Here is a 57,671-nt window from a genome sequence, read left to right as displayed (position 1 = left end):
TGCCGCCCATGACCGCCGCCGCCGCGCCGCCACCCATGCCCGCGCCGCCCTTGGTTGGGGCGAATGGGAGGTGAACCGCCAAGCCGCGATGGCCGAGGCCGAAGACGCGCAGGATTGGCTGGTCGCGGCCATGACCCGCCTGCCGCCCGAGTTGCGCGACACCGTGGCGCTGACCCTTGGCGAAGATCTGACACAGGCCGAGGCGGCGGCCATTCTGGGCCTGTCCGAAGGCACGATTGCCTGGCGCATGGCCGAAGTGAAGAAACATCTGCGCAAGCAGGCGGCCGAGGAGGCCCGGATATGACCGAGGATTTTGACAAGCTGCGCGATGGGTTGCGCAAGGCCCCCGGTGCCGATCCGGCCCGCAAAGAGGCGGCGCTGCGGCTGGCGATGCAGAATTTTGACCGTGCCCACCAAGGAACGCAGCCACAGCCGCGTCCTATTCCTGTCCGCCCCCGAAACGCGGGGCTTTTTGCAGGAGTGCGCACCATGCTGTCCCGTCTGACCACCCGCCCGATTCTGGCCGCCACCACCTCTGTCGCCGCCATTTGCCTTGGCCTGATCGTGGTTCTGCCCATCACCCCGACCGATCTGACAACGCCCAAGCCGCTGGCCGAGGTGGCCCCGGCACCCGAGGCCACCCCCGCCCCCGTCCCTGCCACCGCACAGGAAGCTGTTGCTGATCTTGCTGCCGTCAGTGATGCGGCAAGTGATACGGCCGGTGCTGTGAACGGTGCTGTGGCCACGGGACAAAAGGTGCCCGCTGCCCCAACCGCCCCCTCCATGACCCGCAAACGCGTGCAAGACGGCCAGATGCTGCGGCGCGAAACCTATCTGCCGCAGCCCAGTGTGGCCCCTACCCCGATAGCCCCCGCCGAAATCGACCCCGGCGTTCAAACCGCGCCCGATACCGAAGCCTTCCCGCAAGCCGAGGCGAACCCGATCAAGGTAACGGCCCAAGACCCGGTGTCCACCTTCTCGGTCGATGTGGATACGGCCAGCTATGCGGTTGTCCGCTCGTCCCTGATGCAAGGGCAGTTGCCCCCCGATGGGGCCGTGCGGATTGAGGAGATGGTGAATTACTTTCCCTATACCTATGCCGCGCCCGCCGTTGGCGAAGCACCCTTCAAATCTTCGGTGACGGTGATGCCAACGCCGTGGAACCCCGGCACGCAACTGGTGCGCATCGGCTTGCAAGGCCGCCTGCCCGCGATTGCGGATCGCCCGGCGCTGAACCTTGTGTTTCTGGTCGATACCTCCGGCTCCATGCAGAACGCCGACAAGCTGCCCCTGCTCAAGCAATCCTTGCGGCTGCTTTTGCCGCAGCTTCGCCCCGAGGATGAGGTGGCGATTGTCGCCTATGCCGGATCGGCGGGCGAGGTGCTGCCCCCCACCCGTGCCGAAAACAGCGCCGCCATTCTGGACGCGCTGGACCGGTTGGAGGCAGGCGGCTCTACCGCAGGCGCCGAAGGGTTGGAGCTTGCCTATCGTCTGGCCGAAAAGATGGGGGCCAAGGGCGAGGTGTCGCGCGTGTTGCTGGCCACCGATGGGGATTTCAATGTCGGGGTTTCCGATCCTGACGGGCTGGAGAAATTCATCGCGAAAAAGCGGGCACAGGGCACCTATCTGTCGGTGCTTGGCTTTGGGCGCGGCAATCTGGATGACGCGGTGATGCAGACGCTGGCGCAATCGGGCAATGGCATGGCCGCCTATATCGACACGCTACAAGAGGCGCGCAAAGTGTTGGTGGACCAGCTTTCGGGCGCGCTGTTCCCGATTGCGGATGATGTGAAAATTCAGGTGGAATGGAACCCCGCTCAGGTCGCGGAATATCGGTTGATCGGCTATGAAACCCGCGCCCTCGCGCGCGAGGATTTCAATAATGACAAGGTCGATGCCGGTGAAATTGGCGCAGGCCATGCGGTCACGGCCTTGTATGAGGTGACAGCGCCGGGCAGCACAGCGCTTGCCAATGATCCCTTGCGTTATGGCGCGGCGACGCCCAGCACTGACAGCCCCGAACTTGGCTTTCTGCGCCTGCGCTACAAGGCACCCGGCGAAACCACCTCTGCGCTGATTGAAACGCCGATCACCGCCAGCGATGCCCCCGCCGATGAAGACGCCCGGTTTGCCGCCGCCATCGCAGGCTTCGGGCAATTGCTGACCGGGGCGAAATATCTGGGCGATTGGGGCTGGCAGGACGCGATTGCGCTGGCCCAATCCGCGCGCGGCGAGGATGCTTTTGGCTACCGCACCGAGGCGGTGAACCTGATGCGCTTGGCGCAATCCCTTTCTGTGCAATAACGACCGGGTCGCGCGCGCGGCCCCAAGCGAACAGCAAAAGGCCCGCCGGGAGGCTTCCCGGCGGGCCTTGCCGCGACGGAGCGGACCTTGACAAAAGCGCCCTTAATTCGCGGGCACCGTATCCAGATCGAATTGCAGCATCATCGGCGCGGGGCCTTGGGCCTCCTCCTCATCCATCAAGGCGGTGGCGGCGCGGGTGGTTTCGCCAAAGCCTGCCTCTTGCAAAGCGGCCGTCAGCCCCCGCATGGTGCCCGTGCTGCGGGTGATTTCCAGCGCGTCCTGCGCCAGAAAGCCCAGATTCTCCACCGCGGTTTGCGGTTTGGCGGGGGTCATCACCATCACGATACGGTCCCGGCCGAACGCCTCATCCGTGATGCGCAGCAGGCCCTTTTTCAACCGATCCCCCGGCTGCATCCGCCCCGCAAACATATGGGTGATGGAATAGTCGGACCCAACATAAAGCACGTTGATATCCACCGGAAAGTCATTGTCATTGGACGCCTCGATATGCACCTCATCATCCGGGATCAGGCGCGGCACCTCTGACACGGGCAAGGCGCGCAGGGTTTTGTCTTGTTTGTTGCGGGTCATCAGATCGACCCCAACCTTCAAGCCACCCTCGCCCACCGCAGCGCCCAGCTTCATCAGGTTGATCGCGCGGGCCATTTGCCCCAGCATTTGCGACAGGGTGACGCCAAGCGTTTCGGCATCCTTATCGGCGGTCGATACCGACGGCGTGGTGGCCAGATCGCCCGGAATTCCGGTGGCGGGCAGCACCCAGACCGCATCGGGGCGCGGGCTGTCGGGCAGCACAGCCAGCCGCAGATCAGCCTCCTGTCCCGCGCCGACAAAGACCAGACGCGGGCCGCTTTCCGCGCGCAGCACCTCCATCGCGGCCTCCAGCGCCGCAGCGGGCGCGCTACCCGTTTCAGGCAAGGCAATCGTCAGCGTGAAATCCAGATCCGACGAGATTTTGCGCAGGCTCAGCCCTTTGGGCAGATCATCGGGCAAGGTTTTGCCATCCTGCACAATCGGGGTGGCGGTGGCCGTAAAAGTATCCAGCGCCGTGATCTGCACATAGCCCAGCGCGTTTTCGGTCGCATCCGCCGCACTGGCCATCACCGCCAGAATACCGCCTTCGCGCAACCCGTGCAGCGTGCCTGCGGCAAGGGTCAGGCCCGCATCCGTCACCTCGGCGGGCCATTGCGCCACGCGTGGCCCGGCTTGGCCCGAAAACACCACCCGATCCAGATCGCCTTCGAACATCGGGGTGGACCGTGCAAGGTTGTTCACCGCATATTTGCGCAGCACCTCTTGCCCGATCTGGGCATAGCTGGCCTGCGGAAATTCGGCCAGGGTTTCGAATAGCGCATAGGTAAACACCCCTTGCGGCACGCGGTCGGGCTTGCCTTTGGGCAGGCGTTTTTCGGGTGTCACCTCATCGGTCTGGGCCGCGAAAAAGGCCACCAGCGACCCGCCGGGGCCAGAACTTGCCACCGGGGCATCGGCATGGGCGCGCGGGTCCGGCGCGGGCAGCGCACGGCTTTGCGCGGCATCCAGCGCCTCGGTCGGCACGCCCAGCGCTTGCGGGGCAAGCTGACGGGTGCGCACCTCATCATCGCCCGACGGCGCGGCGCGGGTGGCGGTGCCGGAATGGCAAGCATCAAACACCACCCAGACATCGGCCCCCTTGGCCCGCAACCCGTCCAGCATCTGGCCAATCTCATCATCCACCAACGCGTTTTCCACCGTTCCGGTGGTGTCGGACCAAGGCCCGATATCGACGGGCAAGAACATCTCGTCCAGCCCGTCCAGTTCATCATCCGGGTTCAGGGCCGGGGCCTGCGTGCCATGGCCTGAGAAATGAAGATAGACGAAATCGCCGGGCTGCACCTTGGCTGTCAGATCGGCAAACGCGCCGCGAATGGCCCCCAGCGTGGCATGGGGCGCTCCGTCGATCCCATCGGCCAGAACGGTGACATTCTGCGCGGCAAAGGGCACGGGGGCGGCGGTGGTCAGATAGCTGGCCACCAGTTTCACGTCATTCGACGGGCCTTTCAGCCAATATTGCGGGTCAAGGCTGGCATATTCATTCGCCCCGATCAGCAGCGCATAATTCTCGCGCGCCAAAGCGGTCGAGGCCATCAGCCCGACACAGACCGTCAGCGCGGCCCCGAACACATGGGTAGAGCGCATCGCATTTCCCCCTTTAATTCGTCATCAAGGCATAGCTGGTTGCAGCCTTGCCCTTGTTTTCCACCAGCAGCACATAGCTGCCGTTTTCCGCAGGCCGCCAGCCGCAATATGCGATATGCGACACGTCACTGTCCGAACAAACCAAGCGCCCTTGGGCATCCTGCACGGTCAGGTTCAGATCGACCGATGATTTCGCCTCGACATAAACCTCGGCATATTCGCCGCCCTTGAATTCGATCTTGGGGTAGGTGTCGCTGCGCCCGCTGCCCAGCGATCCGATGTTATAAACCGGCCCTGTCACCACGCCTTTGGTGGTTTCGGCGCGCGCGTCCTCGATCAGGCCCAGCACTGCCGCATCGCCTTGCGCAAGGGCCTCGGCGCGGGCCAGCATCTCCTCCCAGCCCAGCGGCGCGCCCTCTGCCGCCTCGCCACCTTCGGCGCTGCGGTCGGTTTGCGTGGGGTTGATGGATTTGCGCAGCTTGGCCGCCGACAGGATCAGGATCGGGTCTGCCGCCGCCTCGCCCGCCGCGAACAGCCGCGCCGAAAGCTCTGCGGTTTTGATCGGGCTGGTCGGGTTTGCCAGCGCAGGCGCGGCCAGTAGGGCCGTCAGCGCGAGGGCAGAAAAAATCTTGGAAGACATCGAAAAATTCCTTTCCAAAGAAGCAGCGGTTACGCCAAAGATAGAAACCTGCGGACCAGCCGTAAACCGTTGTTTTTTGGGTGACAGCCTTTGTCATGTGTGCCCTGCGCGTCTCGCTGCTAACCTTGTGGCAAGGATACAGACAGAGGTTTGACATGACCAAGACACAACGCCTTGCCCCACGCCGCCCGCGCCTTTTGCGCCATCTTGCGCAGGTGATGGGGGCGCTGGTTCTGCTGACGCTTTTTGCCGCTTTCACCCCGGCCAAGGCGCAAGACAACCCGCTGGAGGCGGCGGTGAATGCCGTGGTGGTGCTGCGCAGCGCCGATGCCAAGGACAGGTTTCTCGGCTCTGGCTTTGTCTGGGCGAAAGGGCTGGTGGTGACCAATGCCCATGTCGTGGGCAAGGCCGAAACCCTGCGGCTGATTGATGCGCAGGGCGGCGAGCATCAAGGCGAGGTGATCGCCCGCGACCCGGTGCGCGATGTAGCCGTCATTGCCACAACGCTGGATGTGGCCCCCTTGCCGCATGGCCCTGCCCCCGGCCTTGGGCTGGATGTCTGGGCCATCGGCGCGCCCCTGGGGCTGGACCTGACGGTGACGCGCGGGGTGGTGTCGGCCCGCACCCGGCAGGTCGAGGCCGCCGTGCCCCTGCGACTGGTGCAACATGATGCCGCCTTGAACCCCGGCTCGTCCGGCGGGCCCTTGGTCACGGCAGAGGGGGCGTTGCTGGGCATGAACAGCCGCATCGCCGATGGCTCGCGCTATTACATCGGTATGTCCTATGCCATTGCCACCGCCGATCTGGTCCGCATTGTCGATGGGCTGATCGCGGAAACCCTGCCCGCCTTTCCCAAGCTGGGCCTGCAACTGCGCCCCGTCAGCCGTGAAATCGCCGCCGCATTGGGGATGGAGCCGACAGGCGTGCTGATTGACCGGGTGATGCCGGGGGAATTGGCCGAAAAATCCGGGCTGCAAGCCGGGGATATCATTCTGACCGCCGGGCAAACCCCGCTGCATGAGCCCGGCGCGCTGGCCTTCGCGATTGACGCGGCCTTGGGGATTGGCCGCTTGCCGCTGGGCGTTCTGCGCAACGGTCAGCCGCTGGTGCTGGAACTTGTGCTGACCGCGCCTCAGGACGGGGTGCTGGCCCTGCGCGGCGTGGAAGGGGCGGCGCCCTTGAACCGTGTCACCTCGTATCGGTTGGAAGGTTTGGGCGTGCAGGTGGATGACAGCGCCCGCATCACCGCCGTCACCGAAAACAGCCCCGGTCTGTTTGCCGGATTGGTGCGCGGCGATGTGATTTTGGCGGTGAATGGTCATGCGCTGGCGGCGGCAGATCTGCGCAAGCTGGATATCACCGACCCGGCGCTGATCCTTGTGCAGCGCGCGGGTGGCATGACCCTGCATGTCATCCTTGACCCATGGGATAGCGGCGAAGGTATTCGCCCGGTTGGCGGCGCCAATGTGCTTGACCCCGCCATTGTCGTATTTTGAAATCAAGGCCATAAAGAGAAGAGCATGAGTCCGAAAAGCAAAATCCTGATTGTCGAAGATGATCCCCAGACCGCCGAAGCCGTGGCCGCCATCGTCTCGGAACTGGGCTGCGCCCCTGTTCTGCGCGCCACGCTGGCCGATGGCATCGCCGAGGCGGCGGGGGATTATGCGGTGATCGTGTTTGACCGCATGCTGCCCGGTGGCGACAGTATCGACGCCATTGCCAAGCTGCGCGCCTCTGGCTCCACCGCGCTTATTCTGGTGCTGTCGGCGCTTGGCCGCGCGGTGAACCGGGTGGAAGGGTTGGAAAAGGGTGCCGACGATTACCTTGCCAAACCCTTTGAACCTGATGAGTTGCGCGCACGGCTGCGGGCCTTGTTGCGGCGGGCGACGATGCAGGTGCTGGACAATGATCTGATGGCCTTTGGCGATCTGGAAATCCGGCTGAAGGCGCGCACCGTGCATATCGGGCGCGTGCATGTGGCCACCAGCCCGCGTGAGTTTGAACTTATCACCTTCATGGCGCGCAATGCGGGGCAAGTGGTGACGCGCAGGCAATTGCTGGAACAGGTCTGGAACCTGCATTTCGACCCCGGCACCAATGTCGTTGATGTGCATGTGGGCCGCCTGCGCCGCAAGCTGGAGGAGGCGGCGGGCCGCCCCGTGATCCAGACCGCGCGCGGCGAAGGCTATATGTTCGCACCGCTGTCTGGCCAGACCAGCGGATGACACGCCGCCGCCTTCCCCTTGCGCGGGCTACCCTGCGACTGGCGGCGATTGTGGCGCTGACGGTGACGCTGTTGTCGCTGCTGGGTATGGGGCTGCAATATCGCCTCGTGGCCGCACGGCTGATGCAGGCACAGACCAGCCTGCTTGCCGCCGATCTGGACGGGTTCGGCGCGCTGTATGACCAGCGCCGCATCATCGCGCTGCGGCAGGCGATTGACTATCGCGCGGCGGCGGCCACCGGGGATGAAATGCTGCTGCTGCAAGATCGCGGCGGCACGGTTCTGGCGGGCACGCGCCCCGACTGGCCTGCCACCCTTCCCGCCCTGGGCGATGATTTCACCGCCGACAAGGCGCAGGTGTTCACCGATTCCGGCCAGAACTGGCTGGGCGTTGGCCGTATTCTGCCCGGCGGGTTTCCCTTGCTTGTCGCGCGCTCCCTTGCCCCGATGGAGGCGACCTTGGCCGCCCTGCGCCGCGCGATTGCGGTGCTGACTTTGGGGATGCTGGTGGCGGGCTGCGTCGTGGGCTGGATCGCGGCGCGCGGCATCATGGGGCGCATCACGCGGATCAACGCGCTGGCCGACAAGGTTGCCACCGGGGCGCTGGATGCCCGCCTGCCCGGCCCGCGCGCGCCGGATGAATTCGGCCTGCTGGAAACCCATGTCCATGCCATGCTCGACCGGATCGAGGCGCTGAACCGCGCCACCCATCGCCTGTCTGACAGCATTGCGCATGAATTGCGCACCCCCCTGAACCGCATGGCGCAAAAGCTGGGCCAGTTGCAGGGCCAGGATGCGCTGGTCGATGATCTGCGCGACGAAATGCGCAAAGCGACACGGGTGTTTGACGCGCTTCTGGATATTTCCCGCGCCGAGGCCGATCAAGGCACGGGTGGCGGTTTGGTCCCGGTGGATCTGTCGACGCTCTGCCTTGAGATGGCCGAGTTGTATGAGGCCGTGGCCGAAGACAAGGGCCTGTCGCTGGCGCAAGACGTAGCGCCGGGCCAGACCATTCTGGGCGACCGCACGCTGATCGGGCAGATGCTGTCGAATGTGTTGGACAATGCGGTGAAATACTGCGCGCCCGGCGATCACATCCGGCTGGCACTGGCAGAGACCGCAGGCAGCATCCGCATGACCATCCGCGACACCGGGCCGGGCATGCCCGCTGACCTGCGCGCCGCCGCCTTTGAGCGTTTCACCCGCGCCGAGCGCGACCGCGCCTTGCCGGGCCATGGGCTTGGGCTTGCGCTGGTGCGGGCCATTGCCGCCCGCCACGGTGCCCGCCTGTCCACCCCCGACACAGAAAAAGGGTTTGAGCTGCAAATCGACTGGCCTAAGCTGGAGCCGTAATCCAGCCAAAGGCCCGATCCGATTCTTATGCGCCGTTTTCTTATCGCCCTGACTGGCCTGCTTGCAGGCTGCGCTGCGTGGAATACGCCGCTGAACGCCCCTTTGGTGGACGGCAGCAATGCGCCTTTGGTTGAGGTGAACAACGAAACCATCGGCGAGGGGGAGGTTTATGTCGGCCTTGCCTTTTCGGGCGGGGGGATGCGCGCCTCGGCCTTTGCCTATGGTATGGCCGAAACCTTGCGCGAAACTGCCGTCGGCCCCGCCACGCCCAATGGCCTGCTGGATCATGTGCGGCTGGTGTCGGGGGTGTCGGGCGGGTCTGTGACGGCGGCGCAGCTTGGTCTGTGGGGGCCGCGCGGGATGGATGGCTACCGAGATCGGTATCTGGTCACCAATGCCGAAAAATATATGGCCAATTCCCTGTTGAACCCGCTGACGGTGCTGCGCGGGTTGTCGGGCGGGGCCAATGGGCGCACCACCTTTGCCCGCTATATCGACGAGGTGCTGTTCAAAGGCGCCACCTTTGGCGATCTGCGCCAGCGATCCAAGATCAAGACATGGATCAACGCCACCGATATTGCCAATTCCACGCCGTTCCTGTTTTCGCCCGAAACCTTTGACGCGCTGTGTTCGGACCTGTCGCGCATGCCGATTGCCGAGGCGGTTTCGGCCTCTGCCGCCTTTCCGCTGGTCTTTGCCCCGGTGGTGCTGGAAGTGCATCAGGGCAAATGCGATTACCGCGAACCCGACTGGCTGACGGCGGCGCGCTTCAACCCCGAAGCCTCTGCCGCGATGCGCGCCCATGCCCGCGCGCTGGAAAGCTATGCCGACCCTGACAAGGTGAAATTCGTGAAGCTGCTGGATGGCGGCGTGACCGATAACTTCGGCACCACCGGCTTGGCGGTGGAACGCGCCCGCGCCCGTGCCGCCTATGCGCCGATGACAGCAGAAGAAGCCGTGCGCCTGAAGCGGCTGCTGTTTCTGGTGGCCGATGCCGGGGTGCAGGCCGATTACAGCTGGACCCAACAGATGAAAGGTCCGGGCGGGCTTGGGCTTGGGGCGGCGATTGCCAGTGCCTCGATCTCGGCGGCAACCCGGTCGGGCTATGACGCGATGCGGGCCGAAATGAAGCGCTGGCAAGAGGATCTGATCGAATGGCGCTGCGCCTTGCCTGCCGCCGAAGTGCGCCGTTTGCGCGGGCGCGGCGGGGCATGGGATTGCGCCGATGTGAAGCTTTTTGTCGGCATGGCGAATTTCGAAGCGCTGGACGCGCCGATGCGCCAAGCCTTGAACAAGGTGCCGACCCGGCTGCGGCTGACGCCGGAACAGGTTGATCTGGCGATTGAGGCGGGGCGCATTGCCACCCGCAACGCGGCAGAGTTCAACGGCTTTGTGCAATCGCTTGATGGCAATGATGTCGATGCCCGCATCGCGGCTGGCATTGCGCGCGGCGGGCGCAGGGTGGTGCCGGTTGGACAATAGCGCGGGGCTTTGATGACAAGTGCCGTCATGCAGCCTGCGCGGGCTTGCGGGCCTGATTTCAGCCGTTATCTTGGCCGCATGACACAGTTTTTTTCGCCTTTGATGCTGGTTCTCTGCGGTGCCGTTCTTGGCACCCCTGCGCGGGCTGACATGCATGCGCTTTTGGTGGGCGTGGGCGATTACCAATATCTGGACGCCGACCTGCAAGGCCCCGGCTATGACGTGGGTCTGATGGCGCAGACCCTTGTTGCGCGCGGAATGGCCCCCGGTCAGATCACCGCGCTGACCACCATGCCCGATGCGCCCGACCTGCCAGCCGGGGTGGTGCTGGGCCAACCCACCAAAGCCGCGATCATGGCCGCGATGCAAGGGCTGAGCGCGAAGGCAAAACCCGATGATACGGTGGTGTTTTACTTCTCGGGCCATGGTTCCCAGTCGCCCGATACCAGCGGGGATGAGCAAGGCGGCGCGGATGAGATTTTGCTGCCGATGGATGCCGCAGGCTGGAAAGGCGCGATTGCCGCCGTGGAAAACGCGCTGCTGGATGATGAGTTGAACGCTTGGGCCGCCGGGTTGACGGCGGCAGGTGTGAAGCTGATCGGCGTGATTGATGCCTGCCATTCCGGCACGGGCTTTCGGTCCACCGCGGGGGCGGGGCACGCGCGGGTGCTGCCCCCCGAGGTGCTGGGCGTTCCGGATGATCTGCCTGCCGCAGCCCCCCACCCCGTGCCGGAATTGGGCGGGGCCTTTGCCTTTCTCTATTCCTCGCAATCCGATCAACGGTCGTTTGAATACCCCTTGGGTGAAGGGCAGGCGCAGCGCTGGCATGGGGCCTTTACCCTTGCCCTGACGCAGGTCTTGCGCGAGGCCCCCGGCGCAAGCTGGGGGCAGGTTCTGGCCGCCGCGCGCGACCGGATGACCCAAGGCAGCGCGCGGCAGGAACCCGATGGCGAAGGCCCGCTGCTGGACGCCCCGGTCTTTGGCACGGGCAGCGGCACCAGCCGCTTTGCACTGCGCGCGGGTCAGGTGCAGGCGGGTTTGCTGCAAGGGCTGACCGTAGGGTCCACGCTTGCGCTGTATGACAGCCCGGCGGGGGGCGCGGCGCTGGCCTCGGCCCGGATCACCAAGCTGACCGCCGGAACGGCAGAACTGGACGCCCCCGCCCTGCCCGAAGCCGCCGCTTGGGCCGAGATGCAAAGCCCTGCCCCGCCACCGCCCCTGCATCTGGCCCCTGTCACACGGGCCGAAGCATCGGACGCGCAGGATTACACCGCGATAGAGGCCGCGCTGACCACGCTGCGCGACGAAGGGCTTGTGGTGCTGAACGCGCCCACCCCTGACCTTGTGCCGATCTTTACGGCGGGCACGCTGGCGCTGGCCGGGCTAGATGGCGTGCTGGACCCGCAGGGCCAAGGTGCCACCCCCCGCGCTGTGATGCGCGCGGGCGAGGATATGACCGCCGCCGCCATGCGCCTGCTGGAAAACGCCGCCCACGCCACCCGGATGCGCGCGGTGCTGGCGGGCTTGGGCGCGGGGCGGGGACTTTCGGTCGGCGGGCCGCCCTTGGCCGTGGAATTTGAACGCAAGGCAGGCGCCCAAACCGCCGACGGCTGCGCCCGCGCTGGCAAGGCCAGCCCCAACGACCCCGCGCAAGGGGTGCATGGGTGCGATGAGCTGTGGCTGACGGTCACCAACCGCTCTGGCCGGGTGCAGGATGTGACCGTGTTCTATCTGGCGCAGGATTTCACGCTGACCCCGCTTTGGCCGCGGCGCAACCTGTCCAACCGCCTCGCCCTTGGTGAAAGCGCACGGATCGGGATGCGGATCGAGGCGAGTGACCCCATGTCATTCGCCGCCGAGGAAATCCTGATCGTCGCCCTTTCGCCCGAGGTGGATGAACCCCGCGCCGATCTGTCGGCCCTTGCCACCCCCGACCGGCTGCGCGCCATGGGGGCCGAAGGTCATGCCCTGTCGCTGATCGCGGGGTTGATGACGCCCGAGGACGGCACGCAAACCCGTGGCTTTACGCTGAAGCGCCCGGAACTGACGCTGCTGCGCCAACCGGTTCTGGTGCGCCCCAACGCATCCCTTTCCGCCCCCCCTTGAAACACCCGCCTTCGCTTGCAACACTTCTGCCCATACCACAGAGGAGCTTTCAGATGACAAAACCCCGCGCCCTTCCCCTTGTGCTGATAACCGCCCTTCCGGCTGTGCTGAGCGCGGGGCTGGCCCTTGCCCAAACCCCGCCGGACTTTTCGGCCCCGGTGGCAGACCCGGCGACCACCTCGCCCTTTGCTTTCGCGCAAAGCGGGATGAAAGCCGCCCGCGCCGCCGAAGCCGCAAAGGCCGAAAGCGGCGCGCGGGTGATTGGTGGCGAATTGGCTGATCCCGGCGAATACCCTTGGCAAATCGGTTTTGTGATCAATGGCGCGGCGGGGGCCGATGGGCATTTCTGCGGTGGCTCCATGCTGCTGGACCGTTGGGTGCTGACCGCGGCGCATTGCATCCATATGTCGGATGACAAAGGGGTTTACCGCGATATCAACCCCAAGGCGGTGTCGGTGCTGGTTGGCACCAACAGCCTGACCGATGGCACCGGCGATCTGGTCCCGATCGAGGCGATCTATCGCCACCCCGATTACATCGGCAGCGAGTTCGACAATGATATCGCGCTGGTCAAACTGGCCCGCGTGCCCAATGCCGCCTTTGCCACCATCAAAGTGCCGGATGCCGAGTTTGGCGATTACCTTGATCAACCCGGTGTCACCACCACCGTCACCGGCTGGGGCCTGACCGAAGGCGGCGACCATCCCGAAGACCTGCATGAAGTGCAGATTCAGATGATGGACCGCAACCTGTGCAACCAAGCCATGCTGGAAAGCCGCGCCGAAGAGGCCGCCAAGGGCTTTGGCTATGCGGTCAAGGTCTTTGGCCTGACGGATGAGGCCGCCTATTCCGCATGGGATGCGCTGGTGGCCGGGGTGAAACCGCCGATGTCGGCCAATATGCTATGCTCGGGCACGTTTGAAGGTGGCAAGACCGCCTGTTCGGGCGATAGCGGCGGGCCGCTGGTCGTGTCGCTGCAAGATGGCAGCTTCATTCAGGCCGGGGTTGTCAGCTGGGGTCTGTCGGGTGTGGGTGGCAAGGGCTGCAACGAAAGCGCGCCCTTCTCGGCCTATACCCGTGTGTCGAATTACCTGCCTTGGCTGGAAGCCACGATCAACGCGAACCCGTGATCGGCGCGTGGCTTGACCTGCGGCAAAAGGGGCGTTTCGGCGCCCCTTTTTCATGCGCCCTGTCATGGGGCGCAAACCGGCCCCCGGCCCGAAAACCGCACCCATTGCCAAAATCCGCCGAAACGTGGTCGGGCACTTCCCTCGCAAGGCCCATGGCGATATGATGCGCCGAAGCGGGCAACCGTCGATGAGGCAAAACCGTCAGTCTTGCAGATGGCGGAGACAAAGCGCGACATAGAATTCGCGCAGCAGTAGGGGCTGGAAATGGCACGGGCTATGACGAGAATTTATGTGCTGGCATCTGTTGCCGCCTTCGGGCTGGCGGGATGCCAAAGCACAGGCAACCCTTTCGCAAAAAAGGATAATTCTGCCGATGGCGGCGGCGCTGTGGCCAGCGAAACCTCGGTGCGGCTGGTCGATCGCGATGTCGAAGCGCCCAAGGTGTTTCAGGTCAGCCAAGAGGCTTTGTGGGATGGCCGCCCCTCGCTTGGCGGGGTTTGGGTGGCCTCGCCCGATGCGGTCGACCCAGAGCGGGTGATCCTGCGAAACCCGACCAATGGCAAATTTGTGATCGGCGCGCTGTTCCGGCGTGAACGGATCAACCCCGGCCCACCGCTGCAAATCTCATCCGATGCGGCGGCGGCCCTTGGGCTTTTGGCGGGGATGCCTGCCAAGCTGAACGTCACCGCCCTGCGCCGCGAGGAAGTCCAGGCTGAGGCCCCGGATGCCGCCCGCCCGATTTTGGACGCCAATGAAGCGGTGAAAACCACATCGCTTGACCCGGTATCAAATGCCGCTGCCGCGCTGGACAAGGCCGATGGCAAACCCGCCGCGCCCAAGCCGGTTGCCACGGCAGCGCCCAAACCTGCCGCCCCCAAACCTGCGGCACCCGCTGCTGCCTCCGGCGGCAAAAGCCTGATCCAGATCGGGATTTTCAGTGTCGAGGCGAATGCCAACCGCGCCGCCAGCACCCTGACCAAAGCCGGGGTTCCCGCCAAGGTCAGCACGGAAAGCAGCCAAGGCAAAACCTTCTGGCGCGTCACGGCGGGGCCGACCGATGCCAGCACCCGCGCGGCCACATTGTCCAAGGTCAAGGGCCTTGGCTTTAGCGATGCGTATTTCGTGTCGCGCTGATCTTACGGAAAGGACACCCCATGCGTTTCAAACTCCTCTTGGCCATTGTGGCGCTGCTGCCATTCACCGGGCAGGCGCAAGCGTTTGAAACCCGTGCCAAGGCGGCTTGGGTCTATGATATGGCGACCCAGACCGTGCTGATGGACAAGAACGCCGATGAATCGCTGCCGCCTGCGTCGATGTCCAAGCTGATGACGCTGAACATGTTGTTCGAGGCGCTGCGCGATGGCCGCGTGACGATGGACACGCAATTCACCGTGTCGACCCGCGCGAAAGACATGGGTGGTTCGACCATGTTCCTGAACGAACGCGACCGGCCCACCACGGCAGAGCTGATCAAAGGGATCATCATCAATTCCGGCAATGATGCCTGTGTTGTGGTGGCCGAAGGGCTGGCCGGCACCGAAGAGGCCTTTGCCCGGCAGATGACCGACCGCGCGCAGGCGCTTGGCATGACCAATTCCACCTTTGCCAATGCCTCGGGCTGGCCCGACCCTTACCAGCGCATGTCGATGCGGGATCTGGGCATTCTGGCCCGCCGCCTGATCGAGGAGTTTCCCGAGTTTTACCCGATTTTTTCGGAAACCGAGTTCAACTTTGCCGACCGTGCCGCCGCAAACCGCCATAACCGCAACCCTTTGCTGAAACTGGGCGGCGGGGCGGATGGCCTGAAAACTGGCCATACCACCGAGGCGGGCTATGGGCTTGTCGGCTCGGCCAAGCAGGGTGAGCGGCGGGTGATCTTTGTCATCACCGGGCTCGACTCGGAAAAGGACCGCGCCGAAGAGGCTGACCGCATGATGAACTGGGCCTTTCGCCAATTTGTTCTGAAAACGGTGGTGAAGGCCGGGCAGCGCATTGCCGAAGCGGATGTCTGGCTGGGCGCGGAGGCCAGCGTGGGCCTTGTCGCCGCCGAAGATGTGACCATGCTGGTCCCGGCTTTGGTGCAGGACGGGGTGACGGCGCAGGTCAATTACACCGGCCCGCTCAAGGCGCCATTGGCCCAAGGGGCCGAAGTGGGCAGCCTGACCATCGCCGTGCCGGACCTGCCCGAACGCCGCATTCCGCTGATGGCCGAAACCGCTGTGGCCCCTGCGGGGTTCCTCAAGCGGATCGAAAAGGCCGCGCAGGTTCTGCATGGCCGCTTTCTGGCAGAACAGGACCCGGCGAGCTGATATGGCAGGCGGCAGCGGCCTATTCATCAGTTTCGAAGGGATCGACGGGTCTGGCAAAAGCACACAAGCCCGGCTGCTGGCCGAGGCTTTGCGCGCCAAGGGCCGCAGTGTGGTGCTGACGCGCGAACCGGGGGGCAGCGCGGGGGCCGAAGATATCCGCCGCCTTGTGCTGGAAGGCGACCCGGATCGCTGGTCGCCGGAAACCGAGATCTTGCTGTTCACCGCCGCCCGCCGCGACCATCTGGAAAAAACCATCCGCCCCGCCCTGTCGCGCGGTGATGTGGTCATCACCGACCGTTTTGCCGACAGCACCCGCATGTATCAGGGCATCCGCCGTGGCACAGGCGCAGACCTGCGCGCCATGGTCGATGATCTGCACAGCCGGATGATCGGGGTAGAGCCTGATCTGACCTTGCTGATTGACATCGACGCGACCACCGGCCATTCCCGCGCCGTGGCCCGTGCCGGCGCAGAACAGCGATTTGAGGATATGGGCAGCGCCATGCAGGCCCGGATGCGCGAAGGCTTTTTGCAACTGGCAGCGCAATTCCCCCGCTTCACCGTGATCGACGGCGCGCGCAGCCCCGAAGCAGTGGCCGCCGATGTGCTGGCCACCACCTTGGCGAAACTGGCATGAGCCGCGCGCCCAAAGTCGCGCTGGAAGATCGCCCGCAGCCCGATCAGGTGACAGGCGCGCCGCATCCGCGCGAAACCCCGCAGCTTTTTGGCCACGCCGCCGCGGAACAGGCCTTTCTGGATGCCTATCGCGCGGGCAAGCTGCATCACGGCTGGATGATCACCGGGCCCTTGGGCCTTGGCAAGGCGACGCTGGCGTGGAAAATCGCGCGCTTCTTGCTGGCCACGCCGGATGATGACGGCGGCATGTTCGCCCCGCCGCCACCCGAAACGCTGGATATTCCCGAAAGCCATCCGGTTCTGCCCCGCCTCTTGGCCTTGTCAGAGCCGCGCCTGTTCCTGCTGCGCCGCGCTTGGGATGATGAAAAGCGCAAGCTGAAAACCACCATCAGCGTTGATGAAGTGCGCAAGATGAAAACCTATTTCACCATGTCGGCGGCCGATGGCGGGCGGCGCGTGGCCATCATCGACGCGGTGGATGAGATGAACACCGCCGCCGCAAACGCGCTTTTGAAACTGCTGGAAGAACCGCCGCCGAATGTGGTGCTGCTGCTGGTCAGCCACCAGCCCTCGCGCTTGCTGCCCACCATCCGGTCGCGGTGCCGCGAATTGCGGCTGTCGCCTTTGGCCCCCGAAGATATGGCGCTGGCCTTGGCCCAATCCGGCGATACACCCGATGATCTGATCCCGCTGGCGCAGCTTTCGGGCGGCTCGGTCGGTGAGGCGATCCGCATCACCAATCTGGACGGGCTGAAGCTTTATGCACGGCTGATCGCGCTGTTTTCCACCCTGCCCCGGCTGGACCGGACGCGGGCGCTGGCGCTGACCGAACAAGGCGCGGGGCGCGGGGCGGAAGAAACCTTTGATCTGATCCTGATGTTGATGGATCTGTTTCTGGCGCGTCTGGCCCGTGCGGGCACGCTGGGCTATTGCCCACCCGAGGCCGCACCGGGCGAAGCAGAGCTGATCGCGCGGCTGTCCCCCAACCCGTTTGCTGCCCGCGAATGGGCCGATCTGGCGCAGGGCCTTGCCACCCGCGCCCGCCGGGGTCGGGCTGTCAACCTTGACCCTGCCGCCCTTCTCATGGATATGGTTCTCAGGATTGACGAAACGGCGGGAAAGCTCGCCCAGAGGTGAGCCGAGATGACTGAACAGCCCCCCAAAATCACGGGCCCCGAAATCACGGGCCCCGAAATCGTAGACAGCCATTGCCATCTCGATTTCCCGGATTTTGAGGGCGAGTTGCCGGACATCATCGCCCGCGCCCATGCTGCCGGTGTGGCCCGTATGGTCACCATCTGCACAAGGCTGCGCAATGAACCGCAGGTGCGCGCCATTGCCGAGGCGAACCCGTCGGTGTTTTACGCCGCAGGCACCCACCCGATGAGCGCCGCCGAAGAACCGATGGCCACGGTGGCGGAACTGGTTGCGATTGCGCAGCATCCGAAAATGGTGGGGATTGGCGAATCCGGGCTGGATTATCATTACACCGCCGAAAGCGGGGCGGTGCAGCGCGACAGCTTGCGTATTCACATCGCGGCGGCGCGGGAAACCGGTTTGCCGCTGATCATCCACGCCCGCGCGGCGGATGAGGATATGGCCCGCATCCTGACCGAGGAATATAAGGCAGGGGCCTATACCTGCGTGATGCATTGTTTTTCCTCCAGCGCGGAACTGGCGCGCGCGGCGCTGGACCTTGGCTTTTATCTGTCGATGTCGGGCATCGCGGCCTTTCCGAAATCCGGCGAGCTGCGCGATATTTTTGCCGCGGCACCCTTGGACCGGATCTTGCTGGAAACCGATAGCCCCTATCTGGCCCCGCCCCCCTTCCGGGGCCGCCGCAATGAACCCGCCTATACCGCCCATACCGCCAAGGTCGGGGCCGAGGTGTTCGGCCTGTCGCTGCCCGATTTCGCCGCCGCCACCTGCGCCAATTTCGACCGTCTGTTCTGGAAAGCAAAAACCGCATGACCGCAACGCTGCGCTTCACCATTCTGGGCTGTGGGTCTTCGGGCGGGGTGCCGCGGCTGGGTGGGCATTGGGGCGCCTGTGACCCGGCCAACCCGAAAAACCGCCGCCGCCGCTGTTCGCTGTTGGTGGAGCGGGTGACAGAGGCCGGGACGACCCGCGTGCTGATCGACACCTCCCCTGATATGCGAGAACAGCTTTTGGACGCCGAGGTCGGCACGTTGGATGGTGTGGTGTTCACCCATGCCCATGCCGACCATACGCATGGGATCGACGATCTGCGCCAGATCGTGTTCAACATGCGCGGTCGCCTGCCCGTCTGGGCCGATCTGCCCACGCAAATCGCGCTGCGCGACCGGTTCAGCTATGTGTTCCAGCAGCTTCCCGGCTCCCCCTATCCACCGATCCTTGACCTGCATCTGCTGGACGGGCCGGTCAGCGTGACGGGTGCGGGGGGCGAGGTGGTGCTGCATCCCTTTACCGTCGATCATGGCTCGATGGAGGCTTTGGGCTTTCGGGTCGGCGGGCTGGCCTATGTGCCCGATGTCGTCGCGATCCCAAAGCCCGCATGGGAGATGCTGGAGGGGTTGGAGGTTTGGGTGATCGACGCGCTGCGCCGCAAGCCGCACCCCACCCATGCCCATCTGGACCTGACGCTGGAATGGATTGCCCGCGCCGCGCCGAAACGTGCGGTGCTGACGAATATGCATATTGATCTGGATTATGCCACGGTAGAGGCCGAGACGGCGGCGCATATCACCCCCGCTTTTGACGGCATGGTGATCGAGATCGCGGCCCCCGCATGAATGCGCTGCTGGATGTGATCCTGCCGGTTTTCCTGATCCTTGGGGCAGGGTATTTCGCGGCGTGGAAAAACATCGTCGATGCGGCTGCCGTGGATGGCGTGATGAAATTCGCGCAGAATTTCGCGGTGCCTTGCTTGTTGTTCCGCTCGATGAGCCAGCTTGATCTGGCCCAAAGCTTTGATCCGGCCTTGCTGACAAGCTTTTATGCGGGCGCCTTCGGGGCCGGGGCGCTGGCCTATGCGGGGGCGCGGCTGTTTTTTGGCCGCCCGCCGATGGATGCGCTGGCGATTGCTTTTGTGGCGAGCTTTTCCAACACGCTGCTGTTGGGCCTGCCGATCACCGAGCGGGCCTATGGCGCGGATGCGCTGGCCGGGAACTATGCGATCATCGCGGTTCATTCGCCCTTGATGTATGGCATCGGGATCAGCCTGATGGAGATTTTGCGCAGCAAGGGCGAGGGGCTGGCAAAGCTGGCGCTGACGCGGCGGGTGACGCGCGCGATTCTGAGCCAGCCGCTGGTGCTGGGAATTTTATCGGGCTTTGTGGTCAATTTGTCGGGACTGCCCTTGCCGGGGGTGCTGACCTCGGCGGTGGATATGATGGTGAAAGCGGCGATCCCGGCGGCGCTGTTCGGTTTGGGTGGGGTTTTGCTGCGCTATCGGCCGGAAGGCGATATGAAAACCATCGCCTTTGTTTGCGGGCTGACGCTGATTTTGCACCCGGCGATCACCTACGGGCTGGGGGTTTTGCTTGGGTTGAGCGTGGATCAGATGCGGTCGGCGGTGGTGACGGCGGCGATGGCGCCGGGGGTGAATGCGTTTTTGTTTGCCAATATGTATGGGGTGGCGAAACGGGTTGCGGCCTCTACCGTTTTGCTGGCCACGGGGGCGACGATTTTGACCGCTTGGGGCTGGTTGCATATTCTGCCCTGAGGCTGCGATTCCGCATATGAATCGCGCGCGGAATGCCTGCCAAGCGGTTGATTTTCAATCAAAGCGTCAGAAAAATTAGAGGTTTGTTAACCTGCGCGACGCAGCCGATCATGGTGGGATGTGGCAGGGGGCGGAGCCTCCGGCGGAGGTATTTTGGCCAAGATGATGCCGGGGGCGCGCAAGGGGATTGGGCGGGGCTTTGGCGCGTGTCGCCTTTGCCCCGCCGCAGCAGCGGTATCAGGCCGGCGTGACGCCGCGCAGGCGTTCGGAGCGGCGGCGCAGCAGTTCCACCACGGTCAGCAGGCAGATCGAGAAGATCACGAGGATCGTCGCCACGGCAAGGATGGAGGGGCTGATCTGTTCGCGGATGCCGTTCCACATCTGGCGCGGGATGGTTTGCTGTTCGTGGCTGCCGACGAAGAGCACCACGACCACTTCGTCAAAGGAGGTGACGAAAGCAAAGAGCGCGCCCGAGACGACCCCCGGTGTGATCAGCGGCAATTGCACCTTGAAGAAGGTGGTCACCGGCCCTGCGCCCATGTTTTGCGCCGCGCGGATCAGGCTGCGGTCAAAGCCCATCATCGTGGCGGTCACGGTGATGATGACGAAGGGGATGCCCAAGGTGGCATGCGCCATTACGAGGCCGAAATAGGTGCCGGACAAGCCGATATCGGAGTAAAAGAAGAACAGGCCGGTTGCGGTGATGATGATCGGCACGATCATGGGCGAGATCAGGATCGCCATGATCAGCTTGCGGAACGGCATTTCGGGGCGGCTGAGGCCCATGGCGGCGATGGTGCCCAGCACGGTCGCCACGATGGTGGAAAAGAAGCCGACGATGATGGAGTTCTTGGCGGCCTGAATCCATTTCGCATTGGCCCAGGCGTCTGCCCACCAGCTGCCATCGCGCAGCGCATCGGGGGCTGCCATGCCGAAGGTCAGCAGATTGTCATACCAGCGCATTGAATAGCCGTCCGGGTCCAGCCGCAGCATTTCCGGGGTGAAGGTAAAATACGGCTCTACGTTGAAGGAGAGCGGCATGATGATCAGGATCGGCGCGATCAGGAAGATGAAGATCAGCGCGCAGATCACCCGGTAGCTGTAATACCAGATGCGTTCCAGCGGGTCCGCGTAGATGGGAAGTGCCATGTGTCGATTACCCCAGCTTCATGTTGTCGATGCCGACCAAGCGGTCATAGGCCCAATATAGGATCAGCACGGCGGCCAAGAGCATAGCGGCGAGTGCTGCGGCCAGTGACCAGTTCAGCGATTTTTGCATGTGGAAGGCGATCTGGTTGGAAATCAGCGTGCCATCCGCGCCACCGACCAAGGCCGGTGTGATGTAATAGCCAACCGCTAGGATGAAGCACAAAATACCCCCTGCCCCGATGCCGGACACGGTTTGCGGCAGGTAGATGCGGCGGAAGGTTGTCCAGCTTGTCGCGCCAAGGCTGCGCGCGGCGCGGGCATAGCTGGGCGGGATTGTTTTCATCACCGAGTAGAGCGGCAGGATCATGAAGGGCAGCAGGATATGCGTCATCGCGATGATCGTGCCGGTTTGGTTATACATCATTTCAAGGCGGCCGTCGGTCGTGATGACGCCAAGCGCGACCAGAAGATCGTTCACAACGCCTTGGCTTTGCAGCAGCACCATCCAGCTTGTCGTGCGCACCAGAAGCGAGGTCCAGAAGGGCAGCAGCACAAGGATCATCAGCAGGCTGGCGTGGCGCAGTGGCAGCACAGCCAGCAAATGCGCAACCGGAAAGCCCAGAAGCAGGCACAGCCCGGTGATCACCACCGACATTACAAAGGTGCGGATGAACAGTTTGACATAGATCTGCACATTTTCCGGCGCCGCTTCGAAATTGCCATCGGCCCCGATCTGGCGGTCCAAGGCGGCTTGGTAGAAGTTCAGCGTGGCGGCGGCGGAGGCAGAGCGCATGGCGGCCCAGAGATCGGCGCGCGCCCATTGCGGGTCAAGCGCGAGGATCGCCTCTTTGAAGGGCGGCTCCAGGTCTTTGGCCTTGCGGGCGGCCGAGGTGAACAGCGAGCGCGTGCCCGGCAGTTCATAGTTGATCCGCGTGCCGATATTGCCGGCGGTTTTTTCTTCGGAAGCGGTTTTCAGATCGGCGGCGAGGGCGGCATAGGCGGCCTCATCCGGTGCGGCCTTGCCATTGGCATCAAACCATTTGCCCAGTTCGACCATATTGGCCGAGAATTTATCATCGGTGAAAGAGCGCGACAGCATTTGCCCGATTGGCACGGCAAAGGTCAGCAGGATAAAGACCAGAAGCGGCACCACCAGAAAGAAGGCCCGGATACGGGCGCGGCGCGAGGCCACGGCCAGCGCGGTTTTCAGCGGCACACCATCGACGGTGCGCAACACTTGGGGGTCGTCTGGCTGTGTATCAGTGGCGGCCATGGCGGTTTTGGTCCTGTCGGTTGGGTCGTTCTTGTCGCCCTCTGTCGGGGCTTTGGGGTGAAGGGGCGCAAGTGCTGCGCCCCTTCGGATGGGCAGCTTAGTTCAGCAGCCAGGAGTTGAAACGCTCGTTCAACTGGGTGTCGCGGTCAGCCCAGAATTCGAAATCCGAGGCCAGAGCGTTGGTCAGGTTGGCAGCAGCGGTGGGCATGTAGGGGCCCATCTCGGTTTTGCCGTCCTCATACAGACCAACCAACGGACCCGAAGATTTGCGTGCCGGACCGTAAGAGATGTATTTCGCCTGATCGGCCAGACGCTGGGTGCCGGTGGCATAGGCCAGGAACTGCGTTGCCGCTTCGAGGTTCTTTGCACCCTTCGGAATGGCCAGAACGTCATATTCATAGACCTGACCGTCCCAGACGGATTCGAAGGGCTTACCTTCGGACACAGCAGCGGCAAAGATACGGCCGTTATAGGCGGTCGACATCACCACTTCGCCATCGGCCAGCAGTTGCGGAGGCTGCGCGCCGGCTTCCCACCAGACGGTGTCTGCCTTGATCTTGTCCATCATGGCGAAAGCACGGTCCACGCCTTCCGGGGTGGCCAGAACTTCATAGACTTCTGCCGCCGGAACGCCATCCGCCATCAACGCCATTTCAAGGTTTGCCTTGGCGCCTTTGCGCATGCCGCGCTTGCCGGGGAAGGCTTCGGTGTTGAAGAAATCGGCCATGGTTTTCGGCCCACCGTTCGGGAATTTGGTGGTGTCATAGGCATACATGGTCGAGAACACGATCGTCGCAACCGAGCAATCGGTCACAGCGCCGGGCAGGAAGTCATCCATCGCCGGGGTGCCATCATCGCCGGGGGGCAGGATTGCGGGGTCCAGCGGCTCCAGCAGGCCTTCGTCGCACAGGCGGATTGCATCGGCATATTCGATGTCGACCACGTCAACGGTGACGTTGTTTGCCTCAACCATGGCTTTGACCGGGGTGGCCGGATTGTCGGCGTCAACCATCGTGGTCTTGATGCCGGTTTCGGCGGTGAACGGCTTCAGATAGGCTTCGGTCTGGCTTTTGCCATAAGCGCCGCCCCAGGACATCAGCACGACTTCTTGCGCGGAAGCTGCGAAAGCGAAGGTGCTCAGCGCGGTGGACAGGATAAGTAGTTTCTTCATAGGCTCTTCTCCTTGTTGAACGTTTTTTGTTTTTTGATCCCACAGCAGGGGCGAACCCCGCCGCAGGATCAAAAAGGCTTAAGGTTGCAAGGCGCGCGCATCTGCGGGCGACCAACCAATCTTAATCTTTTCACCGGGGCGCAGCATGGTTTGCCCTTGGGTGTTGCGCGACTTGATCACGAAATCGTCGTGACCTGCCACGCGCAAACGGGTGCGGAACAAATCGCCCATATAGATGAATTCCATCACCTCGGCGTCGATCATATGCGCGCCGGGGGGCATCATCTCGGGCTTGAATTCGACCCGCTCGGGGCGGATGGAGACAAGCACCTTCTCGCCCTTCTTGCTGACATTGACAGGCGTTGCGGCGATCAATTCCCCGGTGCCAAGGCGCACTTCGGCCTCGGCGCCGTTGATCGTTTCGATCACGCCTTCCAGTTTGTTATTTTCACCGATGAACTGCGCGACAAAGGCGTTGTCGGGGCGTTCATACAGTTCATCCGGGGGGGCGAGTTGCTGGATGCGGCCATCATTGAACACGGCAACACGGTCCGACATGGTCAGCGCCTCGCCCTGATCGTGGGTCACATAGACCACGGTGATGCCAAGGCTTTCATGCAGGTGCTTGATTTCAAACTGCATATGTTCGCGCAATTGCTTGTCCAGCGCGCCCAGGGGTTCATCCATCAACACAAGGCTGGGATCAAACACCAATGCCCGCGCAAGGGCGATGCGCTGCTGCTGCCCACCCGAAAGCTGGGCTGGGCGGCGGTTGATGAAATCATACATCTGCACCATATCCAGCGCGCGTTTGATCTTGGTTTCGCGTTCATCCTTGCCCATGCCGCGCACTTCCAGCGGGAAGGCAAGGTTTTCGCCCACCGTCATATGCGGAAACAGCGCGTAGTTCTGGAACACCATCCCGATGCCGCGTTTATGCGGCGGAACCGAGTTGATCGGGCGGCCATCAAGGCGGATATCGCCGCTGGTGGCGGTTTCGAACCCGGCCAGCATCATCAGGCAGGTGGTTTTGCCAGACCCGGACGGCCCCAGCATCGTCAGAAATTCGCCTTTGCCAATGGACAGGTTCAGATCTTTGACGACGAGCGTTTCACCGTCATAGCTTTTTTGCACATGATCGAACACGACGAAACCGTCGTTCTGGGGTTGTTTAACCACCCTTATCTCCCTGATCGTTCCGGCAGGTGACCTGCGCTCTTGTTGCCTTTGACTAAAGCGAAATGTCAGGCAATTTGCAACCGTCTCCCTTTCATTGTGATGATTTGCCCGCAAATGCGGGAATATTGGGGGATTCTGCCCATTTTTTCAGGCGGTTTGCCTGATGCGCAGTAGGTTTTTGAAAATTGCGCGCTTTTGGCCTGTGAAGATTGCCCTGCGGCGGCGGGCCGCAGCGATTCTTTCAGCGCCGGGCGCGGCAGCTGTCGGGGCAGCGCCAAACCGCCGAAGGCACGGGAAAAGGCGTGGAAGCGCGGGGGGAATCGGTTACGCTGGGGCGATGTTGCGGGATGATGTGCCCGGCCCAAGGATGATGTGACGTGATCGACAAAGCCACCCTTGCTGCCATCCGCTTTGGCTATGGCCCGCCGCGCGCCGCCATGGGAGGGCCTGCGGATATGCTGGCGGCACTGGCAGGCCCTGATGAAATGGCCGCGCGGCATCCGACATTCGGGTTTACCGATGCGCTGCCCGTGCTGGCGCAGGCGGCGGATGCCCGCAAGATGTTGCGCCAAAACCCCGATGACCGCAAAACCTATCAAGCGGCGGTGCGCGCGGCGGCCGCCATGTCGGAAAGCGCCACCCGCGCCCGCTTTGCCCGCGCGCTGGACGCGCCGGATGCGTTTCGTGAACGGCTGACGGGGTTTTGGGCCGACCATTTCACCACCAAGGCCCGCAACGCGCCTGAACGCCCCCTGCCCGGCACGCTGGTGCATGATGCGGTGCGCCCGCATCTGACAGGCCGGTTCGAGGATATGCTGATCGCGGCGACCTTGCATCCCGCGATGCTGTCTTATCTGGATCAGGTCGCCTCGGTCGGGCCGGGATCGCCCTTCGGGCAGCGCCGCAATCGGGGGCTGAACGAAAATCTGGCGCGCGAGGTGATCGAGTTGCACAGTCTGGGCGTCGGGGCGGGCTATGGGCAGGCCGATGTGCGGCAGATGGCCTTGCTGCTGACCGGGTTGGACGCCACCGCACGCGAAGGGTTTCTGTTTCGTCCCGAACGCGCCGAGCCGGGGGCCGAAACCGTGCTGGGCAAAACCTATGACGGCGACGGGGTGGAGCCGATCAAGGCGGTGCTACGCGATTTGGCCCGGCACCCGGCCACGGCGGCGCATATTGCCCGCAAGCTTGCCACGCATTTCGTGGCCGACAGCCCCGACCCCGCGTTGGTGGCGGCCATGACGGCGGCATACCGCGACAGCGGCGGCGCGCTGGATGTGGTCTATGGCGCCATGCTGAACCACCCCGCCGCATGGGAGCCGGTGCTGCACAAGGCCCGCCAACCCGTTGATTTCCTTTTGGCCGCCTTGCGTGCGCTGGGGATGACGGGGGATGAAATGCGCAAAATGGCGCGCGGCCCGTTTTTGCGCATGTTGCTGCGGCCCATGGCCTTGATGGGGCAAGACTGGGAAAAGCCGAACGGCCCCGATGGCTGGCCCGAAAGTCAGGAGGCCTGGATCACCCCGCAGGGCCTTGGCGCGCGCATCGCTTGGGCGATGGAGGTGCCGGGGCGGTTGGTCACGCCGATGCCGGACCCGCCGGGTTTTGTGCAAACGGCCTTGGGCTCGGCGGCGGATGAGCGGCTGATCTGGGCCGCCGCACGGGCGGAATCGATCCGCGAAGGTGTGGGGCTGGTGCTGGCCTCGCCCGCGTTCAATCGGAGGTAGGGCATGGAGCGGCGCGATTTCCTGAAAGGTTTGACAGCGGTTGGCTGTTCGGCGGCGGCGCATCCGCTGCTGACCACGGTGACGCTGGCGCAAGGCACGGGGCTGGGCGAAAACCGCCTGATCGTGGTGATCCTGCGCGGCGGCATGGATGGGCTGGACGTGGTGCAGCCCTTGGGCGACCCCGATTTTGCCGCGCTGCGCCCTGCGCATATCCCCAGCCAGATCGGGCTGACCGGGCCTTTCGCGCTGCATCCGGGCCTGGGCGGGTTGCAGGGGTTGTGGCAGGCCGGGCAGCTTGGTTTCGTGCATGCCACATCGACCCCTTACCGCGACAAGCGCAGCCATTTTGACGGCCAGACCTTGCTGGAATCCGGCACGGGCATGGATGTGGCGATCGGGGCGCAGCGCGATGGCTGGTTGAACCGGATGTTGCAGGCGGTGCCGGGGCTGCGGGCCGAAACCGCCTATGCCGTGGGGCGCGAGGCTTTGCCGCTGCTGGCAGGCCCCGGCCCCAGCCGCAACTGGACGCCCGAGGTCAATCTGGTGCTGTCGGCGCAAAGCCATTTGCTGCTGGATCACATCTATCACGATGATGATCTGTTCCGCGATGCCGGGGCCGAGGCGATGACCCTGTCGGCAGAGCTTTCGGGGCGCGAGGCGCGCAAAGCCGATGCGCGCGGGGCCGAAAAAGGCCCCTTTGGTCCGGGCGATGACCGGCCTTGGCCGGATGTGGATACGCTGGTTGATTTTGCCGCCGGGCGGCTGCGGGCGGCGACGCGGATCGCGGCTTTCTCGCTTTCGGGGTGGGATACGCATCGCGGGCAGAACAATGCCATCGGGCGGCCCTTGTCGCGCTTGCAGCGGATCATTTTGCGGATGCAGGCGCAACTGGGGGCCGAAGTCTGGGGCCGCACGACCTTGCTGGCGATGACCGAATTCGGGCGCACCGCGCGGCAGAATGGCAGCGGCGGCACCGATCATGGCACCGGGGGGCTGATGGTGATGGCCGGGGGGGCCTTGCGCGGGGGGCACGTCTTTGGCCCCTGGCCCGGCCTGTCGGAGGCCGCGCTGTATGATCGGCGCGATCTGATGCCCACTTCGGATGTGCGGGCCTGGGCGGCCTGGGCCATGCGCGGGCTTTACGGGCTGGAGGTTGCGACGCTGGAAGGCGCGGTGTTTCCGGGGCTGGAAATGGGGCCGAACCCCGGTTTGATCCTGTAGCGGCGCGCGGTTTGGCGAAACACCCTTGTCGGCGCAGCTTGCCCGCCGCATAACCGTTGCACAAACACAGGCAAAAAGGCCCCGCATGGAAAAAGACCTTACGCGCTGGGTGCCGCCCGCTGGCCCCACGGATGCCCCGATGATCGGCACGCAGATCCGGTTGGAGCGTCTGGACGCCGACCACCATGCTGCCGACCTGCATCGCGCCTTCAGCGGCCATGACAGCCTGTGGGATTACATGCCCTATGGTCCCTTCACCTCGGCCGCCGCCTATCACCGCTGGGCCAAGGATATGGCCGCGCACAGCGATCCGCATTTCTTTGTGCTGCGCAATCTGGCGACCGGGCAATGCGGCGGGCTGGCAAGTTACCTGCGGATCACGCCCAACGCAGGGTCGATCGAGGTCGGGCATATCTGCATCAGCCCGGAATTGCAGAAATCACGTCTGGCGACCGAGGCGATGTTTCTGATGATGCAATGGGCCTTTGATGCGGGCTATCGCCGGTATGAATGGAAATGCAACGCGGCCAACATGGCATCCCGCCGCGCTGCGCAACGGCTTGGCTTTTCCTATGAAGGCGTGTTCCGGCAGGCGGCGGTGGTCAAGGGCCGCAACCGCGATACGGCGTGGTTTTCCGTGATCGACAGCGAATGGCCCGCCCTGCGCGAGGCGTTTCTGGCATGGCTTGCCCCGTCCAATTTCGATGCCACGGGCAAGCAGCGCGAACGCTTGAGCGACCTGACGGGCCTTGTGCGCGCCAATGATGACCCGATGCAGCGGCGCTGATCGGCGCGCCCCTTGCTTGTGTGAAGATCGCTTGCTGCCCTATCCTTTCTTGGTTGCCGCCTGAACAAACGGGTCGGGCGTGCCGCTGATGCGTTGGGCCAGAAGGCGGCTCAACCCCTCTTTCGCGGCGGCAGAGGTGGCGGCGGCGGCGGCAGCCCCTTGCAGATCACTGTCATGGCAACTGCGCGCGATGCCCTGCACGAAATCCGCGATATAGCGCCGCGTTCCCAGCGCCCCCGCCTCCAGCACCGAGGCGGCATGCACCAGATCATCATGCAGCGCCTGACGGTCGGGCCGGATGGGCGACAGGCCCTGCGGCAAGGGGCTGCGCGGCTGACCTTTCAGATGCGACAACAGAACCTGCTGAAAGCCTTCCAACGTCTCCAGCGGTTTTTCCAGAAAGCCTGCCGCCCCAGCCCGCACGGCCGCCGACCACAGCCCCGGATCGCCGCTGATGGCCAGCACCACCGCATCCAGCGCGCCGGGGCGGGTGATATCGCGGATCAGGTCCAGCCCGCTGCCATCCGGCAAGCCCAGATCCACCAGCACCACATCGGGGCGATAGACGGCCAGATGCCGCCGCGCCGCCGCCATGGTTTCCACCCGCCGCAACCGCGCCCCGCTGCGCTGACACAGCAGGCGCAGCGCCTCAGACGCGAAGCGGCTATCCTCCACCGCCAGCACGGTGACATTGGCCAGCGGCAAGGCATTGCGCAGGCTGACCGGGGTAAAACCCGGCCCTTCGGGCATGGATTGGGCAGAGGAGTGCGGCATGATGATTCCACCTGGCAGAGGGTTCCCCCCCAGTTGACGCCGAAATTCGCTAATGTCTGGTAAATGCCGCCCCGGACCTGCCCGCAAATCACCGCCGAAACCCGCCTGCGGCGGCGCGTCCCCTTGCCCTGCCCGGCCTTGCGCCGCATATAGCGCCAAAGACCATTGGGAGAGATGAGGATGATCGGACGCCTGAACCATGTTGCCATTGCCGTGCCCGACCTGGAGGCCGCAGCGGCGCAGTATCGCGGCACTTTGGGGGCCAATGTCGGCCCGGCGCAGGATGAACCGGACCATGGGGTCACGGTGGTGTTCATCACCCTGCCCAATACCAAGATCGAACTGCTGTATCCTTTGGGCGAAAACTCCCCGATCAACGGGTTTCTGGAAAAGAACCCGGCAGGCGGCATCCACCATATCTGCTATGAGGTCGATGACATTCTTGCCGCGCGCGACAAGCTGAAAGCGGCAGGCGCGCGGGTGCTGGGCAGCGGAGAGCCGAAAATCGGCGCGCATGGCAAGCCGGTTCTGTTCCTGCACCCCAAGGATTTCAACGGCTGTCTGGTTGAACTGGAGCAAGTATGACAATCACCGCCGCCCTCGTTCTGTTCGCCGTGACCTGGTTCATGACCTTTTTCGTGGTGCTGCCGCTGCGCTTCAAATCGCAAGGCGATGCGGGCGAGGTGGTGCCGGGCACGCCGCCCAGCGCGCCCTCGGGCTTTGTGGTCAAACGCAAGGCATGGATCACAACCCTTGCCGCCACGGTGATCTGGGCGGTCTTGTGCGGGATCATCCTGTCGGGTGTGATCTCGGTCCGCGATTTTGACTGGATGCACCGGATGCCGCCGGTGTCGACCGGCGGCTGACCCTTCGCTGCGGTTTGTCCGTGTATCCGCCTCAGCGATGCTGTTCCATCGCGTTCAGGCGGTGGAACAGATGGGTGAAGGTGGCCGCCCCCAGCACCGGAATGAACAGGTTGATCAACGGGATGGACAAGGGGGCCGCCATCAAGCCACCCGCCCACCAGACCGTCAGCCAATGGCGCTTGCGCAGGGCTTTCGCCGCCTGCCGCCCCATGCGCCGCGACGCGACCAGCGTGAAATATTCGCGCCCCAGCAACAGCCCGTTCACCGCCCAGAACACCATCGGAATGAACGGCCCGACAAAGGCATATAAGATCAACGCCAGCACGTTCACCGTGACCAGCAGGGCAAAGAAATTCAGCGTATCAATCACCGCATCGCCAAGGCCCTGCTTTTGCGCAGGCGGCAGGCCGGGGTAGTGCCTGTCCTCCACCGCCTGTGCGACATCATCCAGAAACATCGAGGTAAAGGCCGAGGCGACGGGCATCATCAGAAACACCGATAACCCGATCATGAACAAGGCCGACCCCCAGCTGAGCAAGGTGCCAAGCCCACCCACCGGACCCACGAAGGGAATCTCGATCACCTCGGGGGTGAAGCTTTGGATGGCCCATAGAAACAGCGCATAAACCGCCACCAACAGCAGCAGGGTCAACCCTACGCCCCATAGCATGACGCGGCGAAAGCGGCTGTCGCCAAGTTGGCCCACCGCCTTCAGAAAATCCGAAAAAATCATGCCTGCACCCATGTCACCAAAGTGGATGCGTCCGGGCGCGGGCGGTCTGGTGGCGCGCTGCGCGGCGTGCCGATATGAATGATCCCGGCCACGGTTTCCGTCTCGGCCAACCCAAAGCCTTCCGCCACAAACGCGCGGTCATGCGAGGGCCAGCCCGACAACCAATTCGCCCCCCAACCCGCCGCCAAAGCCGCATTGAGCAGCGACAAACAGGCCGCCCCCGCCGAATAGACCTGCTCGATCTGCGGGATTTTCTCCGAGGGTTTGGGCGCCGAAATCACCACCACCGCCAGATGGCCCGTCTCAAACTGGCCCATGCCTTTGGCGGTGCGCTCAGCATCCAGCCCCAATGCCGCGGCGCGGGCCTGCGCCAAAGCGGCCAGCCGCGCCATCGCCCCTTGCTCCAGCACCAAAAAGCGCCAAGGCTCCAGCTTGCCATGATCCGGCACCCGCATCGCGGCGGTCAGCAACGGCTCCAGCGCCGCGCGGTCCGGTACAGGCAGACCCAACATCTTGGCCGGCACCGACCTGCGGGTCTGAAAAAACTCTGTCGCGGAAATCTCCGGTTGCGCCATGGTCCTGCTCCTCTAAGGCTTCCCCTGATGTCGGGGATTGGCAGGCCATGGTCAAGGGGCGCCGCATAAAACCCGGCCACCCCACCCCTTCATCTTGGCGCAAATACCTGCGGGGGGTGCGGGGGGCAGCGCAGCCCCCCGCTTCTTACAGCAAATATACGCCCGCCCTTCGGGCAGGCTTGGGGGGCAGCGCAGCCCCCCCCCTCTTGCATCAAATATACGCCCGCCCTCCGGGCAGGCTTGGGGGGCAGCGCAGCCCCCCGCTTCTTACAGCAAATATACGCCCGCGCCGTGGGTATCGGGGCAGCAAACCCCTAGCCCAGCGCATAGCCCGCGCCGCGCACGGTGCGCAGCGGGTCCTCGCCGCCGTGCTGGCAAAGTGCCTTGCGCAGCCGGCCGATATGCACATCCACCGTGCGGGTATCGACATAGATATCCCGTCCCCAGACCCGGTCGAGCAATTGGTCCCGCCCCCAGACGCGGCCCGGCTTTTCCATGAAGGTCGACAGCAGGCGAAACTCGGTCGGGCCCAGTTTCAACACCTTGTCGCCGCGATAGACGCGGTGGGTTTCGGTATCCAGCCGGATATCCTCGAAGGCCAGCACCAGCCCCATGGTCGCGGGGCGCACCCGGCGCAGGGCGGCGCGCACGCGGGCCATCAGTTCCACCACCGAATAAGGCTTGATGATATAATCATCCGCGCCGGTTTCCAGACCGCGCACGCGGTCCACCTCTTCGGCGCGGGCCGACAGCATGATGATCGCGATATTGCGGGTGTCGGGAGCCATTTTCAGCCTGCGGCACACTTCGATGCCCGAAACATGCGGCAGCATCCAGTCCAGCACGATCAGATCGGGCGCGGATTCGTCCACCAGCATCAGCGCCTCTTCGCCATCGGCAGCCTGCATCACCCGAAAGCCTTCGGCCTCAAGGTTATAGGCCAGAACCTCGCGTTGGGCAGGTTCATCCTCGACCAGCAGAACGGTGGGTTGCTCAGCCGCCATCAGCCCTGCCCCCCGGTCGCAGGTGCGGTCGAGGTCATATCGGCCTTGGGCCGCGCCTCATCCGGCAAGGCCCCGGTGACCAGATAGATCACCTGTTCGGCAATCCCGGTGGCATGATCGCCCACGCGTTCGATATTCTTGGCGATGAAATGCAGGTGCATACAGGCCGAGATATGGCGCGGGTCTTCCATCATATGGGTCAGAAATTCGCGGAACAGCGCGTTATACATCTGGTCCACCTCGGCGTCATTCTGGCGCACATGGGCGGCCAGTTCGACATCGCGCTGGATCAGACTGTCCAGCGCGTCTTTCAATTGCATCTGCACCGCTTTTGCCATCCGCCGGATCGCCCCTGCCGACCCGTCAATCGGGGCCATCTGCGACAGCACGACCGAGCGTTTGGCAAGGTTCTTGGCGTAATCGCCGCAGCGTTCCAGCGAGGCTGCGATTTTCATCACCGTCAGCACCGTGCGCAGATCGCCCGCCGTCGGCGCGCGCAGCGCGATGATCCGCGCGGCCTCGGTGTTGATCTGTTCTTCCAGCGCGTCAATCGCCTTGTCACCGGCACGGATGCGCGCAGCCAATTCGTCATCGCGGCTTTCCAGCGCCAGTGCGGCATCCAGCAGCGCCGCCTCCACCAGCCCGCCCATTTTCAGAACGAGGGCCTGCACGGCCTCTAGATCACGGTCAAAGGCGCGGGCAATATGGGGTTCGTTTTGCATGGTCATTCCCTTCCTCAGCCGATCCGGCCCGTGATATAGCTTTCGGTGCGCGGGTCTTTGGGCGCGGTGAAAATCTGGCCCGTTTCGCCATATTCCACCAAGCTTCCAAGGTGGAAAAACGCGGTGCGCTGGCTGACGCGGGCAGCTTGCTGCATCGAGTGAGTGACGATCACCACCGAAAACTGGCTGCGCAACTCGTCAATCAATTCCTCTACCTGCGCGGTGGCGATGGGGTCCAGCGCCGAGCAGGGTTCATCCATCAGCAGCACTTCGGGGCTGGTGGCGATGGCCCGCGCGATGCACAGGCGCTGCTGCTGGCCACCCGACAAACCGGTGCCCGGCGCGTTCAGGCGGTCTTTGACCTCATTCCAGATGGCGGCTTTGCGCAGCGAGGTTTCCACCACCTCATCCAGTTCGGCCTTGTTGCGCGTCAGCCCGTGGATCTTGGGGCCATAGGCCACATTGTCATAGATTGACTTGGGAAAGGGGTTCGGCTTTTGGAACACCATGCCGACCTTGGCGCGCAACTGCACAGAATCGACCTTTGGGTCATAGATATTTTCGCCGTCCAGTTTGATGTCGCCGGTGACGCGGCAGATATCAATCGTGTCATTCATCCGGTTCAGGCAGCGCAGAAAGGTGGATTTGCCGCAACCCGAGGGGCCGATAAAGGCGGTCACGGTCTTGTCCAGAATATCGACATCGACGGATTTGATGGCATGGGCCTCGCCATAAAACACATCCACGCCGCGCGCCGTGATCTTGTTGCTTTGGGTGGTCACATCTCTCTCCAGAATTCGCAGGTCGTCCATTTGCATCCCCTTACCAGCGGCGTTCAAAGCGGCGGCGCAGGATGATCGCCACGGCATTCATGATCAGCAAAAACACCAGCAACACGATAATCGCCCCCGAGGCGCGTTCAAAGAACGCAGGGTCGGCGCGTTGGGTCCAGTTATACACCTGCACCGGCAGCGCGGTCGAGGGTTCGCCAAACAGCCCATCCGTGGCGCTATAGGCGGCAGGGTATTCGCGCACAAAGGCCACCATACCGATCAGCAGCAAGGGCGCGGTTTCGCCCAAGGCTTGCGCCAGCCCGATGATGGTGCCCGTCAGGATACCGGGGGCGGCCAAGGGCAGCACATGGTGAAACACCGCCTGCATCTTTGACGCGCCCACGCCCAGCGCGGCATCGCGGATGGAAGGCGGCACCGATTTCAGCGCGGCACGGGTGGAAATGATGATGGTCGGCAGGGTCATCAGCGTCAGCACCAGCCCGCCCACAATGGGGGCCGAGGCGCGCAGACCGGCAAAGTTGATGAAGATCGCAAGGCCAAGGATACCGAACACGATCGACGGCACGGCGGCGAGGTTAGAGATGTTCACCTCGATCAGGTCGGTCCAGCGGTTTTTCGGGGCAAATTCCTCGAGGTAGATCGAGGCGGCAACCCCGATGGGCAGGGCCAGCACCAGCACCACGATCATCATATAGGCCGAGCCAAGGATCGCCACGCCCAGGCCCGCAGCCTCTGGCCGTTGGTCCGAGGCGTCGGGGGCTGTCAGGAAGGCCGCGTTGAAGCGGGTTGTCAGCAGGCCTTTCTGCTTCAGCGCATCGGCCAGTTTAAGCTGGGCGGGCGACACGTTGCTATCCAACTCGGCGCTGGCCAGCGTGGTGCGGCCTTTGTAATAGCCATCAATCCGGCCCGAGGCGAGCACGGTGATCTGCACCGTTTGCCCCACCAGCGCGGGGTCGGCCAGCACGCGGTCGCGCAACTGCGCTGCGGCCTCTTGCGAGATCAGCCCGCTGACGTCTTTCTTGGTCAGCCCCTCAATCTCGATCCCCAAACTGTCCACCGCGTCTTGCAAACCCTTGGCCAGCAAGGGGCCATAGGTCAGGGTGGTGACTTTCTTCATCACCTCCAGATCGCGGGTGCCGGATTTGTCCAGCTTTGCCTCCGGCAACTCCACGTTCAGCGCGATATAGCTCTGGCGAAAGGCCGAGGTGCCGTTGCCAAGGATCGAGGTGACAAGGATCACCAGAGCAATCACGCCCACAGCGATGGCCGCCAGACCGTAAGCCTTGAAGCGGCTTTCGGCGGCGTTGCGTTTGCGGGTGCGGGCATCCTGCACCAAAAGTGAGCCTTTGCGCGGGGCGGGCGCGGTAGAAGCGGCGGCGGCGGCGGTTGCGTCAGTCATTCATACTGCTCCCGGTATTTGCGCACGATATAAAGCGCCAGCACATTCAGGCCGAGCGTCATGACAAACAGCGTCAGGCCCAGCGCAAAGGCAACAAGGGTTTCAGGGGCGGCGAAATCGGTGTCGCCGGTCAACTGGCTCACGATTTTCACGGTGACGGTGGTCATCGCCTCGAACGGGTTCACCATCTCGCCGATGCCCTCATTGAGGCGGGCAGCGGCGGCCCCGGCCCCCAGCACCACGATCATCGTCTCGCCAATGGCGCGGCTGGTGGCCAGCAGCACCGCCCCCACGATCCCGGGCAAAGCGGCGGGGATAACGACCTGACGGATGGTTTCGGATTTGGTGGCGCCAAGGCCAAGGCTGCCATCGCGCATCGCCTGCGGCACGGCATTGATGATATCGTCCGACAGCGAAGACACGAAGGGGATGAGCATCACCCCCATCACCAGCCCCGCCGTCAGCACCGAGGACCCCGAGGTGCCAAGCCCCAAGGGCTGCGCCAGCCAGTCGCGGATCATCGGCCCCACGGTCACAAGCGCAAAGAGGCCGTAAACGATGGTGGGGATGCCGGCCAAAATCTCGATCAGCGGCTTGGCGATGCCGCGCAGTTTCGGCCCGGCATATTCCGACAGATAAATCGCGGCAAACAGCCCGACCGGCACCGCAAACAGCAGCGCCACAAACGAGATATACAGCGTGCCCCAAAGCAAGGGCAGAATACCCAGCGATGAATTGCCGCGAAAATCCGGCGCCCAGGTGGTGCCGAACAGGAACTCTGTCCAGGAATATTGTGAAAAGAAATTCACCGTCTCGAACAGCATCGAAAAGACGATGGCAACCGTGGTCAGAATGGCAATCGAGGCCGAGGCGATCAGCAGGCCCAGCACCCACCGCTCTGCCGCGACACGGGACCGGAACGCAGGCTGCGTGCGCAGCAGCGCATAACCCAGCCCAAGCGCAGCGGCCACCACGGCCAGAACGGGCACGAGGCCGGGCAGCGCCTGCGCCAGATCTTGCCAGACCCCCGTATCGGCTTGGCGCGCAGCGATGCGCGTCAGCAAAGAGCCTGCCAGAAACACGCCCAAACCGGGGATCAGCACCGAATAGGCCGCGTTTTGCCCGTAAAACCCCGGAAGCGAGGCCAGACGGCGAATATCGCCCCCCGACAGGCGCACCGCCCGCGCTTTGGCTGTCACATAGCCGAAGATCGCGAAAGCCGTCATCAGCAGCAGCATCAGTAAGGGTGACATCAACAGGCCCATCTTGTCAGAAACGTGAAAGGCGGCCCAAACGCTGGGCCGCCCGGTCTTTTTAGTGGCTTACATGCCCGCCGCAGCAACAGCGGCCTGGGTTTCCGTCAGTGCAGGATCAGACACGAGGCCATAGGCGGCCAAGGGGCCATCGGGGCCTGCCAGCTCATCCGCGACGAAGAATTCGGCATATTCCTTCAGGCCGGGGATCACGCCGATGTGCTGGGATTTCACGTAGAAATACAGCGGGCGCGACACCGGGTAATCCCCCGAAGCGATGCTTTCGGTCGAGGGCACTACCCCGCCCATCGTCGCCACTTGCAGCTTGTCGGTGTTGTTTTCATAGAAGGACAGACCGAACACGCCGATCCCGTTGGTGTTGCTTTGGATCCGGGCGAGGGTTTCGGTGTAATCGCCATCAATATCCACCGAACGGCCATCGGTGCGCAGGGCAGAGCAGGCCTTCTCATCGCCGCGCTCGGCTTTCACCACTTCGGCCGCGCCAGAGGTCTTGCAGCCTTCGATCACGACTTTTTCTTCGAACACTTCGCGGGTGCCGTGCTTGGTGCCGGGCACGAAGGCCATGATTTCCTGAGCGGGCAGCGCGGGGTTCACCTCGTTCCACATGGTATAGGGGTTGGAAACCAGCTTGCCATCAACCACCACTTCGGCGGCCAAAGCCTTATACCAATCTTCGGGGGTGAAGGCGAAAGCGTTGCCGTTGATGTCGGAGGCGAAGACGATACCGTCATAGCCGATGCGCACTTCCAGAATATCGGTCACGCCATTGGCGGTGCAAACCTCGACTTCGCTGTCCTTGATCTTGCGCGAGGAGTTGGCGACGTCGATGGTGTTTTCGCCCACGCCTTCGCAGAACTTCTTCAGCCCTGCCGAGGAGCCACCGGATTCGACCACCGGGGTCGGGAAATCGGTGTTTTCGCCAAAGGCTTCGGCCACGATAGTGGCATAGGGCAGCACGGTAGAGGACCCGGCTATTTGCACCTGATCGCGTGCCGCGGCGGCAGTGGCGGAAAGGGCGGCAATGGCAAGGGCCGAGGTCAGCGTTGCGGTCTTCATGGCAGTCTCCTGTCTGTTGGCAGCCTGTTTGGCTTGCCCGATGCCTAAGCGCGGCGTGTGACAGTCCTGCAAAAAAGACGTAACGGTTTTATGACAATGCAGGGGCTTTGCCTTGCGCAAAATCCGCACAAATGCATGATTTTTATTGTTTTTTATGCATAACTGCACAGGAGAAATTTGTCACAAAGGCAAAAACCTTGTGTCAAAAACCCGGAAACAGCCGCAAAGCAGAAGAGGGGGAGCCGGGATCGGGGGCATCGAGCCCCCTCCCCCGGCCTTGCCAGGGACAAAGGCGAATCGGTCGCGAATCGGTCAGGGGTTGGGTGCGATGCGGTCCCATTGCTCGGCCCAGTGCTGATGGTTCAGCACGCCACCGTCGCGCCGCACCTCAGCCACGGCGGACAAAGAGATATCGGCATAGGCCCAACCGGGCGCGTTCAGCGAGGTTTCGGCAAAGATGCCATTCGCAGGAAAGCCCCGGTCTGGCGGGCCATAGATCGCGGCAGAGCCGATGTTCACATCCACCGCCGGGCAAAAATCACAGGCCCCCACGGTGGGCGCATGCACGACGATGCATTGATTTTCCAGCGCCCGCGCCATGGAGCCCACCCGCACCCGCGTGAACCCTGCCAGACTGTCGGTGCAGGACGGGGCGAGCAAAATCTCGGCCCCCGCATCGACGAGCGCGCGGGCAAGCAAGGGAAATTCGCTGTCATAACAAATCACAATGCCGATCTTGCCCAAGGCCGTGTCAAACACCTGCAAGCCCCGGCCCGCGACCACATCCCAGGTTTCGCGTTCAAATCGGGTCATGATCTGCTTGTCCTGATGCCCGATGATGCCTTGCGGGCCGTAAAGGATGGCGCGGTTGACCGGACGGTTTTCAATGAAACAAGGGGCAGAGGCACCAAGGATATGCACGCCATACTGTGCCGCCAAGGCGCAATGCAGCGCATCGACGGCGGGGCCGTGGCGCGCCACCTCATGCAAGGCGGCCTCTATATCCTCGGCCACGCTGCGGCCGCCAAGGCTGGCCAATTCCATCGCGCCATATTCGGGGAACACCAGCAATTCTGCGCCCTGCCCTGCGGCCTCGGCCACCCAAGCGCTGAGTTTGGCGCGGTAGTCGTCAAAGCTGTGGAAAAAGGTCAGCGGATAGGCGGCGGCAGCGATTTTCACGGGCATCTCCTTTCAAAGCGCACGCATCCAGAATTGGAGCGGCTTGGGGCTGGGCGTATCCTCGCCCAGATCGGTCCATTCGAACCGGGCTTGCACCCCCGGCAAAGGCGCATAGCCGCGCCCGCGCCAGAAGGCATCATTGCTGCGGGCCTGCGCGGGGCGCAGCGGGTGATCATCAGGCCGGATGACGGAACAAAAGGCAACATGGCTGCGACCCAAGGCGCGGGCATGATCTTCGCGCTGATCAAAGAAGCGGTGGCCCAGCCCCTGCCCGCGATAGGCGGGCAACAGCACCGATTCCGCGCAATAGAAAATCTGGTCCAGCGCCACATCCACCCCAGCAAAAGCGGCGGCGAATTCCTTGGCGTGATCTTCCATCGGGGTGCCGGTGGCGGCGCCGATCAGCCTGTCGCCATCAAAGGCCCCCACAACGATCGCGCCTGCACAGTTGCGATAGCTTTTCAGATAGCGGCGTTCATAGTCCAGCGAGCCATCATAAAGGTAAGGCCAGTCGCGGAACACCGCGATACGCAGGGCGGCGACATCCCCCAGCGCGGCATCCAACGCGGCCCCGGTCAAGGCGCGCAGATGGATCACGAGACTTGCGCAATCCAGTCGTTGAGATTGTAGAAGGTGGTGATGCGGGCAATCTTGCCGCCCCGGATGTCAAAAAACGCCCCGGCGGGCAGGATATAGGTCTGGCCCCGCGCCTCGGGCAGGCCGGGATCGGTTTGCAGATAGGTGCCATGCACGGTGAATTCCGCAGCGCCCCGGCTGCCGTCATCCGTGCAAAACACCACGATATCGCGCAATTCCTCGCGGTAGCTGACGCCCATATGGCTGCAAAATTCCGCAAACTTGGCACGGCCCCGACGGATGCCGCCTTCATTCACGCGATGTTCCACATCCTCGGTCACACACTCCAGCATGCCCGCCGCATTGCCTGCGTTGAAGGCTGCGTAATAGCGCGAAATCAGATCCTTGCTCATGTCTCCTCCTCTGCGTCGGGGTCTATCGGGGGGCCGAAGCGTTCCAGCATCCTGCTGCGAATCTGGTCACGCGCCTGCCGGTAAGCGGCCAATTTTGCCTCGCGCGCGTCACCAAGGCCGGTGGGGTCAAGGATCGGCCAGTATTCGATATCAAGATGGTGAAAGCGGGTCAGTTCCAGCGCCATGCGCTGACTGGCGGGGGATAGCGCGATGATCAGATCAAACTGGCTCAGATCATCGCCCCATTCCTGCATTTCCTCAAACGAGCGGCTGCGATGGCGCGAAATTTCAATCCCAAGCTCTTTGCAGACGGCGATGGAAAAGCCGTCCACCTCCATGTCATTCTTGACGCCGGCAGATTGGACATAGGCGCGCTGGCCATACATCTTTTTCATCAACCCTTCGGCCATGGGCGACCGGACAGCGTTGTGATCGCAACAAAACAGCACCGATTGGGGAAACTCCGCCACGCTCAGCCCCAGTGCAAGACGCAAATCAGGGTGAACAGGCGGCGCGCAGTGTCGATATCAACCTCGGCCTTGCCTTCCAGCCGTTCCTGCAATACCCGCGCGCCTTCGTTGTGGATGCCGCGCCGGGCCATATCAATCGCCTCGATCTGGCTGGGGGGCAAGCGTTTGACCGCCTCGAAATAGCTTTCGCAAATCTGGAAGTAATCCTTCACCACCTGCCGGAACGGACCAAGCGAGAGGTGAAACTCCCCCACCTTCTCCTCAGCCTCGGTGGCGATGTCAAAGACAAGCCGCCCTTCGCGGATCGCAAGGCCAAGCCGGTAGGGGCCTTCGGGAACCGCTTTGCCATCGCGTTTGGGCAGGGCGAAACTGTTGTCCTCCAACAGATCAAAGATCGCAACCTTGCGTTCCTGCTCGATCTCGGGGGTTGGCAGGGCCAGCCCGGTTTCGTCGATTTCGATGTGGCAAATATGGGTCATCAGATCATTTCCATCACGAGGCACAGGCGTTTGATGGCCTTTTGAACGCCAGCGCGCAAGGGGTTAGAGCGTTTTGCGTTTTACAGGAACCGAACATCGCTGTCTGACATCGACGTTTTCAGCACAAGGGGTAAGCCGTTTGCTTCACGCCAAAGGCTTCAGTCGTTCAGACGGTCCAACCGCGCCTGCACCGAAAGCCCATGCGCCTGCAAGCTTTCCGATGTGGCCAGCCGCACCGCCGAGGGGCCAATGGCCCGCAAAGCTGCCGGGGTCATCTGTGCCAGCGTAGTGCGTTTCATGAAATCCAGCACCGACAAGCCGCTGGAAAACCGGGCAGACCGGGCGGTGGGCAAGACATGGTTCGGCCCGCCGATATAATCGCCAATCGCCTCGGGCGTGTATTGGCCAAGGAAAATGGCCCCGGCATGGGTGATCTGCTGGCTCAACCCTTCCGGGTCAGCCACACACAGTTCCAGATGCTCCGGCGCCACGCGGTTGGACAGCCGTGCCGCCTCAGCCAGATCGCGGGTCACGATCACCGCACCATTGTCGCGCCAGCTTGGCCCCGCAATCGCCCGGCGTTCCAGCGTTTCCAGCCGCGCCTCGACCGCCTGCGCCACTGCCGCGCCAAAGCCTGCGTCATCGGTGATCAAAATGCTCTGCGCGCTTTCGTCATGCTCGGCCTGGCTCAGCAGGTCCAGCGCGATCCAGTCGGGGTTGTTGTCACGGTCGGCAATCACCAGAATTTCCGACGGGCCCGCGATCATATCAATGCCAACGCGGCCAAAGACCCGGCGCTTGGCGGCGGCAACAAAGGCATTGCCCGGCCCGGTGATCTTGTCGACAGGGGCAATGCTGGGCGTGCCATAGGCCAAGGCCGCCACCGCCTGCGCGCCGCCGATGCGGTAAATCTCATCCACACCGGAAATCTGGGCCGCCAGCAGAACCAGCGGGTTCACCACCCCATCCGGCGTGGGGCAGCAAATCACCAACCGCTCCACCCCGGCCACGCGCGCGGGAATGGCATTCATCAAAACCGAGGACGGATAGCTGGCCAGCCCCCCCGGCACATACAGCCCCGCCGCCGACACCGGCGTCCAGCGCCAGCCCAGCCGCGCGCCGGTATCCTCTTGCCACATCGCGTCTTCGGGCTTTTGCCGCGCGTGATAGGCGCGGATCCGCTCTGCCGCCAGTTCCAATGCGGCGCGATCCTCGGACGAGACTTTGGCACATTCCGCCGCGATCTCGTCAGCCGAAAAGCGCAAACTCTCAGGCGTCAGCGTCAGGCGGTCAAACTTCGCGGTCAGCTCCAGCACCGCCGCGTCGCCACGCGCGCGCACATCGGCAATGATGCCTGCCACGATATCATCCACATCGACGCTTTCTTCGCGCTTGGCCCCCAGAAGGGCCGCAAACCGCGCCTCAAAATCCGCCTCCGAAGTCGAAAGGAAAACCGGCATCACATACCCTTTTTATCCACGCCCCCACCCCATACCGCGCCAGCCCCGCCACCTCAAGCCGGGCCCGCCCTGTCGCGCGACTTTGTCCAATCCGGCCTGCCCCACCCTTTCCGCACCCCTGTTTCATCTTGGCGAAAATACCTCGGGGGGTGCGGGGGGCGGAGCCCCCCGCCTTTAATAGTTCGGGGGGGCAGAGCCCCCCACCTGAAAAAGCCCGACTTATGGGCCGAAATGGATGCGGGGGGCCCTGCCCCCCGCCGATGCCGTCATACCCCGCCGGGGCAGCGCCTCCCGTCGCTGCCCGCTCAGCGGTGCTCCGGCATCTTGCGTGACGGGGCCAGATAGGGCCGCGTCACATCGCGCAATGTGGCGTTGAGGGCCTCCACCTCCAACGCCACAGCGCCATCTCCTGCAAGGGTCAACACCACCCGCCCGGTGCCATCCTCGCCCGGCTCAAAGGCCAGCGCCAACAGCGACAAGACCGTGCCTTCCTCCAACTGGTGAATACCTTGCGACCGCACCGCCGTCACATCGTGAAACATCAAGACACAGCGCACCCGCTCATAGGCGCGGCCCGCGCGTTCTGCCGCCGCACGGTCTTCCCAGCGAAAGCGGTTCAACAGCAGCGCAAATTCCCGGCGCTTGGCGAGATAGCGCATATCCGACACCGCCAGCACCGAATCCTGCAACAGCGCCGACATGACCTGAAGGTCATCCGTATCCCCGGCCAACAGCGCCAGCGGGGCCTCGTCGCCATCTTCGAAGCGGGCATCGCTCATGAGGCGATCCGCTCGATATGCGCGCCACATGCGCCCAGCTTTTCCTCCACCCGCTCATAGCCGCGATCAAGGTGATAGACGCGGCTGACCACGGTTTCGCCCTCAGCCGCCATCGCCGCCAGGATGAGGCTGACAGAGGCCCGCAGATCGGTCGCCATCACCCGTGCCCCTTTCAGCTTTTCAACGCCTTTCACGGTGGCATGGCCGCCATGCACCTCAATCCGCGCCCCCATGCGCGTCAGCTCCGGCGCATGCATGAAGCGGTTTTCAAAGATCTTTTCCTCCAGCACCGAGGTGCCATCTGCTGTGCACAACAGCGCCATCATCTGCGCCTGCAAATCGGTCGGGAAACCGGGGAACGGCTCTGTCGTCACATCAACGGCTTTCACGCGGCCATTCTTGCGCGTCACTTTCAGCCCGCGTTCGGTTTCTTCCACCGAAACCCCCGCCGCATCCAGCTTTTCACAAAAGGCGCCGACCAGTTCGATCCGCCCGCCAAGACATTCCACCGTGCCGCCACAAATCGCCGGGGCCAGCATATAGGTGCCCAGTTCGATCCGGTCGGTGACAACCGGATGGGTGGCCCCGCTCAGCCGGTCCACGCCTTGAATGGTGATGATGCTGCTGCCTTCGCCTTCGATCTGCGCGCCCATGCGGCGCAGGCATTGCGCAAGGTCCACGATCTCGGGCTCGCGCGCGGCATTCTTGATCACGGTCGTGCCCTTGGCCAGCGTTGCTGCCAGCAAAGCGTTTTCCGTGGCCCCGACCGAGGCGAAGCCGAATTCGATCACCGCCCCTTTCAGCCGCCCGCCGGGGGCGCGCGCATGCACATAGCCATCGCGCAGATCAAGCTCTGCCCCCATCGCCTCCAATGCCTGCAAATGCATATCCACCGGGCGCGCACCAATTGCACAGCCACCGGGCAAGGACACAATCGCATGACCATCCCGCGCCAGCATCGGCCCCAGCACCAGAATAGAAGCCCGCATCTTGCGCACGATGTCATAATCGGCCGTGTGGTTGTGGATGTTATGGCTGGACATCGCCAGCACCTGCCCATCCTGAAGGCTTGCCACCTCGGCCCCCAGCGACCCCAGAAGCTGGGTCATGGTGCGAATATCCGACAGGCGCGGCGCATTGGTCAGCGTCAGCGGCTCCTCGGTCAGCAAGGTGGCGGGCATCAGCGTCAGACAGGCGTTCTTTGCCCCTGCGATGGGAATCACCCCGTTGAGTTCACCGCCACCGCGTACAAGAATCGAATCCATTTACTGCCCCTGCGTTTTTTCATTGTTCGGGCCCGTCCGGGCCTTTGCCTGTGCCTTGCGCCGGGCCATATTGGCCTTTAGCGCCGCCTTCAACCGTTCTTCCCGCAATTCCGCACCGGTTTTCTGACGCTGCGCGCCTTTATTTCGGGCCATTGAGGGGGTGTTCATGCCATCATTCATGCCCCTTCTCTACCGCAAGCATGAAAAAGCGTCCAGATTGCCCTTGCACCATCTGAAAATTCCGACTAATCAGCCGCCACGCCAAGCGGGAACCCCCGCCAAAGCGCCGGATGCTGTGGTAGCTCAGTGGTAGAGCACACCCTTGGTAAGGGTGAGGTCGAGAGTTCAATCCTCTCTCACAGCACCATCTATCCCGTTGATTTCTTTATATACCCTTGCAAACACAAGGGTTTTCCCGTCTGACTGCTACAAAGCTTGTTACAAAACGGGTGCATAATGGCGGGCAAACTCAGATACTTTCAAACGCGCAACGGTAGCTACTACGCACGCATGAGCGTTCCTAATTTACTGCGTCCAATTGTCGGAAAAGACGAACTTACAAAGGCTTTGGGACCCGATCGACGAGCGGCGGAGCGAGCGCTTGCAGGTGTGGTTGCCGGTTTCCAAACTCAAATCATGGAGGCGGGGCGACAACACGCGGAACGGCAAGGTGCGCCCGTGCCACTTGCCCCCTTCCCCCTGACGAACAGTCAGATCGCCCGTAAGCATTACGAGATGCGCCTCGAACAAGATGCCGAGGCCCGCAATCATGGCACAGCTTATTCAAGTGTAGGAATCGACGACAGCTATGTCGCTCAATTGCGTATGGGCATTGCAGGAAACCTGACGGATCGCGAGTTAGCGGAACTGGTCGTGCATCAGATGAATTTTTTCCTACGGGCTGGGAATACCGATGCTCAGTTTGGCTCTCCTGCATGGCGCGCGTTAGCGATGTCCCTATGCCAAGCTGAGTATGAAGCACTCGAACGAGTGGCCGAACGTGATGACGGGAACTTTTCGGGGATTCCTTCCAACCCCCTGATTGCCAGTTCCGAACCAGTTTCGCCTCAAGTCGCCCCGCTCTCCATCATCAAACTATTCGACGATTTTGTTGCCAGCCGGAGAGTGATAGGGAAAGGTCGAGAAATCGAACATCGGTGGCGGCCTGTCATTAACGATCTCCGGAAGTTCCTTAAACACGACGACGTCAACAAGATCACAAAGAAAAATCTTCTAGATTGGCGCAATGCAAAGCTTCACACTCTCAGCCCCAAAACCGTATCTGACGTTTATCTTGCGGCCGTGCGGGCCATGCTGAATTGGGCACATGCCAATGACTTGATAAAAGAAAACCCCTCCGAAAAAGTGACGCAGGAGGTGCCAAAGAAAGTTCGCAACCGTGAAAAAGGGTTCACGGAAGAAGAAGCTATAATCATTTTGAAAGCCGCCATTTCGCACCGGCCAAAGGATACAGGAAACCCAAGGACAACAGAAAGTCCCCACACGACGGCCACCATCAACTGGGTGCCGTTGATCTGTGCTTTTACTGGTGCGCGCCCATCGGAAATCACCCAAGCGCGTGCCGAGGATTTCCGCCGAGAAGAGGGCTACTATGTTCTAAGGATTTCACCTGAAGCCGGAACTGTAAAAACAGGTATGTATCGGGATGTGCCGCTTCACAATCAGCTCGTAGAGCTTGGCTTGATGAGGTTTGTCGCTGGCAAGTCCGGACCGCTTTTTCACGCCAACCATCCCGGCAAAGACGCTAGCCGTGCGGCAAAGGTGATGAGCGGAAAGCTTGCCGGTTGGTTACAAGCACAGCAGCTGATACCCAAAGGTGTTCAACCGAACTACGGTTGGCGACACCGGTTTAAGACGCTGACCAACGAGTTGGAAATCACTGTCCGTGTTGCTGACGCAATCCAAGGTCATCCTGGCAAAACCGCCGCTGATAATTATGGGGACATAAACTTAAAGACGCGCTGGAACGCTATACAGAAACTGCCTTGGATACGCTTGGATTGAAGTTAGTGGTCGGTGATCGCTCTCAACTCTTTTCAAAATGGAAAGATATGAGACGCTCGGTTGCTCAGGCAAGATAACCCACCTACAGTCCACCAAAATTACATTTGCAGGTAACACCTTATGCTGACCGGCCCCATTCGCTCTCAAATCGACCAAATCTGGAACGCGTTTTGGTCGGGCGGCGTGTCAAACCCGCTTTCTGTGATCGAACAGCTGACATTCCTGATGTTCATCAAGCGCCTTGATGACATCCAGACTGCCGAAGAGGCCAAGGTTGAAATGCTGGGCGGCACGTTAGACCGACGTATCTTCCCCGAAGGCGACGACCCCAAGAATGAACCCTACGCCAACCTGCGCTGGTCTCGTTTCAAGAGCTTTGAAGCGCGCGAGATGATGCGCATCGTGGATGAGCACGTCTTCCCTTTCCTGCGCGAACTGGGCGAGACCGGATCGTCCTACGGCACCCATATGAAAGACGCCCGACTGGGGTTTTCCAACCCCAACCTGCTGGCCAAAGTCGTGCAGATGCTCGACGAAATCCCGATGGACGACCGCGACACCAAGGGCGATGTCTATGAGTATATGCTGGGCAAGATCGCCAGCGCAGGCACCAACGGCCAGTTCCGCACCCCGCGCCACATCATCGGGCTGATGGTGCATCTGATGGCCCCGACCCCCACCGATACCATCTGCGACCCAGCGGCAGGCACTTGCGGCTTTCTGGTCGCGGCGGGCGAATACCTGCGCGACACCCACCCCCAGATGATGCGCAACGCCGAATCCCGCGCGCATTTCCACAACGGCATGTTCCACGGCTTTGATTTCGATAGCACCATGCTGCGGATCGGCGCGATGAACATGACGCTGCACGGCGTCGACAATCCCGACATCACCTACCGCGACAGCTTGGCCGAGGAGCACAACGCCGACGCGGGCGCCTATTCCCTGATCCTTGCCAACCCGCCCTTTGCCGGGTCGCTGGATTACGACACCACCGCCAAAGACCTGCTGAAAATCGTCAAAACCAAAAAGACCGAGCTGCTGTTCATCGCCCTGTTCCTGCGCCTGATGCGCACGGGTGGGCGCGCGGCGGTGGTTGTGCCCGATGGCGTGCTGTTCGGGTCATCGACAGCGCACAAAGACATCCGGCGGATGCTGGTCGAGGATCACAAACTGGACGCGATCATCAAACTGCCCTCGGGCGTGTTCCGCCCCTATGCGGGCGTGTCCTGCGCGATTGTGATCTTTACCAAAACCGGCATCGGCGGCACGGGCGATGTGTGGTTCTACGACATGACCGCCGACGGGATGAGCCTTGATGACAAGCGCACGCCCCTCCTCGACGAGGCGAAACTGGGCGCAAAGCCGAGCGAGCCCCTGACCGAGGAAGAGCACGCCAAAAACAACCTGCCCGATATTCTGGCCCGCTGGAACGCGTTGGCGGACGAGGCCGCGCGCCCCCGCACCGCCCAAAGCTTCATGGTGCCCGCCGCCGAGATCATCGCCAGCGGCACATGGGACCTCTCGCTCAACCGCTACCGCGAGATTGAACATGTCGAAGTTATCCACCAATCCCCCGCCGAGATTATCGCCGAACTGCGCGCGATTGAGGCCGAGATTGCCGAAGGACTGGATCGGTTGGAGGGGATGTTGGCGGAATGATCACGTCCATCGCACTTGGTGACGCCTTCGAACACATTCGAAATGGCATGAGCGTAAAACAAGACAAGGATGCTGACGGTATCCCAATCACCCGAATTGAAACCATCTCTGATGGGACGATCGACCTAGGCCGCGTTGGCTATGCTGGTTTGCAGCATACCGATGTTGAAAAGTGGCTGCTGCAACCCGGAGACATTTTACTGAGTCATATCAACAGTGTAGAGCATATTGGAAAATGCGCCTTATTCGAAGACCCAACAACGAAGCTTGTCCATGGAATGAACCTACTTTCCATGCGCCCCAAGAGCGATATCCTGTTCCCAAGGTATGCGATGTGGGCAATGAAGGATCCATCGTTTAAGGCCCGAATACTAAAATTCGTCAATAAGGCTGTAAATCAAGCAAGCATTTCGACGACCAATCTCAAGACGGTTGAAATCCCCCTCCCCCCCCTTGAGGAGCAAAAGCGGATTGCGGGGATATTGGATCAGGCGGACGCGCTCCGCCGCCTCCGCACCCGCGCCCTCGACAAACTCAACACCCTCGGGCAGGCGATTTTTTATGAGATGTTTGCGCCACAAATTGAGAGCCAAGACTTATCGGGCTTTATAACTATTGAATACGCATGCCGTGAAAAGCTCCAGAATGGTGCCTACTTCCCTAGAGAATCCTATAGTGAAGTGGGCGTGGAAATGGTCCACATGGGTGACGCATTCGCCGGCACAGTTTCGCGAGGTTGCTTGAAACGAGTAAAGTGCAGTGAAACGGACTTGAATAAGTATTCGCTGGTTTCGTCCGACCTTCTTATTGCGCGCCGTTCATTGAATTTTTCAGGGGCGGCTAAACCCTGTATGATACCGCCTTCTTTCGAACCTATGATTTTTGAATCGTCTTTCATCCGTATCCGCCCAAATCCTGCGGTTACTGACGCCCTCTTTCTCTTTTACTACTTACAGGATCCGATTGCTCGGGGGCGTTTTGTTCTGCCGAATATTACGCAATCAACAATTTCAGGGATTAGTCAGAGCAACCTCAAAAAGGTTTTGCTTCCAAAAATTGCGGCAGCAGATCGTAGCGTGTTTCGAGATCGGCATGATGAGCTATTAGGGCAAATACAAAAACAAGAGCGGCTGGTGGAGAGGCAAAACTCCCTCTTCTCCTCCCTCCAACACCGCGCCTTTCGCGGGGAACTTTAACCCCATCGCACTCTGGGGTTGAGAAACCAAAATCGCCGCCCTAACATCCTGCAACAACAGGACTTTGTGCATGACCCAGTTCGCCTTCCTCGCCCCCGAATTCCCCGATCTTTTGGCCCATGCCCAAAAGGCCGAAACCGCCGCCCTATCCGACCCGCGCGGCGCGTGTTTTTACGCGCGGCTCACGCTGGAAACCGCGCTGAACTGGCTTTTTCGGCGAGAATCTGCGCTCAAACGGCCCTACGGGCGCGAACTCGCCGCCCTGATCGCCGAACCCAGCCTCTTGGCCCTGACCGGCCCCGCGATTGTGACCAAGGCGAAATACATCAAGGATCAGGGCAACCGCGCCGCCCATGACAGCGGCAAACCGATCAGCCCGCAAGATGCCGCCGCGACTGTCCGCGAGCTGTTCCATGTCTGCTATTGGATCGCGCGGACCTATGCCAAAGGCGCAAAGCCCGACCCGGCCAGCAGCTTCGACCTTGCCAAGCTGGAACCAACCCTGACCATCACCGCCAGCACGGTGACCCAGATCAAGGAGCAAGCCGCAGCATTCGCCGCCGCCCGCAAAGCGCTGGAGGCGGCCGAGGATGCCCGCCGCGCCTCTGACGAGGGCCGCGCGGCACTGGAGGCCGAGCTTGCCGCCCTGCGCGCCCAAGTCGCTGCAGCACGCCGCGCCAACCAAGCCGTCCCCGACCCGCATGACTACGACGAGGCCGCCACCCGCGATGCCTTTATCGACCTGCTGCTGATGGAGGCAGGCTGGCCGCTTACCCAACCCCGTGATCGCGAATTCCCGGTGCAGGGCATGCCCAACCAAAGCGGTGACGGCTTTGTGGACTATGTGCTGTGGGGCGATGACGGCAAGCCGCTGGCCGTGGTTGAGGCCAAGCGCACGAAAAAGGACTCGCGCATCGGCCAGAACCAAGCGCGGCTTTATGCCGATTGCCTTGAGGCCGCCTTTGGGCGCAGGCCGGTGATTTTTACAACCAACGGCTATGATCATTGGTTCTGGGACGACAAGATGTATCCGCCGCGCCCCGTGTCGGGTTTCCTGAAAAAGGATGAGCTGGTCTTGCTGCATCAGCGCCGCGAAACCCGCAAAAAGCTGGATGACGTTGCCATTGATGAAAAGATCGCGGGCCGCTTTTATCAACAGCGCGCCATCCGCCGTGTGGGTGAGGCGTTTGAGAAAGACCTGCTGCGCAAATCCCTGCTGGTTATGGCGACAGGCAGCGGTAAGACCCGCACCGTGATCGCTTTGGTGGATCAGCTTCAGCGTGCCAATTGGGTAAAGCGGGTGCTGTTTCTGGCTGATCGGGTTGCGCTGGTAAAGCAGGCACATGGCGCGTTCAAAACCCACTTGCCCGCCACGCCCTCGGCCAATCTGTTGGAACGCAACGATCCGCAGAAGAACGACCACGCAGGCGCAAAGGTCTTGTTTTCAACCTATCCCACGATGATGGGGATGATCGACGAGGTGAAGCACGGTCAGAAGAATTTTGGCCCCGGTCATTTCGATTTGATCGTTATCGATGAGGCACACCGGTCTATCTATAAGAAATACCGCGCGATTTTCGACTATTTCGACGGGATGCTGATCGGCCTGACCGCCACCCCGCGCGATGAAATCGACCGCGACACCTATTCGCTGTTCGAGCTGGAGCGCGGCGTGCCGACCGATGCCTATGATCTGGACGATGCTGTCGCTGATGGTTTTCTAGTGCCGCCGAAATCAATCTCTGTGCCGTTAAAATTTCAACGGGACGGTATCGCCTACGATCAGCTTTCTGAAGAAGAGAAAGAGGAATGGGACGCGATCGAATGGGACGAAGAGGGCAATATTCCGGACAAGGTGGAATCCGCCGATTTGAATAAATGGCTGTTCAATATAGATACGGTCGACAAGGTGCTTGAGCATGTCATGCGCAATGGCATCAAGGTGGCAGGTGGTGACCGTTTGGGCAAAACCATCGTTTTCGCCAAGAACAGCGCCCACGCCCATTTCATCGTTGAGCGCTTCAACGCGAATTATCCGCATTACCAAGGCAAGTTTGCTCAATTGATTGATTACAGCGTGACTTATGCGCAATCGCTGATTGATGACTTTTCGGAGGTCGAAAAACTACCGCACATAGCGGTTTCGGTCGACATGCTGGATACAGGGATCGACATCCCCGAGGTTGTGAACCTGGTATTCTTCAAGATCGTCAGATCAAAGACCAAGTTTTGGCAGATGGTTGGGCGCGGCACTCGTCTTTGTCCGAACCTCTTTGGCCCCAACGATGACAAAGAAGAGTTTCTAATCTTCGACTTTTGTCAGAACCTTGAATTCTTCCGTGAAAACCCAAAGGCAATCGATGGACCATTGGCCCGGCCGATTGGGGAGCGGTTGTTCTCAACCCGTGTTGAACTGATCGGCGAGCTTCAAAATCTGAGTGAGCCCCATGACGACCTTTTAGCCTCACTCAAATCGCGGCTGCTGGAAGAGGTTAGGGGCATGAACCCAGACAACTTCATCGTCCGCGCAAAACGGAGGGCTGTTGAGACGTTTCAGGATGAAAAAAGCTGGGCCGCGCTGGACCTCGATGCGCGTATGACACTTCAGACCGACATCGCGGGTCTGCCGTCGGCCTATCGTGACGATGCCCTACCTGCCAAGCAATTTGATCTCTTGGTGTTGAATGTTCAGCTTTGCCTTTTGCGTGGAGAGAGCGGTTTCGCCGCGCTGCAGGTTCGGATCATCAGGTTCGCATCGGCACTTGAGCGACTTTCAAACGTGCCAGCTGTTGCGCGTGAATTGGAGCTAATCCTTGAAATCCAAACAGATGACTTCTGGAAAGACATCACTGTCGATATCCTGGAGCGGGTCCGCAAGCGTCTGCGCATGTTGGTTGACCTGATCCAACCCATTGAACGGAAGGTTGTCATCACCGATTTTGAAGATGAAATTGGGTCTGGCGACGCCGTTGATCTTCCCGAAATTGGTGGCGGCGTTGATAAAGCACGCTTCAAGATGAAAATGCGCCGCTTCATCGAAGTTCATGCCGACCATCTCGCCTTGCAAAAAATCCGGCGTGCCCTGCCCGTTACGCCTCAGGACATCCAAGAGCTGGAAGCCATGATCTTGGGAGATGGAGCCGCCGATGCGGAAAGCTTGGAAACCATTCGGAACGGTGATGGCCTTGGAGTGTTCCTGCGCCAATTGATCGGTCTAGACCGGACAGCTGCCAAAGAAGCGTTTTCTGAGCTTGTTTCGTCCCAAAATCTAAATGCCGACCAAACTGAATTCATAAACCTCATTATTGATTGCTTGACTGAAACAGGCACCATCGAGCCCCGCTTATTCTATGAAAGCCCCTTTACTGATATCAATGATCAGGGAATCGCTGGTGTGTTTTCTGTCCGACAAAGCACGGATATCATTCGGATTGTGAAGCAATTGAACCAAGTATCAGCGGCGTAGCAATACATCTGGCCGTGGGGCGCGGATTCCTCCGATCAGTTTCTATTTCCTTTCGCTGATGAAAATCAGATTCTGCGGCTAGGCATGCGAAATTGAGTCGACCGATCCCGCTTTGCTGCCGTTCCCCGCCCCGCAAGGGCCGAACCGACAGAGGCATTCGATCCAGCGTAGAGTTACTTGCGTCAAGTAAGGCGAGTCCAACATCGGCTCGCAAGCGCGAAGGAAACCCCTTCTATCGGCCTTCCAAGCGCCTGCGAGGTTCTGGTGTCCACGCGCTATTGGTCAGAGCCCACCAGACCTTGCCGGATACCTCTGTGCAACGACGGGATCGGAAACGGGTATGCAGCTGAAAGCTGCACGGACGGTGAATAGATGGCTGTTGACAACTGGTATTCAGGAGTGCCCTTTGTCTTCACAAACTTCACCTTAAGGATTGATAATGAATAGAATAACTGCGCTGACCTTGGCCGTGTTGGCACTTTCGAGCTGCGGCCCGCAGGAAAATTACAGCGGTGCAATCGCTGCAGCCGTTCCTGCAAGCGAGTCGATCAAATCACAGATAGTCCAAGATGCTCGCAACCTGCTCCTTGATCCATATTCTGTTCGCGACGCTGAGATTTCTTATGTCGCAACTTTTTCAAATGGAACACAAGGCGTTTGCGTTCGTGCGAACACGAAGAATGCTTTGGGTGGGTATATTGGGCGACAAAGCATGGCAATAACGATCCGCAACGGTCGCCTAACAGGGAATATTGTGAATCATCCGCTTTGCAGCCGCCCGGACATTAAGTGGCAACCATTTAAGCAATTAGAAGCTCTCAAGAACCTTTAGTTCACTTGGGTGCTGGTTATCATGACTGGCACCCGGGTTTCCCTTCGCACGCGGCGTTCGGCACCGGTGGGTTCGATCTCCCCTTCATTTCTCCTGCTCCTTGGCTCAATTATCTGAACGTCTTATCCGCGCCGAAGAACGCTTGTGAAAATAATCCCGGCATCCAAAGCAAAATGTTGGGACAACCACCAAGTCGTAGATTTTCTATCCTTCACAAAACAACACGAGTCACCGTGCCATGCCCAAGCCCAAACAGAGGCGTGATAATAGATACTACCTCGACCGATTGCGTGATGAGCATCCGGCAATTTTTGCTGACTATCAGGCCGGAAAGTTCAAGAACGCCTCCGAGGCTTTTGCAAAGGCAGGCTTGCGCAACCAGCGATCAAGTCTCCAAGTGCTAAAGTCTGAATGGAACAAAGCATCCGTTGCTGAGCGCGACGCCTTCAAGGCACTGATTGGTTGCGTCGCCAATCCTAACCCCGCCCCATCTGCCGCCATGACAACAACGCCGGTTGTGTCGTCACTCCCACCGGCAACAGCGATACATCTCGATGGGCGACTTACCTCAAGCGCTGCTGCGCAAATACAAGCAATCATGATCAGAAGAGGAATTACCTCGGGAACCATCATGAGGGAACTCGGATTCAACCCTCTCGACGCGAGCCTTGGTCTCGCTTTGCAACGCGGTTCTTGCATCAAGAACCAAGTGGTGCTCGATGCGCTTTCCGAGTGGTTGAAGAAAAATCCAAACTGATTGTAGATTTTCTACCAGCCACATCACCTCGGCGGTCTATCCGGGCATTTCGCTGTGATTGATGTGTGTCGTTCTCTGCCGCTCGCCCCTTTGGGACTTGGCATGTTTTAAAGTCCGACGATCAACCCCAAGGTCAAGCCTTTTCCTGTTTTTTTGGCCGAAGCATCAAATTTCTCGGTGCAGTGTATGAGGACATATTGGTGAGCCGCCTCCATCTGCCGAACCGGTCAAATTGGCTCGGACATAAAGCGATGATGCCGGGGAAAGCCGGTATCAACACCAGATCAACTTCGCCCAGCGTCTCCAACGGCTTTGTAAATCTGAGCCATCCCAGCCGACATCTTTGCCATCCGCATATATATGGAAAGAGATGACCGGAAGTAGGAGAACCGCCCAATGTTACCGACAACCGCAAAACTACCTTTTGCGAAACAAATTAAGCCACCGTTGCTACTGCCACATCGCGCAGTGGCTTTAGGAGCCGTCCAGCGCCGACTTTTCGGCCGGACCGCGCTTGTTCCCGACGTTGACCTCGACGCCTACCGCTTCCAGGTCGTGATCGACTGGATCGAGTTTCATGTTCATTTCAACCACGCCACGCAAGTGCAACATGTTCAGCAAGTGCTGCGCGGGTTTCACGACCGGAACAGTTATATTCATGCCCAAGAAGAAGGACTTGGGCGCACCTTTGATCGGTGCACCATCAAGGTTCAGGAACCAAAGACCCTGGCACAGATTACACAGATGCATAGAGCGCTCGCGGAACACTTCGGAGAGGCCTCAGAATCGCGCGTGAGGGGCATTGAGGTCAGTATTGATGCCTACCCAGCCCAGCCATCACATGAGGCCCGTGCGACTCTCCTGGGTGCTCTACAGCGAACCATCTGGACCGGGAGAAATATATGGTGGAACCCCGACAGCCGACCACGGACCGTTTTCGGAAAAGGCGAAGGGTATTACTACAAATTGTCGCCCGAACCGGAGATTGAAGCAAGGGTGAACAGCGCCAAGCAAAACGACGAACTGGTCAGCAGGCTCGACCCATTTCACCATAGAGTGATCCCGATCGATGGCACAATGTTTCTCGGCGCAAAATATGATGATGTGATGATCCGGGTCATGGATAAAGTGATAGATGCTCAGCGCCCTGATGGAACCCGCAAGAATCTTAGTGATGACCAGAAACGGGTGAGGATTGAAGTCACTGTCAAAGGTGATGAACTAGCTGCGGTTGGAATAACAAACATACCGTCTTTGCAGAAGCTAAAGCTTACAACATTCCAGAAAAGCTACTTTCAGTTTCGGCTGCCCACTTTTTCATACAGGGACAATCCAAAAACCGGAGCAGACGCGATGCACAACGCAAGACAGATATGGCGCGCACGGACATATCTGCGATCAGGTTTGACGGGTCTGATGGCAAGGGATGCAGAAGCAGGAGCAGTTCAGGCGAAAATGAAAAAGGGCGTTCAGAAGACGCTGCGAACCATGAACCTTGTGAAACCACGCACATGGGCTGGCAAACGATTGGCGCCCACGTTTTCATCGTGGGAACAATTGAACAGGAAGATGCATCTCGCGTTTAGGGATATGGAGAGGCGTGAAGCAACTGCACGAAGGAAGGTAGCGCGAAAGAAGGTGATGTGTTGATGGTTATGGGGTGGGGATATGGTGAAGCTGAGAGGACAGCATATGTGCTTACTTACCAGTTAATAGGCCGTCGATCTGCTGAAAAGCTGACCGCGCCTTGCTTTCAAAGTGATTTTAGCGAACTGTCGTCAATCCGGTGTCCCAGTTTCTGCGTAAAAAACCTGCACAATCTGTCTGCACCATCCCGAATTGCCTACGCCGTCGCGGCGTTTCTCTGACGGGCGCTCACCCGGCATGAACAAATGTCCGCACTGCCAGGTTCTCGGCTCACCGCTCGCGCAGATAAGCCCAAGACACATAGCCGGTGAGGTCGCCTGTCTTTTTCAGAGTGGCTTTGCACCAGCGCGTGCTGCCAGTCTGCTCGCAGCTATGGACCCTCAAGACAGTGCCGTTTGGAAGTCCCGCGATCACGTTGTAACCGGTGCCTGGACCAGCACGCATTTTCAGCATGTCACCATCCTCAACGCCTCCGACCAAATAGTAGGCGTCCAATCTACCATCCGAGGAAACACAGCCAGAAAGGCTTCCGACTGCGACGACGCAGATTGCGGCGAGGGCGGCTTTGAACATCAATCGCTCCTGTGTTGAGTTTGTCCGACCATGTAAGTCATCCAACGCATCACGTGCAAGAACACCACGGCGCTGAGACCCTTGGAAACTTGGCGCGCCATTTCACGAGGGCAATGTGCGCGCCGCGCGAACGTCTCCTCCACCCATTCGTTCCGACTCCGAAAGCATCGACCATTATGTCGGCTCGTAGGTTCAATGTCGCGCGTTAGCAACATCGGCCTTTGACACCACCGCCAGGCTCACTGGGGCGACCGCTGAGGTGCACCCTTGCTGTCTCAGGTCTCTGAGGTGCGGGCAGTCACCGAGCGCTGCCTATGACCGCCCCCTGAACATGGCATCCAAGCCAAACCGCTTCTTATTTCGTTCCGGCATTGTTGCAGCCATGAAGGATAAGCCCAAAATGATCAGACGCCCCATGCGTGACTATTGATGTGCGGACTTCAAACCCGTTCCGGCCTGAACGTGTCGGGTGCTGTCCACTACTGCTGTTCTGCGTCCTGACCATTCAGAACACATCTGGCAAGGCGGTAATATTTCGATTGTTTTTTACCGATTTTCGATCCGCATGAGCGCCATACCAGGTCCGTCTTTCGGTCAAAAAGTTCTTCCCGGCCCCGGTTTGTCAACATTTGGGTAAATTAGCTTTTGAGAAACCCAATGAAATAAGGCTTCTGACGCGACATTCAGATTTCATTTGCTGCAGGAAATGAGACGTTTTCTCGCAAGAATGTTCCATTTCCCAGAGCATTTCATCCTGAAATCTACCCGTTGCGACCGCTTTTGATTAGTTGTGGACACCAAATTTAACACGATTGATGTCAAATGTTCGTTTCCATGGCAGCCAAGCGACGCTTGCTTCGCTGACTTTCGCGCCCACGGAGAATAGCGGAATGGCATCGTGCGCGGCTTGAGCTGTATCGAACTCACCAAAGGTCAGTATTATGCCATCGACGCCTAGGACCGCCTCGAACTTGTCACCTACGGCCCAAACGTGTTGATTGCCACTGAGAATTGACCCGGCAGCGGCCAAAATTGTCACTGAGAATTGACCCATGTGCAACCTTGCCCCGGCTTGAACCAGCTGGGGGCATTTGGAGTGATC

Annotated in this window: 53 protein-coding genes and 1 tRNA gene (1 of these 54 running past the window's edge); 28 read left to right on the top strand and 26 right to left on the bottom strand. The window is 61.4% G+C overall.

What is annotated here, in order from left to right; genetic code table 11:
- A protein-coding gene (locus tag EGN72_RS07350) for an RNA polymerase sigma factor (RefSeq protein WP_127046090.1) crosses the window boundary here: on the top strand, nt 1–304 show its 3' portion. It extends 236 nt beyond the left edge of the window; only the last 304 of its 540 coding nucleotides appear in the window; its start codon lies off the left edge, out of view; the stop codon is at nt 302–304.
- Nucleotides 301–2,304, top strand: a complete 2,004-nt coding sequence (locus EGN72_RS07345) for a von Willebrand factor type A domain-containing protein (RefSeq protein ID WP_127046088.1) — start codon at nt 301–303, stop codon at nt 2,302–2,304. Before EGN72_RS07350 ends, EGN72_RS07345 begins: the two co-directional genes overlap by 4 nt.
- Before the next feature lie 102 nt (nt 2,305–2,406).
- Here EGN72_RS07345 and EGN72_RS07340 read toward each other — a convergent pair whose 3' ends face one another.
- Complete coding sequence (locus EGN72_RS07340) at nt 2,407–4,500, bottom strand: caspase family protein (RefSeq protein ID WP_127046086.1); 2,094 nt, start codon at nt 4,498–4,500, stop codon at nt 2,407–2,409.
- 13 nt (nt 4,501–4,513) lie between these two features.
- The gene (locus tag EGN72_RS07335; RefSeq protein WP_127046084.1) at nt 4,514–5,140 is read right to left on the bottom strand and encodes a hypothetical protein; all 627 of its coding nucleotides are present in this window, start codon (nt 5,138–5,140) and stop codon (nt 4,514–4,516) included.
- A 155-nt stretch (nt 5,141–5,295) separates the two neighbouring features.
- On the opposite strand from EGN72_RS07335, the gene EGN72_RS07330 reads away from it, so the two are divergent.
- The 13 genes from EGN72_RS07330 to EGN72_RS07270 all read left to right on the top strand — a co-directional run bounded on the left by EGN72_RS07330 (nt 5,296) and on the right by EGN72_RS07270 (nt 20,086).
- Nucleotides 5,296–6,636 (top strand): S1C family serine protease, encoded by a 1,341-nt coding sequence (locus EGN72_RS07330; RefSeq protein ID WP_158623158.1) that lies wholly within the window; start codon nt 5,296–5,298, stop codon nt 6,634–6,636.
- Nucleotides 6,637–6,660: 24 nt separating this feature from the next.
- Nucleotides 6,661–7,365: a response regulator transcription factor gene (locus EGN72_RS07325; protein ID WP_127046080.1), complete on the top strand. Its 705-nt coding sequence runs from the start codon at nt 6,661–6,663 to the stop codon at nt 7,363–7,365.
- A complete protein-coding gene (locus EGN72_RS07320; protein WP_127046078.1) occupies nt 7,362–8,717 on the top strand; it encodes a HAMP domain-containing sensor histidine kinase in 1,356 nt (451 codons plus the stop codon). Before EGN72_RS07325 ends, EGN72_RS07320 begins: the two co-directional genes overlap by 4 nt.
- Before the next feature lie 27 nt (nt 8,718–8,744).
- Complete coding sequence (locus EGN72_RS07315; protein ID WP_127046076.1) at nt 8,745–10,199, top strand: patatin-like phospholipase family protein; 1,455 nt, start codon at nt 8,745–8,747, stop codon at nt 10,197–10,199.
- Nucleotides 10,200–10,277: 78 nt separating this feature from the next.
- Entirely contained in the window at nt 10,278–12,305 is a 2,028-nt protein-coding gene (locus tag EGN72_RS07310) for a caspase family protein (protein WP_158623157.1), read from the top strand.
- A gap of 53 nt (nt 12,306–12,358) precedes the next feature.
- Nucleotides 12,359–13,435: a serine protease gene (locus EGN72_RS07305; RefSeq protein WP_127046072.1), complete on the top strand. Its 1,077-nt coding sequence runs from the start codon at nt 12,359–12,361 to the stop codon at nt 13,433–13,435.
- 276 nt (nt 13,436–13,711) lie between these two features.
- On the top strand, nt 13,712–14,569 hold the full coding sequence (locus tag EGN72_RS07300) for an SPOR domain-containing protein (RefSeq protein WP_233587068.1): 858 nt from the start codon (nt 13,712–13,714) through the stop codon (nt 14,567–14,569).
- A gap of 20 nt (nt 14,570–14,589) precedes the next feature.
- Entirely contained in the window at nt 14,590–15,744 is a 1,155-nt protein-coding gene (locus EGN72_RS07295) for a D-alanyl-D-alanine carboxypeptidase family protein (RefSeq protein ID WP_127046069.1), read from the top strand.
- A gap of 1 nt (nt 15,745) precedes the next feature.
- Nucleotides 15,746–16,381 (top strand): dTMP kinase, encoded by a 636-nt coding sequence (tmk, locus tag EGN72_RS07290; protein ID WP_127046067.1) that lies wholly within the window; start codon nt 15,746–15,748, stop codon nt 16,379–16,381.
- Nucleotides 16,378–17,517, top strand: coding sequence for a DNA polymerase III subunit delta' (locus tag EGN72_RS07285; RefSeq protein ID WP_127046065.1), 1,140 nt, complete (start codon nt 16,378–16,380; stop codon nt 17,515–17,517). The genes tmk and EGN72_RS07285 overlap by 4 nt, the downstream gene beginning before the upstream one ends.
- A 6-nt stretch (nt 17,518–17,523) precedes the next feature.
- A complete protein-coding gene (locus EGN72_RS07280; RefSeq protein WP_127046063.1) occupies nt 17,524–18,351 on the top strand; it encodes a TatD family hydrolase in 828 nt (275 codons plus the stop codon).
- Complete coding sequence (locus EGN72_RS07275) at nt 18,348–19,154, top strand: MBL fold metallo-hydrolase (protein WP_127046061.1); 807 nt, start codon at nt 18,348–18,350, stop codon at nt 19,152–19,154. Before EGN72_RS07280 ends, EGN72_RS07275 begins: the two co-directional genes overlap by 4 nt.
- The gene (locus EGN72_RS07270; RefSeq protein WP_127046059.1) at nt 19,151–20,086 is read left to right on the top strand and encodes an AEC family transporter; all 936 of its coding nucleotides are present in this window, start codon (nt 19,151–19,153) and stop codon (nt 20,084–20,086) included. The genes EGN72_RS07275 and EGN72_RS07270 overlap by 4 nt, the downstream gene beginning before the upstream one ends.
- 237 nt (nt 20,087–20,323) lie before the next feature.
- On the opposite strand, the gene EGN72_RS07265 is transcribed toward EGN72_RS07270, so the two are convergent.
- The 4 genes from EGN72_RS07265 to EGN72_RS07250 all read right to left on the bottom strand — a co-directional run bounded on the left by EGN72_RS07265 (nt 20,324) and on the right by EGN72_RS07250 (nt 24,858).
- Nucleotides 20,324–21,235 carry an ABC transporter permease gene (locus tag EGN72_RS07265; protein WP_127046057.1) on the bottom strand — a complete coding sequence of 304 codons (912 nt, stop codon included), beginning with the start codon at nt 21,233–21,235 and terminating at the stop codon, nt 20,324–20,326.
- A gap of 7 nt (nt 21,236–21,242) precedes the next feature.
- Nucleotides 21,243–22,508: an ABC transporter permease gene (locus tag EGN72_RS07260; RefSeq protein WP_127046055.1), complete on the bottom strand. Its 1,266-nt coding sequence runs from the start codon at nt 22,506–22,508 to the stop codon at nt 21,243–21,245.
- 97 nt (nt 22,509–22,605) lie between these two features.
- Nucleotides 22,606–23,679, bottom strand: a complete 1,074-nt coding sequence (locus EGN72_RS07255) for an ABC transporter substrate-binding protein (RefSeq protein WP_127046052.1) — start codon at nt 23,677–23,679, stop codon at nt 22,606–22,608.
- 78 nt (nt 23,680–23,757) lie between these two features.
- Complete coding sequence (locus EGN72_RS07250; RefSeq protein ID WP_127046050.1) at nt 23,758–24,858, bottom strand: ABC transporter ATP-binding protein; 1,101 nt, start codon at nt 24,856–24,858, stop codon at nt 23,758–23,760.
- Nucleotides 24,859–25,235: 377 nt separating this feature from the next.
- Here EGN72_RS07250 and EGN72_RS07245 point away from each other — a divergent pair, with 377 nt between their 5' ends.
- The 3 genes from EGN72_RS07245 (at nt 25,236) to EGN72_RS07235 (ending at nt 28,593) form a co-directional block, all read left to right on the top strand.
- Nucleotides 25,236–26,585, top strand: coding sequence for a DUF1800 family protein (locus EGN72_RS07245; RefSeq protein WP_233587067.1), 1,350 nt, complete (start codon nt 25,236–25,238; stop codon nt 26,583–26,585).
- Between the two features lie 3 nt (nt 26,586–26,588).
- Nucleotides 26,589–27,806 carry a DUF1501 domain-containing protein gene (locus EGN72_RS07240; RefSeq protein ID WP_127046048.1) on the top strand — a complete coding sequence of 406 codons (1,218 nt, stop codon included), beginning with the start codon at nt 26,589–26,591 and terminating at the stop codon, nt 27,804–27,806.
- Nucleotides 27,807–27,945: 139 nt separating this feature from the next.
- Complete coding sequence (locus EGN72_RS07235) at nt 27,946–28,593, top strand: GNAT family N-acetyltransferase (RefSeq protein ID WP_233587076.1); 648 nt, start codon at nt 27,946–27,948, stop codon at nt 28,591–28,593.
- 39 nt (nt 28,594–28,632) lie between these two features.
- On the opposite strand, the gene EGN72_RS07230 is transcribed toward EGN72_RS07235, so the two are convergent.
- Nucleotides 28,633–29,367 carry a response regulator gene (locus EGN72_RS07230; protein ID WP_127046044.1) on the bottom strand — a complete coding sequence of 245 codons (735 nt, stop codon included), beginning with the start codon at nt 29,365–29,367 and terminating at the stop codon, nt 28,633–28,635.
- Nucleotides 29,368–29,547: 180 nt separating this feature from the next.
- On the opposite strand from EGN72_RS07230, the gene mce reads away from it, so the two are divergent.
- Nucleotides 29,548–29,952 (top strand): methylmalonyl-CoA epimerase, encoded by a 405-nt coding sequence (gene mce / locus EGN72_RS07225; protein ID WP_127046041.1) that lies wholly within the window; start codon nt 29,548–29,550, stop codon nt 29,950–29,952.
- The gene (locus tag EGN72_RS07220) at nt 29,949–30,233 is read left to right on the top strand and encodes a DUF1467 family protein (protein WP_127046038.1); all 285 of its coding nucleotides are present in this window, start codon (nt 29,949–29,951) and stop codon (nt 30,231–30,233) included. The genes mce and EGN72_RS07220 overlap by 4 nt, the downstream gene beginning before the upstream one ends.
- A 31-nt stretch (nt 30,234–30,264) precedes the next feature.
- On the opposite strand, the gene EGN72_RS07215 is transcribed toward EGN72_RS07220, so the two are convergent.
- From EGN72_RS07215 to EGN72_RS19295, 17 genes are all read right to left on the bottom strand, one after another.
- Complete coding sequence (locus tag EGN72_RS07215) at nt 30,265–30,966, bottom strand: EI24 domain-containing protein (RefSeq protein ID WP_127046036.1); 702 nt, start codon at nt 30,964–30,966, stop codon at nt 30,265–30,267.
- Nucleotides 30,963–31,541 carry a nitroreductase family protein gene (locus tag EGN72_RS07210; RefSeq protein ID WP_127046034.1) on the bottom strand — a complete coding sequence of 193 codons (579 nt, stop codon included), beginning with the start codon at nt 31,539–31,541 and terminating at the stop codon, nt 30,963–30,965. The genes EGN72_RS07215 and EGN72_RS07210 overlap by 4 nt, the downstream gene beginning before the upstream one ends.
- 314 nt (nt 31,542–31,855) lie before the next feature.
- Complete coding sequence (phoB, locus tag EGN72_RS07205) at nt 31,856–32,545, bottom strand: phosphate regulon transcriptional regulator PhoB (protein WP_199743722.1); 690 nt, start codon at nt 32,543–32,545, stop codon at nt 31,856–31,858.
- Nucleotides 32,545–33,267, bottom strand: a complete 723-nt coding sequence (phoU, locus tag EGN72_RS07200) for a phosphate signaling complex protein PhoU (RefSeq protein ID WP_127046030.1) — start codon at nt 33,265–33,267, stop codon at nt 32,545–32,547. Before phoU ends, phoB begins: the two co-directional genes overlap by 1 nt.
- Before the next feature lie 14 nt (nt 33,268–33,281).
- Complete coding sequence (pstB, locus tag EGN72_RS07195; protein WP_127046028.1) at nt 33,282–34,079, bottom strand: phosphate ABC transporter ATP-binding protein PstB; 798 nt, start codon at nt 34,077–34,079, stop codon at nt 33,282–33,284.
- A gap of 10 nt (nt 34,080–34,089) precedes the next feature.
- On the bottom strand, nt 34,090–35,460 hold the full coding sequence (gene pstA / locus EGN72_RS07190) for a phosphate ABC transporter permease PstA (protein WP_127046026.1): 1,371 nt from the start codon (nt 35,458–35,460) through the stop codon (nt 34,090–34,092).
- A complete protein-coding gene (pstC, locus tag EGN72_RS07185) occupies nt 35,457–36,725 on the bottom strand; it encodes a phosphate ABC transporter permease subunit PstC (protein ID WP_127046024.1) in 1,269 nt (422 codons plus the stop codon). Before pstC ends, pstA begins: the two co-directional genes overlap by 4 nt.
- A 57-nt stretch (nt 36,726–36,782) precedes the next feature.
- A complete protein-coding gene (locus tag EGN72_RS07180; protein WP_127046022.1) occupies nt 36,783–37,790 on the bottom strand; it encodes a substrate-binding domain-containing protein in 1,008 nt (335 codons plus the stop codon).
- Between the two features lie 312 nt (nt 37,791–38,102).
- The gene (locus EGN72_RS07175) at nt 38,103–38,969 is read right to left on the bottom strand and encodes a carbon-nitrogen hydrolase family protein (RefSeq protein WP_127046020.1); all 867 of its coding nucleotides are present in this window, start codon (nt 38,967–38,969) and stop codon (nt 38,103–38,105) included.
- A gap of 12 nt (nt 38,970–38,981) precedes the next feature.
- Complete coding sequence (locus tag EGN72_RS07170) at nt 38,982–39,563, bottom strand: GNAT family N-acetyltransferase (protein WP_127046285.1); 582 nt, start codon at nt 39,561–39,563, stop codon at nt 38,982–38,984.
- A complete protein-coding gene (locus tag EGN72_RS07165) occupies nt 39,563–39,958 on the bottom strand; it encodes a ketosteroid isomerase-related protein (protein WP_127046019.1) in 396 nt (131 codons plus the stop codon). The genes EGN72_RS07170 and EGN72_RS07165 overlap by 1 nt, the downstream gene beginning before the upstream one ends.
- Nucleotides 39,955–40,428, bottom strand: coding sequence for a low molecular weight phosphatase family protein (locus tag EGN72_RS07160; protein ID WP_370323209.1), 474 nt, complete (start codon nt 40,426–40,428; stop codon nt 39,955–39,957). Before EGN72_RS07160 ends, EGN72_RS07165 begins: the two co-directional genes overlap by 4 nt.
- Nucleotides 40,429–40,430: 2 nt before the next feature.
- A complete protein-coding gene (locus tag EGN72_RS07155; protein ID WP_127046017.1) occupies nt 40,431–40,907 on the bottom strand; it encodes a UPF0262 family protein in 477 nt (158 codons plus the stop codon).
- Between the two features lie 158 nt (nt 40,908–41,065).
- Nucleotides 41,066–42,367 (bottom strand): histidinol dehydrogenase, encoded by a 1,302-nt coding sequence (gene hisD, locus EGN72_RS07150; protein ID WP_127046015.1) that lies wholly within the window; start codon nt 42,365–42,367, stop codon nt 41,066–41,068.
- Nucleotides 42,368–42,672: 305 nt separating this feature from the next.
- A complete protein-coding gene (locus tag EGN72_RS07145; RefSeq protein ID WP_127046013.1) occupies nt 42,673–43,146 on the bottom strand; it encodes a DUF2948 family protein in 474 nt (157 codons plus the stop codon).
- Nucleotides 43,143–44,411: a UDP-N-acetylglucosamine 1-carboxyvinyltransferase gene (gene murA, locus EGN72_RS07140; RefSeq protein WP_127046011.1), complete on the bottom strand. Its 1,269-nt coding sequence runs from the start codon at nt 44,409–44,411 to the stop codon at nt 43,143–43,145. Before murA ends, EGN72_RS07145 begins: the two co-directional genes overlap by 4 nt.
- Nucleotides 44,412–44,564 carry a hypothetical protein gene (locus EGN72_RS19295; protein WP_199743720.1) on the bottom strand — a complete coding sequence of 51 codons (153 nt, stop codon included), beginning with the start codon at nt 44,562–44,564 and terminating at the stop codon, nt 44,412–44,414. It abuts the gene before it with no gap.
- 139 nt (nt 44,565–44,703) lie between these two features.
- Between EGN72_RS19295 and EGN72_RS07135 the strand changes: the two genes are divergently transcribed.
- The 8 genes from EGN72_RS07135 (at nt 44,704) to EGN72_RS07100 (ending at nt 55,999) form a co-directional block, all read left to right on the top strand.
- Nucleotides 44,704–44,778 (top strand) — tRNA-Thr (locus EGN72_RS07135).
- Nucleotides 44,779–44,867: 89 nt separating this feature from the next.
- Nucleotides 44,868–46,436, top strand: a complete 1,569-nt coding sequence (locus EGN72_RS07130; RefSeq protein WP_127046009.1) for a DUF6538 domain-containing protein — start codon at nt 44,868–44,870, stop codon at nt 46,434–46,436.
- Between the two features lie 120 nt (nt 46,437–46,556).
- The gene (locus tag EGN72_RS07125; protein ID WP_127046007.1) at nt 46,557–48,098 is read left to right on the top strand and encodes a class I SAM-dependent DNA methyltransferase; all 1,542 of its coding nucleotides are present in this window, start codon (nt 46,557–46,559) and stop codon (nt 48,096–48,098) included.
- Nucleotides 48,095–49,294, top strand: a complete 1,200-nt coding sequence (locus tag EGN72_RS07120) for a restriction endonuclease subunit S (RefSeq protein WP_127046005.1) — start codon at nt 48,095–48,097, stop codon at nt 49,292–49,294. Before EGN72_RS07125 ends, EGN72_RS07120 begins: the two co-directional genes overlap by 4 nt.
- Before the next feature lie 112 nt (nt 49,295–49,406).
- Nucleotides 49,407–52,760, top strand: coding sequence for a DEAD/DEAH box helicase family protein (locus EGN72_RS07115; RefSeq protein ID WP_233587066.1), 3,354 nt, complete (start codon nt 49,407–49,409; stop codon nt 52,758–52,760).
- A gap of 439 nt (nt 52,761–53,199) precedes the next feature.
- On the top strand, nt 53,200–53,592 hold the full coding sequence (locus EGN72_RS07110; protein ID WP_127046001.1) for a hypothetical protein: 393 nt from the start codon (nt 53,200–53,202) through the stop codon (nt 53,590–53,592).
- Between the two features lie 238 nt (nt 53,593–53,830).
- On the top strand, nt 53,831–54,349 hold the full coding sequence (locus tag EGN72_RS07105) for a hypothetical protein (RefSeq protein ID WP_127045999.1): 519 nt from the start codon (nt 53,831–53,833) through the stop codon (nt 54,347–54,349).
- Nucleotides 54,350–54,745: 396 nt separating this feature from the next.
- Nucleotides 54,746–55,999, top strand: a complete 1,254-nt coding sequence (locus EGN72_RS07100) for a hypothetical protein (protein ID WP_127045998.1) — start codon at nt 54,746–54,748, stop codon at nt 55,997–55,999.
- Nucleotides 56,000–56,266: 267 nt separating this feature from the next.
- On the opposite strand, the gene EGN72_RS07095 is transcribed toward EGN72_RS07100, so the two are convergent.
- Nucleotides 56,267–56,569, bottom strand: a complete 303-nt coding sequence (locus EGN72_RS07095; protein WP_127045996.1) for an SH3 domain-containing protein — start codon at nt 56,567–56,569, stop codon at nt 56,267–56,269.
- 784 nt (nt 56,570–57,353) lie between these two features.
- The coding region (locus EGN72_RS07090) for a hypothetical protein (RefSeq protein WP_233587065.1) at nt 57,354–57,671 on the bottom strand (318 nt) is incomplete at its 5' end.

Origin of the sequence: Pseudorhodobacter sp. E13 (genome assembly GCF_003991405.1) — a bacterium.
Taxonomy (GTDB): Bacteria; Pseudomonadota; Alphaproteobacteria; order Rhodobacterales; family Rhodobacteraceae; genus Pseudorhodobacter.
Note: the sequence above shows the minus strand (reverse complement) of the source record. Positions and strands in the feature narration are given on the sequence as shown.

Coding starts and splice junctions, on each gene's coding strand:
- EGN72_RS07110 (WP_127046001.1), top strand. CDS start 53,200: ATGAATAGAATAACTGCGCTGACCTTGGCCGTGTTGGCACTTTCGAGC.
- EGN72_RS07265 (WP_127046057.1), bottom strand. CDS start 21,235: ATGGCACTTCCCATCTACGCGGACCCGCTGGAACGCATCTGGTATTAC.
- EGN72_RS07340 (WP_127046086.1), bottom strand. CDS start 4,500: ATGCGCTCTACCCATGTGTTCGGGGCCGCGCTGACGGTCTGTGTCGGG.
- EGN72_RS07105 (WP_127045999.1), top strand. CDS start 53,831: ATGCCCAAGCCCAAACAGAGGCGTGATAATAGATACTACCTCGACCGA.
- EGN72_RS19295 (WP_199743720.1), bottom strand. CDS start 44,564: ATGGCCCGAAATAAAGGCGCGCAGCGTCAGAAAACCGGTGCGGAATTG.
- EGN72_RS07125 (WP_127046007.1), top strand. CDS start 46,557: ATGCTGACCGGCCCCATTCGCTCTCAAATCGACCAAATCTGGAACGCG.
- EGN72_RS07095 (WP_127045996.1), bottom strand. CDS start 56,569: ATGTTCAAAGCCGCCCTCGCCGCAATCTGCGTCGTCGCAGTCGGAAGC.
- EGN72_RS07235 (WP_233587076.1), top strand. CDS start 27,946: ATGATCGGCACGCAGATCCGGTTGGAGCGTCTGGACGCCGACCACCAT.
- EGN72_RS07295 (WP_127046069.1), top strand. CDS start 14,590: ATGCGTTTCAAACTCCTCTTGGCCATTGTGGCGCTGCTGCCATTCACC.
- EGN72_RS07280 (WP_127046063.1), top strand. CDS start 17,524: ATGACTGAACAGCCCCCCAAAATCACGGGCCCCGAAATCACGGGCCCC.
- EGN72_RS07285 (WP_127046065.1), top strand. CDS start 16,378: ATGAGCCGCGCGCCCAAAGTCGCGCTGGAAGATCGCCCGCAGCCCGAT.
- EGN72_RS07210 (WP_127046034.1), bottom strand. CDS start 31,541: ATGGCGCAACCGGAGATTTCCGCGACAGAGTTTTTTCAGACCCGCAGG.
- EGN72_RS07180 (WP_127046022.1), bottom strand. CDS start 37,790: ATGAAGACCGCAACGCTGACCTCGGCCCTTGCCATTGCCGCCCTTTCC.
- pstB (WP_127046028.1), bottom strand. CDS start 34,079: ATGGACGACCTGCGAATTCTGGAGAGAGATGTGACCACCCAAAGCAAC.
- EGN72_RS07335 (WP_127046084.1), bottom strand. CDS start 5,140: ATGTCTTCCAAGATTTTTTCTGCCCTCGCGCTGACGGCCCTACTGGCC.
- tmk (WP_127046067.1), top strand. CDS start 15,746: ATGGCAGGCGGCAGCGGCCTATTCATCAGTTTCGAAGGGATCGACGGG.
- phoB (WP_199743722.1), bottom strand. CDS start 32,545: ATGGCGGCTGAGCAACCCACCGTTCTGCTGGTCGAGGATGAACCTGCC.
- EGN72_RS07270 (WP_127046059.1), top strand. CDS start 19,151: ATGAATGCGCTGCTGGATGTGATCCTGCCGGTTTTCCTGATCCTTGGG.
- EGN72_RS07230 (WP_127046044.1), bottom strand. CDS start 29,367: ATGCCGCACTCCTCTGCCCAATCCATGCCCGAAGGGCCGGGTTTTACC.
- EGN72_RS07300 (WP_233587068.1), top strand. CDS start 13,712: ATGACGAGAATTTATGTGCTGGCATCTGTTGCCGCCTTCGGGCTGGCG.
- EGN72_RS07145 (WP_127046013.1), bottom strand. CDS start 43,146: ATGAGCGATGCCCGCTTCGAAGATGGCGACGAGGCCCCGCTGGCGCTG.
- EGN72_RS07315 (WP_127046076.1), top strand. CDS start 8,745: ATGCGCCGTTTTCTTATCGCCCTGACTGGCCTGCTTGCAGGCTGCGCT.
- EGN72_RS07255 (WP_127046052.1), bottom strand. CDS start 23,679: ATGAAGAAACTACTTATCCTGTCCACCGCGCTGAGCACCTTCGCTTTC.
- EGN72_RS07275 (WP_127046061.1), top strand. CDS start 18,348: ATGACCGCAACGCTGCGCTTCACCATTCTGGGCTGTGGGTCTTCGGGC.
- EGN72_RS07310 (WP_158623157.1), top strand. CDS start 10,278: ATGACACAGTTTTTTTCGCCTTTGATGCTGGTTCTCTGCGGTGCCGTT.
- EGN72_RS07325 (WP_127046080.1), top strand. CDS start 6,661: ATGAGTCCGAAAAGCAAAATCCTGATTGTCGAAGATGATCCCCAGACC.
- EGN72_RS07120 (WP_127046005.1), top strand. CDS start 48,095: ATGATCACGTCCATCGCACTTGGTGACGCCTTCGAACACATTCGAAAT.
- EGN72_RS07260 (WP_127046055.1), bottom strand. CDS start 22,508: ATGGCCGCCACTGATACACAGCCAGACGACCCCCAAGTGTTGCGCACC.
- murA (WP_127046011.1), bottom strand. CDS start 44,411: ATGGATTCGATTCTTGTACGCGGTGGCGGTGAACTCAACGGGGTGATT.
- EGN72_RS07220 (WP_127046038.1), top strand. CDS start 29,949: ATGACAATCACCGCCGCCCTCGTTCTGTTCGCCGTGACCTGGTTCATG.
- hisD (WP_127046015.1), bottom strand. CDS start 42,367: ATGCCGGTTTTCCTTTCGACTTCGGAGGCGGATTTTGAGGCGCGGTTT.
- EGN72_RS07165 (WP_127046019.1), bottom strand. CDS start 39,958: ATGAGCAAGGATCTGATTTCGCGCTATTACGCAGCCTTCAACGCAGGC.
- EGN72_RS07215 (WP_127046036.1), bottom strand. CDS start 30,966: ATGATTTTTTCGGATTTTCTGAAGGCGGTGGGCCAACTTGGCGACAGC.
- phoU (WP_127046030.1), bottom strand. CDS start 33,267: ATGCAAAACGAACCCCATATTGCCCGCGCCTTTGACCGTGATCTAGAG.
- EGN72_RS07320 (WP_127046078.1), top strand. CDS start 7,362: ATGACACGCCGCCGCCTTCCCCTTGCGCGGGCTACCCTGCGACTGGCG.
- EGN72_RS07330 (WP_158623158.1), top strand. CDS start 5,296: ATGACCAAGACACAACGCCTTGCCCCACGCCGCCCGCGCCTTTTGCGC.
- EGN72_RS07305 (WP_127046072.1), top strand. CDS start 12,359: ATGACAAAACCCCGCGCCCTTCCCCTTGTGCTGATAACCGCCCTTCCG.
- mce (WP_127046041.1), top strand. CDS start 29,548: ATGATCGGACGCCTGAACCATGTTGCCATTGCCGTGCCCGACCTGGAG.
- pstA (WP_127046026.1), bottom strand. CDS start 35,460: ATGACTGACGCAACCGCCGCCGCCGCCGCTTCTACCGCGCCCGCCCCG.
- EGN72_RS07130 (WP_127046009.1), top strand. CDS start 44,868: ATGGCGGGCAAACTCAGATACTTTCAAACGCGCAACGGTAGCTACTAC.
- EGN72_RS07240 (WP_127046048.1), top strand. CDS start 26,589: ATGGAGCGGCGCGATTTCCTGAAAGGTTTGACAGCGGTTGGCTGTTCG.
- EGN72_RS07155 (WP_127046017.1), bottom strand. CDS start 40,907: ATGACCCATATTTGCCACATCGAAATCGACGAAACCGGGCTGGCCCTG.
- EGN72_RS07345 (WP_127046088.1), top strand. CDS start 301: ATGACCGAGGATTTTGACAAGCTGCGCGATGGGTTGCGCAAGGCCCCC.
- pstC (WP_127046024.1), bottom strand. CDS start 36,725: ATGGGCCTGTTGATGTCACCCTTACTGATGCTGCTGCTGATGACGGCT.
- EGN72_RS07100 (WP_127045998.1), top strand. CDS start 54,746: ATGTTACCGACAACCGCAAAACTACCTTTTGCGAAACAAATTAAGCCA.